Annotated in this window: 41 protein-coding genes and 1 pseudogene (1 of these 42 only partly in view); 14 read left to right on the plus strand and 28 right to left on the minus strand. The window is 44.1% G+C overall.

Features of this window, described 5'->3' with window-relative positions:
- Positions 1 to 53 precede the first annotated feature (53 nt).
- Positions 54 to 1,070, plus strand: a pseudogene (locus BJP37_RS18110) (RNA-guided endonuclease InsQ/TnpB family protein); the annotation flags it as partial.
- Between the two features lie 243 nt (positions 1,071 to 1,313).
- On the opposite strand, the gene BJP37_RS18115 reads toward BJP37_RS18110, so the two are convergent.
- The 6 genes from BJP37_RS18115 to BJP37_RS39485 all read right to left on the minus strand — a co-directional run bounded on the left by BJP37_RS18115 (position 1,314) and on the right by BJP37_RS39485 (position 5,555).
- Positions 1,314 to 1,670: a carbon dioxide-concentrating mechanism protein CcmK gene (locus tag BJP37_RS18115; RefSeq protein WP_075900805.1), complete on the minus strand. Its 357-nt coding sequence runs from the start codon at positions 1,668 to 1,670 to the stop codon at positions 1,314 to 1,316.
- A gap of 97 nt (positions 1,671 to 1,767) precedes the next feature.
- Positions 1,768 to 2,079: a carbon dioxide-concentrating mechanism protein CcmK gene (locus BJP37_RS18120; RefSeq protein WP_075900807.1), complete on the minus strand. Its 312-nt coding sequence runs from the start codon at positions 2,077 to 2,079 to the stop codon at positions 1,768 to 1,770.
- A 148-nt stretch (positions 2,080 to 2,227) separates the two neighbouring features.
- A complete protein-coding gene (locus BJP37_RS18125) occupies positions 2,228 to 3,250 on the minus strand; it encodes a GAF domain-containing protein (protein ID WP_075900809.1) in 1,023 nt (340 codons plus the stop codon).
- Positions 3,251 to 4,266: 1,016 nt separating this feature from the next.
- Positions 4,267 to 4,893: a type I restriction endonuclease gene (locus BJP37_RS18130; protein ID WP_075900810.1), complete on the minus strand. Its 627-nt coding sequence runs from the start codon at positions 4,891 to 4,893 to the stop codon at positions 4,267 to 4,269.
- Positions 4,894 to 5,242: 349 nt separating this feature from the next.
- A complete protein-coding gene (locus BJP37_RS39480; RefSeq protein ID WP_158069646.1) occupies positions 5,243 to 5,380 on the minus strand; it encodes a hypothetical protein in 138 nt (45 codons plus the stop codon).
- A 22-nt stretch (positions 5,381 to 5,402) separates the two neighbouring features.
- Positions 5,403 to 5,555 (minus strand): hypothetical protein, encoded by a 153-nt coding sequence (locus BJP37_RS39485; RefSeq protein ID WP_158069647.1) that lies wholly within the window; start codon positions 5,553 to 5,555, stop codon positions 5,403 to 5,405.
- A gap of 55 nt (positions 5,556 to 5,610) precedes the next feature.
- Between BJP37_RS39485 and BJP37_RS18135 the strand changes: the two genes are divergently transcribed.
- Complete coding sequence (locus BJP37_RS18135; RefSeq protein WP_075900812.1) at positions 5,611 to 6,033, plus strand: helix-turn-helix domain-containing protein; 423 nt, start codon at positions 5,611 to 5,613, stop codon at positions 6,031 to 6,033.
- Between the two features lie 509 nt (positions 6,034 to 6,542).
- Positions 6,543 to 6,935, plus strand: coding sequence for a hypothetical protein (locus BJP37_RS18140; protein WP_075900814.1), 393 nt, complete (start codon positions 6,543 to 6,545; stop codon positions 6,933 to 6,935).
- 8 nt (positions 6,936 to 6,943) lie between these two features.
- On the opposite strand, the gene BJP37_RS18145 is transcribed toward BJP37_RS18140, so the two are convergent.
- A complete protein-coding gene (locus tag BJP37_RS18145; RefSeq protein ID WP_075900816.1) occupies positions 6,944 to 9,169 on the minus strand; it encodes a caspase, EACC1-associated type in 2,226 nt (741 codons plus the stop codon).
- A 39-nt stretch (positions 9,170 to 9,208) separates the two neighbouring features.
- Here BJP37_RS18145 and BJP37_RS39490 point away from each other — a divergent pair, with 39 nt between their 5' ends.
- Positions 9,209 to 9,370: a hypothetical protein gene (locus tag BJP37_RS39490; RefSeq protein ID WP_158069648.1), complete on the plus strand. Its 162-nt coding sequence runs from the start codon at positions 9,209 to 9,211 to the stop codon at positions 9,368 to 9,370.
- Between the two features lie 92 nt (positions 9,371 to 9,462).
- Here the strand turns inward: BJP37_RS39490 and BJP37_RS18150 are convergent, their stop codons facing one another.
- Together BJP37_RS18150 and BJP37_RS36810 are read right to left on the minus strand one after the other, a co-directional pair.
- Positions 9,463 to 10,395: a hypothetical protein gene (locus BJP37_RS18150; protein WP_075900818.1), complete on the minus strand. Its 933-nt coding sequence runs from the start codon at positions 10,393 to 10,395 to the stop codon at positions 9,463 to 9,465.
- A gap of 645 nt (positions 10,396 to 11,040) precedes the next feature.
- The gene (locus tag BJP37_RS36810; protein WP_143727670.1) at positions 11,041 to 11,334 is read right to left on the minus strand and encodes a hypothetical protein; all 294 of its coding nucleotides are present in this window, start codon (positions 11,332 to 11,334) and stop codon (positions 11,041 to 11,043) included.
- A 460-nt stretch (positions 11,335 to 11,794) separates the two neighbouring features.
- On the opposite strand from BJP37_RS36810, the gene BJP37_RS18155 reads away from it, so the two are divergent.
- Both BJP37_RS18155 and BJP37_RS43670 read left to right on the plus strand, forming a co-directional pair.
- Complete coding sequence (locus BJP37_RS18155) at positions 11,795 to 12,217, plus strand: helix-turn-helix domain-containing protein (RefSeq protein WP_075900812.1); 423 nt, start codon at positions 11,795 to 11,797, stop codon at positions 12,215 to 12,217.
- A 23-nt stretch (positions 12,218 to 12,240) separates the two neighbouring features.
- Complete coding sequence (locus BJP37_RS43670) at positions 12,241 to 12,366, plus strand: hypothetical protein (protein ID WP_269087023.1); 126 nt, start codon at positions 12,241 to 12,243, stop codon at positions 12,364 to 12,366.
- A gap of 184 nt (positions 12,367 to 12,550) precedes the next feature.
- On the opposite strand, the gene ftsY is transcribed toward BJP37_RS43670, so the two are convergent.
- From ftsY to BJP37_RS18165, 3 genes are all read right to left on the minus strand, one after another.
- Positions 12,551 to 14,482, minus strand: coding sequence for a signal recognition particle-docking protein FtsY (gene ftsY, locus BJP37_RS18160; protein WP_075900820.1), 1,932 nt, complete (start codon positions 14,480 to 14,482; stop codon positions 12,551 to 12,553).
- Positions 14,483 to 14,819: 337 nt separating this feature from the next.
- Positions 14,820 to 14,954, minus strand: a complete 135-nt coding sequence (locus tag BJP37_RS43675; RefSeq protein ID WP_269087024.1) for a hypothetical protein — start codon at positions 14,952 to 14,954, stop codon at positions 14,820 to 14,822.
- Positions 14,955 to 15,049: 95 nt separating this feature from the next.
- On the minus strand, positions 15,050 to 15,778 hold the full coding sequence (locus tag BJP37_RS18165) for a TerC family protein (protein WP_075900822.1): 729 nt from the start codon (positions 15,776 to 15,778) through the stop codon (positions 15,050 to 15,052).
- A gap of 375 nt (positions 15,779 to 16,153) precedes the next feature.
- On the opposite strand from BJP37_RS18165, the gene psaM reads away from it, so the two are divergent.
- Positions 16,154 to 16,249: a photosystem I reaction center subunit XII gene (gene psaM, locus BJP37_RS18170; RefSeq protein ID WP_075900824.1), complete on the plus strand. Its 96-nt coding sequence runs from the start codon at positions 16,154 to 16,156 to the stop codon at positions 16,247 to 16,249.
- 1,235 nt (positions 16,250 to 17,484) lie between these two features.
- Complete coding sequence (locus tag BJP37_RS18175) at positions 17,485 to 17,877, plus strand: slr1601 family putative cell division protein (RefSeq protein ID WP_075900826.1); 393 nt, start codon at positions 17,485 to 17,487, stop codon at positions 17,875 to 17,877.
- A 27-nt stretch (positions 17,878 to 17,904) separates the two neighbouring features.
- Here the strand turns inward: BJP37_RS18175 and BJP37_RS39495 are convergent, their stop codons facing one another.
- Positions 17,905 to 18,057 carry a hypothetical protein gene (locus tag BJP37_RS39495; RefSeq protein ID WP_158069649.1) on the minus strand — a complete coding sequence of 51 codons (153 nt, stop codon included), beginning with the start codon at positions 18,055 to 18,057 and terminating at the stop codon, positions 17,905 to 17,907.
- A gap of 19 nt (positions 18,058 to 18,076) precedes the next feature.
- Positions 18,077 to 18,781 carry a tetratricopeptide repeat protein gene (locus BJP37_RS18180; protein WP_070393684.1) on the minus strand — a complete coding sequence of 235 codons (705 nt, stop codon included), beginning with the start codon at positions 18,779 to 18,781 and terminating at the stop codon, positions 18,077 to 18,079.
- A 384-nt stretch (positions 18,782 to 19,165) separates the two neighbouring features.
- Here BJP37_RS18180 and BJP37_RS18185 point away from each other — a divergent pair, with 384 nt between their 5' ends.
- The 4 genes from BJP37_RS18185 to murI all read left to right on the plus strand — a co-directional run bounded on the left by BJP37_RS18185 (position 19,166) and on the right by murI (position 25,227).
- Positions 19,166 to 20,122: a hypothetical protein gene (locus tag BJP37_RS18185; protein ID WP_143727671.1), complete on the plus strand. Its 957-nt coding sequence runs from the start codon at positions 19,166 to 19,168 to the stop codon at positions 20,120 to 20,122.
- 296 nt (positions 20,123 to 20,418) lie between these two features.
- Complete coding sequence (locus tag BJP37_RS18190) at positions 20,419 to 21,840, plus strand: cation:proton antiporter (RefSeq protein WP_143727672.1); 1,422 nt, start codon at positions 20,419 to 20,421, stop codon at positions 21,838 to 21,840.
- A 449-nt stretch (positions 21,841 to 22,289) separates the two neighbouring features.
- On the plus strand, positions 22,290 to 24,200 hold the full coding sequence (locus BJP37_RS18195; protein WP_075900830.1) for an N-acetylmuramoyl-L-alanine amidase: 1,911 nt from the start codon (positions 22,290 to 22,292) through the stop codon (positions 24,198 to 24,200).
- A gap of 130 nt (positions 24,201 to 24,330) precedes the next feature.
- The gene (gene murI, locus BJP37_RS18200; protein ID WP_075900832.1) at positions 24,331 to 25,227 is read left to right on the plus strand and encodes a glutamate racemase; all 897 of its coding nucleotides are present in this window, start codon (positions 24,331 to 24,333) and stop codon (positions 25,225 to 25,227) included.
- A gap of 670 nt (positions 25,228 to 25,897) precedes the next feature.
- On the opposite strand, the gene BJP37_RS18205 is transcribed toward murI, so the two are convergent.
- From BJP37_RS18205 to BJP37_RS18280, 14 genes are all read right to left on the minus strand, one after another.
- The gene (locus tag BJP37_RS18205) at positions 25,898 to 27,052 is read right to left on the minus strand and encodes a GNAT family N-acetyltransferase (protein ID WP_075900834.1); all 1,155 of its coding nucleotides are present in this window, start codon (positions 27,050 to 27,052) and stop codon (positions 25,898 to 25,900) included.
- A gap of 323 nt (positions 27,053 to 27,375) precedes the next feature.
- On the minus strand, positions 27,376 to 28,539 hold the full coding sequence (locus BJP37_RS18210) for a hypothetical protein (protein WP_075900836.1): 1,164 nt from the start codon (positions 28,537 to 28,539) through the stop codon (positions 27,376 to 27,378).
- A 365-nt stretch (positions 28,540 to 28,904) separates the two neighbouring features.
- Positions 28,905 to 31,112, minus strand: coding sequence for a hypothetical protein (locus BJP37_RS18215; protein ID WP_143727673.1), 2,208 nt, complete (start codon positions 31,110 to 31,112; stop codon positions 28,905 to 28,907).
- 481 nt (positions 31,113 to 31,593) lie between these two features.
- A complete protein-coding gene (locus tag BJP37_RS18220; RefSeq protein ID WP_081431242.1) occupies positions 31,594 to 46,743 on the minus strand; it encodes a Tc toxin subunit A-related protein in 15,150 nt (5,049 codons plus the stop codon).
- 95 nt (positions 46,744 to 46,838) lie between these two features.
- Positions 46,839 to 47,288: a hypothetical protein gene (locus BJP37_RS18225; RefSeq protein ID WP_075900842.1), complete on the minus strand. Its 450-nt coding sequence runs from the start codon at positions 47,286 to 47,288 to the stop codon at positions 46,839 to 46,841.
- Between the two features lie 233 nt (positions 47,289 to 47,521).
- A complete protein-coding gene (locus tag BJP37_RS18230; protein ID WP_075900844.1) occupies positions 47,522 to 48,772 on the minus strand; it encodes an RNA-guided endonuclease InsQ/TnpB family protein in 1,251 nt (416 codons plus the stop codon).
- Positions 48,773 to 49,727: 955 nt separating this feature from the next.
- Positions 49,728 to 51,389, minus strand: a complete 1,662-nt coding sequence (locus BJP37_RS18240) for a mucoidy inhibitor MuiA family protein (protein WP_075900846.1) — start codon at positions 51,387 to 51,389, stop codon at positions 49,728 to 49,730.
- A gap of 457 nt (positions 51,390 to 51,846) precedes the next feature.
- Positions 51,847 to 52,509: a Na(+)/H(+) antiporter subunit B gene (locus tag BJP37_RS18250; RefSeq protein WP_075900850.1), complete on the minus strand. Its 663-nt coding sequence runs from the start codon at positions 52,507 to 52,509 to the stop codon at positions 51,847 to 51,849.
- On the minus strand, positions 52,509 to 53,183 hold the full coding sequence (locus BJP37_RS18255) for a DUF4040 domain-containing protein (RefSeq protein ID WP_075900852.1): 675 nt from the start codon (positions 53,181 to 53,183) through the stop codon (positions 52,509 to 52,511). The genes BJP37_RS18250 and BJP37_RS18255 overlap by 1 nt, the downstream gene beginning before the upstream one ends.
- Positions 53,176 to 53,454 carry a monovalent cation/H(+) antiporter subunit G gene (locus BJP37_RS18260; RefSeq protein WP_008189907.1) on the minus strand — a complete coding sequence of 93 codons (279 nt, stop codon included), beginning with the start codon at positions 53,452 to 53,454 and terminating at the stop codon, positions 53,176 to 53,178. The genes BJP37_RS18255 and BJP37_RS18260 overlap by 8 nt, the downstream gene beginning before the upstream one ends.
- Entirely contained in the window at positions 53,451 to 53,702 is a 252-nt protein-coding gene (locus tag BJP37_RS18265) for a hypothetical protein (protein WP_075900854.1), read from the minus strand. The genes BJP37_RS18260 and BJP37_RS18265 overlap by 4 nt, the downstream gene beginning before the upstream one ends.
- The gene (locus tag BJP37_RS18270; protein ID WP_075900856.1) at positions 53,699 to 54,088 is read right to left on the minus strand and encodes a Na+/H+ antiporter subunit E; all 390 of its coding nucleotides are present in this window, start codon (positions 54,086 to 54,088) and stop codon (positions 53,699 to 53,701) included. Before BJP37_RS18270 ends, BJP37_RS18265 begins: the two co-directional genes overlap by 4 nt.
- Positions 54,085 to 55,521, minus strand: coding sequence for a cation:proton antiporter (locus tag BJP37_RS18275; RefSeq protein ID WP_075900858.1), 1,437 nt, complete (start codon positions 55,519 to 55,521; stop codon positions 54,085 to 54,087). Before BJP37_RS18275 ends, BJP37_RS18270 begins: the two co-directional genes overlap by 4 nt.
- Positions 55,518 to 55,853 carry a cation:proton antiporter subunit C gene (locus BJP37_RS18280; RefSeq protein WP_070391112.1) on the minus strand — a complete coding sequence of 112 codons (336 nt, stop codon included), beginning with the start codon at positions 55,851 to 55,853 and terminating at the stop codon, positions 55,518 to 55,520. Before BJP37_RS18280 ends, BJP37_RS18275 begins: the two co-directional genes overlap by 4 nt.
- Before the next feature lie 429 nt (positions 55,854 to 56,282).
- Between BJP37_RS18280 and BJP37_RS18290 the strand changes: the two genes are divergently transcribed.
- Complete coding sequence (locus tag BJP37_RS18290) at positions 56,283 to 57,359, plus strand: RRXRR domain-containing protein (protein ID WP_075900862.1); 1,077 nt, start codon at positions 56,283 to 56,285, stop codon at positions 57,357 to 57,359.
- A gap of 63 nt (positions 57,360 to 57,422) precedes the next feature.
- Positions 57,423 to 57,671: the start of an ATP-binding protein gene (locus BJP37_RS18295; protein WP_081431243.1), read on the plus strand. It continues 996 nt past the right edge of the window; only the first 249 of its 1,245 coding nucleotides appear in the window; the start codon lies at positions 57,423 to 57,425; its stop codon lies off the right edge, out of view.

Genomic DNA, 57,671 nt, shown 5'->3' on the forward strand with positions numbered 1-57,671 from the left:
TCACGTACGGTTTTGGAGACGAGTCGGTGAGGCGACTCACCGGCTTAGTTTAATATTCCCAGGTGCTTCAGGATGTAGTCAAAAGAGTAAAGCACGCTTTTGATAGATTTGTTAAGGGGGATTGCAATGGAAAGCGGACTGGTAGACCCAGGTTTAAGAAACAACACCGCTACCGCACCTTTACCTACCCCCAAATGAAAGAAGGTTGTTTGGATGGCAATCTTATCAACCTCCCTAAAATAGGGAAAGTCAAGGTTGTACTACATCGCCCTATTCCTGTTCGCGAAGCTTCGGCTACGCCGAATGGATTCAAAATCAAAACAGCTTCGATCACCAAAAAGTGTGATGGATATTATCTGGTATTGTCCCTAGAAGATCAAACTGTACCTGAAGTTAAACCTGACATTAATCCTGACTCAATAGTCGGTATTGATGTTGGTCTTAAGGAGTTTTTGACTACTTCGGAAGGAGAGACAATAGAAATTCCTCAGTATTACCGAAAATCTCAAAAAAGATTGAAGGTTATTCAGAAAAGGGTATCTCGAAGGAAGAAGGGAGGCAGCAACAGACTCAAGGCTATCAAGCAACTTGGTAGACAGCACAAAAAAGTAGCGGATAAACGGAAAGACTTCCACTTTAAGACCGCGAATTATTTGCTGTCAAAATACGATGTAGTAGCTCACGAAAAGTTAAATGTAAAGGGACTGGCTAAGTCCCGATTGGCTAAGTCTGTATTGGATGCGGGTTGGTCAAGCTTTCTGACAATCCTGGCAAGCAAAGCCTTAAATGCTGGCTTGTTGGCGGTTCCGGTAAGTGCCCAAAACACCTCACAGAATTGCTCCAATTGTGGCAAAAAAGTTCCCAAAAAGCTGCATACAAGGTGGCACGATTGTCCCCATTGTGGTTGCAGCCTCGTTCGCGTAGCGTGGCCTACGGCCAATCGTGATCATAATGCAGCGATCAATATACGAAACAGAGCGGCAGGGCAGTCCGTTCTTAAAGCCCAGCGCCTCCTAAGCGATGGCCGGATTGGCTGGGAAGCCTACACTGAACCCAACGGGTCAGTGTAGGAGCTGTCACTGGCAGTTAATATTGAGGTAGAAGTATTAGAGCAAGCGGAACAGCCCCAAGCTCAGAAAGTGCGGGTTGATTTGCCAGTGCTTCCTGTGGAAGTGCAACCATCAGGATTAGTAGCATAGTTATACCGAACCCGGTTCTAACACAAATGTAGCTTCAACCCGCATTCAAAAACCGCTCTCCTATCGTGTCAGACGTGGGCTTGGTGCGGGCTTAGCTAAAACCAACCAAAAAGCTTAACGAGACAAACCGTTCCCCGGCCCGATGATAGGATTTTCCACAGCTTCTCGGTACTGTTCAACGGCTTCAGTATAGGCAATGGGCAGAACACACTCGACGTTTTCATGGGGACGAGGAATGATTACCCAGGATTCCAGGGTAGCGCCATAGGCTTTTTCGACGGCTGCAATACCGGCATCCATAGCTGCTTTTACTTCCGAAACATCCCCTCGAATATTGATATTGAAGCGGGCGCTACCAACTCTGATGTAGCCTACTAAGGTAACCCTACCAGCTTTCACCATAGCATCTGCTGCTGCGAGTATACCAGGAAAGCCTTTGGTTTCGAGAGATCCAACCGCCACTGTAGACATAGCCAAACTCCTTAATCTGTTGAACTATTTTAAACTCAGGAACTATTGTACGAATCTTCGCTACCGATGCTGACAAATAGCGATTAAGCCTATTGGTTTAAAATGTTCGGAACTCTTCGACTTTGCTGGTGTAGTGGATGGGCAACACTGTGTCCACATTTTCATTAGGGTTAGGAATGATATAGTAAGCTGTCACCTCTGCACCATAGGTTTTCTCTACGGCTTCCAGACCAGCTGCTACCGCGACGTTTACCTCTGAAATTTTACCACGGACGCTAACCATAAACCGACCTTTCTCAGATTTATCATAGGATACCAGTGTCACTGCCCCTGCTTTGACCATGGCATCTGCTGCGGCTAGTACCCCTGGAAAACCTAGGGTCTCAATGGTTCCAACTGCTACTGGCATTGTGTTCTACTCCGGTCAACACGAAAAGTTTGTTAAATCTGATTGTACTGGAGTTATTAGGCAAAATATATCCTAGCTTGCCTAAAATGTTAACATTGAAAATTTAAACTATAAAATATTGAAATTTAACAATAAAAATTAACAATTACTAGAACTTGAGTTTGGTGAGTTTTTTTAGGCTCTTGCGCACCTGTTTTTCTTTCTCCTGGAGTTCAGTAATCAGTTTTTGATTATAGGGATCGATAATCCCTGAGTTACTTTCTGAATTTACCCAAAGTTTACGGGCTAGTTGGAAACATAACTGACATCGTTCTAAATTTCTCAAAATTGAAGGAGTAAATTGAGCCAACAGGGCTTCATCTTTTTTGGTAAACCCCTTCAGATCAATTCTTTCATACAAGTCATCATTTGGATTAATATCGGGTTTTAATTTATTAATTAATTGTACCACAGCAACTAAATTTTTTTGCTGATTCAACACGGGCCAAGCTAGCATAGTATAGGTTCGGTAACCGGTAATTTTGTCGATTCTTTTCGCTTCTTCAGAGCGTGGATCATCATAGACATCAAAGGGAACATTAATAATACTTAAGGAGGTAGCTGCTGCACCAGCAATTCCTTTATCTGCTGGAATATCAATGACTAGAGAGCCACCTTTACCATCATCAGCGTCAATGGAACCGAGTATATTACTGTGCTGATCCAGTAAAAAAATACTGGTACGGTCTGCTTTTAGTATGTTTCCCGCTTTTCGAGTCAGGCGAGTTAACATTTCTTTGAGGGTGTCCACTAACTCCCCTAAAGCGTCATCAACGGTGTTCACCTCTTCGATAAGTTTTGGTTTTGCGTTCCCGTAGCGTGGCCGTAGACCAATTGCATCACTGGTATCTACGGTATCTACTTCACTGGTATCTACTTGAATCTCTGAGGATTTCACCGGAGTTTCCAGTAACTCTAAACCAGCAATTTCTCGCCAGTTTAAGTGCAATGCTTGACAAATTTCTACAAAGAAAAGACCTTTAATAGGCTTCCCGATCAGAAAAAGATTAACAATGGGCAAGTCTAAATCTAATTCATTAGCTAGGTCTATATCTCTTCCCCGACGCTTACGCTTCCAAACTAATTTGACTGTTTCGAGGTGCTTAGGGTGTACACTATACAATTTTTCCATTCTTTTGTGATTTGGGGAAAGCTGCTTCTCTCAACTCCAAGTGATTAGGGAGTAGCTAAAAAATAAAATACCTGGTTTTAGCTTGTCGGATAGGCAAAAAAAGTTAGTTTATTTTCATTTTTATAGATTAAATTAGGTTGCCCACCCTACTTTAATTGGTATTTTTTTTTACCCAAGTGCCGGCTGTCAATCTATTGGTTTTTATCGATATTCCGGATACTTCATGTCACTGCTCTTAGTCTCTAATAGGTTTATCCCATTAGTTAACTATACTCCCTAGGTAGTTTTACCAAACTAGTTGCTGCTTTCACTAGTGGATTGCGCTAGATGCTGCTAGGTAATTAACCGTGCTTGTTAATAACCTATAAGTTATTGATAACAGTCACAGTATCACCTACATAGTGTCAGTTACCCTTACCCCCATTACCACCATGGTGAAGATACCATAGTTGGTCTACAGGTGTCACACCTGATCAATAACCTGATCAATAAACAGATAATCGCTTCTTTTTGCTTGGGTATCATGTGCTGCTTCCAGTAAGCGCTGGGCAGCAGTATCAGTATAATAGTGCTTTTTATGAAAAAGGTAAAGTCTTTTCCAGGAAATGTAAGCAGTCAGCTAATACGCTAAGCTCATGCTACATCAACCGCTTCTTAGCAGTAAGCTAAATCATCCAGGAAAACTTAGACATTTAGCTGAGGGGCGCTAGTAGATCAGTTATCCTGGACAACCCCCTTAAGATGTTGATAGCTGATAGCTATCAGCTAATTCGCACGCTACTTGAGGTGCTTTTGAATAAGCGATGCAGAGGTGCGACCCGTGGCGAATTTAATTCGCCTACGGAAAACGCACCATTACGGTCTTGGGGGTTTCCCCCCATGAGCGACTGCATCAAGAAAAGAGGTAAGCTTTGGCCTTTGATGACGCTACTTAAGGTGCGAACAGCTTTTGAATAAAATAAGCACCTCAAGCAGCGTGAGCGAACAGCTCACGGCTGACAGCTGATGGAAGCTGACTAGAGATTTTGGATGAGTTGGTTAATACGTTTTAATATTCTCAGAACAGTGTAAAGGTCATCTTTGTTCTCAAGAGCGAATGTATAGGATTGAGCATATTTAGGTGGCTTGGTGGTTGTCATCTTTAGGAATTTAAACTCATTACCATTGGTGATAAATCCCAGGATATGTTGCTCTGGATTAGGATTAGCTAACATATAGGCTAAGACTTGGGGAATTCCCGCTGCTAAGGCATATTTTGTGCCTTTTGATTCAATAACAGTAACCCATAATTCTGGTTTAAAAATCAGAATATCAATACGTCCATTAACAATTATACCATCATCTTCGGAGGTAATTTTAACCTCTTTTTCTGCTGTGATTTCAAAGGGATGACGATAAAATCCTGCTAGTCTCAATAATGGCGATATTATCACCATTTTCAGGATAACTTCCAATAACGGAGACTCAGATAAGTACAGATACTCTTCTTTAACTTGCCCTAGCAATTGCTTTTCAAACTCTGTCAGTTCGGGTAAATCGTCTTGCCATTCTCGAAAAAACTGTTCATCATCCGTTCGTTCTAGATTAAATCTGTGTCTTAATTGACGTAATGAAATCTCTTTTGCAGGAATTGTTTGAACCATAGGGAGTTTAGAGTTTAGAGTTTAGAGTTTAAGTAATCAGATATCATTATGAATTATTTATAGCAATTTTGATAAGTATTCAGCTATCAGCTAATGCGCTACGCGCACGCTACGCGAACAGCTATCAGTTATCAGCTAAAGGCCAACGGCTGACCGCTGACCGCTGACCGCTGAATACTTACGTTGGGATCTTCTTGACACGCGAGAATGTGATCAGTAACTTGATAACAATGTAATGATTCTGATCCACTTATCGGTGGATGGTGCAGCTAGGCTGTGCTCGTGGAAAAGTACAATTCATGATTCGGTCAAGTTTTGCTTAACTGCATCCTTGACCGAATTTTTTTATTCAATTACTTGAGATTGCGACAATGTCTTGATGCAGTCGCTCATGGGGGAAACCACGGCAGTCGCTCATGGGGGGAACCCCCAAGACCGCGCTGCCTTCCCAAGACCGCGCTGCATCGCTGCAATAGTTTTTTAGCACCCTCTTATCGGTATTAACCTATTTAACCCATTACACCTATTACCCCTTTAAATTGCGATAATGCAATAGTTTTTAATAACTGTTTTATCATACTAATCCCATTACCATCACTAACCCCATTTAACCCCACTACTTGAGATTGCGATAATGCAATAGTTTTTTTATGCCCTTGCATTTTCAGAACAAGTGTGTTATAGTAATACTATCGTAAAAGCAATGGTTTACTCCCCATGATGATTTCCACTGCACAAGCCGCTGAATTACTAGGTGTTTCTGCCACTCGCGTTCGTTACCTTCTGGGTAAGGGCAGAGTTAAAGGGGCTTATAAGGTGGGTAGAACTTGGGTGATTCCGTTGTTTGATGGTATGCCGGTGGTCACTCCTGGCACTCGCGGACCAAAACGGAACTGGTCAAAGCGCACAAATTATACTAAGGCTGTGATTCACGTTAATCAGAAAGTGATTCGCCAAAATCTCAAGACCGGGGAGCGTAATCCTGTGATTACCGTCAAGCGAGGCTCTAAAAATGTTTACGGTCATACGGTAGAGGTCAATGGCCCGTGTCGGGTGATGTATCGTCCAGATGATCCCCTCAAGTGTGGAGCACGGGTGTGGATTGAGACGATTTCTGATTTTGAAGTGATTTCAGCGTGATCGGATGTGAATGCGATCGCGTAGCGTGGCCTTAGGCCAATCGCATTGAACCAGTCAATGTTTTGCGATCGCGTAGCGTGACTTATGGTCAATCCCTTAGCGTGGCTTTAGGCCAATCGGATTCACATCCAATAATCACAAACTGTCCGATAGTTGGGGAGCGAGACTTTAGGCAGTGGGGCTTTTAGGCCAAAAACCAAACTATCCGGATTGCTGTCTTCTGCGACATTTACAGCAGTCCCCTTTTGCCTTTTGCCTTTTGCCTCTTGCCTCTTGCCTTTTGCCTCTTACCTTTTGCCTTTTGCCTATTGCCTATTGCCTATTGCCTTTTTCTTCAAACAAAGAATTAACTTAGCATAAAAATTGAGTAGTGAAAAACACTGTTTTATACGAGTTTACCGCCATTTCATGAATTTTTGTAGATATTTTTTGCTTTATTAGTAAAATATCCTGATTTAATTTAGATCTAGCGAAGAGTATAGTAGTCAACCATTACTCTTCTCTTTGTCATGAAAGGAAAAGTTATAAATTACCTTGTTATTATTGGAGTAAGCATTATTCTCCTGCTCGGTATAGTTACAACAGCTTTTGGTCAGGATAATCCAAGATCAGTTGATGATTATACTATCAACTTTGTTGATGATAATGAGAAGTGTGAAGGCGCAAACACTGTACCCATACATCACAAAAAATTAAATAATAACGACTGGCCAAGAATAGGATGTATTAAAACCGGACTGGATGTTAAAATTATAGGTATTAAAGATAATCTATCTTCTATTATACAAATACAAGGCAATTATAAACCTGAGTATTTGATGATTGAAAATGATTTTTTATACTGTCGAGATAGATCGAGAAAAAAATGTGAAACAACTAGTTCACGAAAATCATCCCCCTAAAATTAACATTATTCTCCATCAAAATTAAACCCTAATTTCTCACATCGACTACGAAACGAATGGTTCTTTACCCGGTTTAAAGCCCAAGTTTTACCTTTATCCTTCCGTATTTTGTTTGTATACCAACAATCCAGGGGTACTGCTGCAACTAACATGGTCAAGACCGAAGCCAAAACAGCAATAACTATAAGACGCTTTGATAGCAGTTTCTTAGGTAAGCTAAATGTTATAAAATTATCTGCTTTTGAACTTGTATTTATCCCCTCTGGGGTAACTAAAGGCGTATCTAAAACAGGGCGATCATCCCTTGGTGCTCTAGCAATGTGGATTTTAGACCCTTCCTGATCAGTATAGATTTTAGGCTTCATATCAGGAAGGGTTTCTCGAATCCTCTTTTCGATGTACTTATGTAACTCATCCAGAGAAATCACCCTATCCCCATTCAAATCAGCATCTCCCGTTTCAATACCCTCTACTAAATACTGAGTGTAAATTGAGAGCTGTTCGTCCAATTGACTAAAGGAATAGTCAGTTGAAGAAGCGAGAATAGCACGCCCTTCTCCACCTAATTGATTTTGAAGATCGACAGAGCGATCATCTTTAACCAGTAGGCCCTTACGAAAGGCTGCACTAAAGCAGCAGTCTAGGATAACCACTTGTCGCTTGGAGCGGCTACCATTCATAATGTTATGGATAGCCCTAGCAGAAACGGCTGTTGTCTTAACTAGTTCTCTCTGTGAATTCTTACGAGTAATACGAGTTGTTAAATACAGTTGATTGCTGCTATCTTTGACACCGTGACCTGAAAAGAACAGTAACACCAAATCATCTTTTGTAGAACTAGCGAATAACTCTTCAATAGCCTCCTCCATTTCCTGTCGATCAGGATTACTCAGAGCTTTGACATCAACAAAATTTCCCAGTTGTGGGGAATCCAGTATTCGTTTGATTTCCTCTAAATCTTTGGTTGCGCCAGGTAGTGGCTTTAAGCCCTGTCCATATTCACTGACTCCAATCAACAGTGCTCGTTTGACTCCTTGTGATTGGCGAGCATCCTTTACATGGAGCTGCTTAGGGCTTGGCTTGTCTGGCACAACTGACGGATTTAGAGGTTGAAATGACTCAATTGGAGGTTGAACGAATTGAGCATCTTGCACTTGCATGAAAATCACAGGTGTGGCAAAATCCCGTTTCCAATACCCTGTTGATTCATGGAGACTAATTTCTCGTCGTCCTTCCTGTACTGCTATATCCGCTGACTTACCTTGAGCTAATTGTTTATAAAAGTGGCAGGCAAATCGGCTAGCTGTGCTATTAGACACGGGATATTGCATGGCCACGACTACAGGAATAAGTTGCTGCACAACCTTGGAAGCTAGCCCTACAGATGGTTTCGATGTAGACTCCATTGCTCCCTGACATGCCTGCAACACAATAATTCCAGGTCGATGGCGATTGAATAGATCACTAAAGTAATTGGCGGTAATCCACCGTGCCTGATCAAATTCATCCACCAAGGCAATTTCACCATTTTCATTCTCGAAACGACCATGACCGATGAAATGGAAAATATGAGGCTTTTTCCTAAGAACTTTATCAATAGCACTGCGGCTAGCTGGATTCACTACTGGTAACAATTCCACCTGCTCTGGTTGTTCCTGGGCTAGTGTTTCTATCGCCGCCTGCACTTTCTCGTAGGCAACTGGATTTAAATCTGTCGGTGCAGAGACAACTAAGGCAATCCGCATTTTTTCATTTGCGCCTAACTGAATCGGTGGTGCTGAAATCGGGTGTGAGGGCAGGCGCGAGAAGACCAAGCCAGGTGCAGTAGCCAACCAAATTGTTCCTGAGTTAGTCCTCTGAGGCAAACACATAAATTCCCACGGAAACGCTGCCACTTCAGGGATATTTTGCTCGTCTATATCTAGTTCTACCCGTAGCAGTTGCTGTTTAGTGCGAACAACTTCGTTATAAAATCCAATAAAATCATGGCAAAGTCGATCATCAAACAAGGTATCAAACAATGCTTCTCCGAGTAACCTCGACTTGTTAGCATCTTTGAGTCCATTTTTACGAACCTCCTCGATCAACTCCTTGACTTCTGGGGTGATCTTATCCTGATAGCGAAATGGTCCAGAGATTCGATTATCGAGCTTTCCAGGTTCTTTCTTTTCAACCCCCACGGTATAATAATTTATCAGGTAGATGCGATAGGTGTAGTAGGCTCTAGTCATAGCTGTCTGATCAGATAAAGCTGATTAATTGGTAAGCATATGCGCTACGCGCACGCTACGGGAACAGCAGTCAGTAGTCAGTGGTCAGTGGTCAGTGGTCAGCTTAAAATAAACCTCATTTGGGATAATTTAATAGTTAGAGATGTTAGAGAATTAGAAGTCTGGGAAAAAGCCCAATATAAGCATTCAGCTTTTGAATAAAATCAGCTAACCGCTGATAGCTGATAGCTGATAGCTGACCGCTGATAACTGAATACTTACCATAGATTTACAATAATAACGATGCGCCCGATTTAAGTCGCTAAATCCTGTTGAAGATTAGCTTTCGGTAGGTTCAATATCCATTCCTTGATATCACTACGACTAAATTTAATCGCCGCCTGATTCTTATTTCGTATTAACGTTTGGAATCTATCTGCCAGATCACTGAAAACATCACGGATATCAGCAGTTAACCAGTTCATATCCGGCTCACCCCAGGCGATACCGCGCAAATTAATAGACTTTATTTCCTTGGGCACTTTAAAGACAATAGCAAATTGGACTGTCGGTATGTTTTGGATTTCGGGCTCTTCAATGCGCCAGTAACACTTCGAGTTACCTTCACCTTGGGAAATTATTTCAAAGTGACCAGCTTCGTAAGCATACTCAGGAATGACAATGAATGCTTTGAGTTCGTTCTTATTTCCTACATTAGCTTTGAGCTCCGCAGGAATAGTGGTAAATTCGGCTAGTTCAGTGCTATCAATCCCGATACTCCAATCAAGATTGCTATTGATAGCTAAATTCATGCCCACCCCGAAGTTCATCACAGGTCGCCATTGGCTTTTGGGGAAAATAGACTGAACGATGGGCTCTTTTTCTCCTTTGGGACTGAAGTCAAGCTCACAGCACAATCGCCAAAATCTAACCCCTGGTTTGGGACGCAAATCGACAGTCACAGTCATGTAATAAAAATCAAATGCATCACGCATTTGCTGTCGATAAATGTTGCTCAATCCCTCTTCAGTTTCTTCAAATAGGTCTTCGGTAAGTAAGATCAACTTATCCCTAGGATTGCCAAAGCTAACTTTACTTTCCAGCAAGCTTTTAACGGCGGTTGCACCTACACCAAGCTTTGTACTTTCATCCAGGCAACTTTCCCATTTTTTTACTTGCTCAAATAGGTCAGCCAAGAAAGTCTCAGCTTCTTGGGGATTGGGTAGCGGAATGTTTTCATCGGTCATTGACTTCAGCTCTATTTAGATTGACAAAGTTACTACACTTGGCAGCGAGGTATAGCACAAGCCACAATCACATAATTATTGATTAAGTTACTGGCAAGCTGCATCTACAGCTTCCATGGATAAGGGGGAAGTTAGAGAAGTTTACAACCCGCCTTTTCAATTAAATCCGTAATTTTACTAGACTTATTAATTATAAAAATTAGTATTATCTTATTATCTAGTCTTATGAGCTATGAAAGTTGTAATTGGCGTCACAAAAAATTGTCTAGCGAAGCCATAACAACTAGCTATATTTTTATGATTGATTATTTACTTTGAGTATAGTTTGTTTGATAGTAGTATATCACAATCTTCAACAAGAGGAACAAAATAGAGACAATTTTAGTCTAATCTTTTATTCTTTCATCAGAGAAAATAACCCTTTTCCAAATAGGTCATGAACACTAAGGCTGATTTCTGATCACATCAAAAAATATCGGAGCTCTTTCCTACTCTTCTCTTTTAGCTGTTTATTGTTTCCGGTTAGAGCCATCCTCTGTTTACATCTCATTTAAAAACTCTAATTTCCCCGAAACAATCGATCAATTTTAAGACTTATGAATTGACAAAAAAGCAAAAGTGTGCCTAAAGCGGTTTTCTATTCGGTTAGGTACAAAGTCCTAGGAGGGAGTAGGGAGCAGTGAAGGGGCAAGAGGCAAGAGGCAAGAGGCAAGAGGCAAGAGGCAAGAGGGAAAACAATCCTGTGTACCTGATAGTTATGCAAACCGCCGTAAGGGAGAATAATATCAAGTCTGGTTGAATACCCATAATTAAGGAGAGGGTGGGGAGTGTGGGAAGTGTGGGGAGGGTGGGGAGATGGGGAGATAGGGAGATGGGGAGATGGGGAAGATTTTTATTAAGGGTAATTATCCTGACTTGATATAAGACAAGCGATCGCATTCCCTATGGTCGAGTAACAAAGGGTTTCAGGAATGCGATCGCGCCCCGCGTGACCTACGGTCAATCGCTTTTCCATAAGAAAGGCAACAGGGAACAGCCAAGAGTTAGTATTTCGACAATGCAATAGTTTGTGATAACCCTCTTAACTTAAAAGTCCCACAAAACCTATAAACTCTATACATCCCACCAGATCAGAAATTGCGACAATGCAATAGTTTTTACCACCTTTTTATAGTATTAATATTATTTACCCTATAAACTCCATACATCCCATCGGATTAGAAATTGCGATAATGCAATAGTTTTTTTATAGCACCCTTTTATAATTTTTAACTTACTACACCCACTACTCCCATTTTTTCTTTTTAATTACGCTAATGCAATAGTTTTGCCATGCCCTTGCCTTTTCAGAACAAGTGTGTTAAAGTAAGGATATCGTAAAAGCAATGGTTTACTCCCCATGATGATTTCCACTGCACAAGCCGCTGAATTACTAGGTGTTTCTGCCACTCGCGTTCGTTACCTTCTGGGTAAGGGCAGAGTTAAAGGGGCTTATAAGGTGGGTAGAACTTGGGTGATTCCGTTGTTTGATGGTATGCCGGTGGTCACTCCTGGCACTCGCGGACCAAAACGGAACTGGTCAAAGCGTACAAATTACACTAAGGCTGTGATCCACGTTAATCAGAAAGTTATTCGCCAAAATCTCAAGACCGGGGAGCGTAATCCTGTGATTACGGTGAAGCGAGGCTCTAAAAATGTTTACGGTCATACGGTAGAGGTCAATGGCCCTTGTCGGGTGATGTATCGTCCAGATGATCCCCTCAAGTGTGGAGCACGGGTCTGGATTGAGACGATTTCTGATTTTGAAGTAATATCGGCTTGATCAGGAATTTGCGTTCGCGTAGCGTGACCATAGACAAATCGCATTCAAATCAAAAAAAATCCCATCAACCACAAGCTGTCCTATCTTTGATGATTGACCATAGGTCACGCTACGCGAACGAGACTTTAGCGATCGCGTTTTTTAGATGACCGAGATTTTAGCGATCGCGTTTTTTAGCAATTATATTTTTTTGATCCCATAATCAGTGATCAGATCATGACTATAGGGATCTTAAATCAATTGTGATAATTTTTGTTCCCTACTCCCTACTCCCTACTCCCTACTCCCTACTCCCTACTCCCTACTCCCTACTCCCTTGCTGTCATAACCAACTTAACCACTAAGCAAAGCTTCCACAAACTCATAACTAGAGAAAGGCCGCAAATCTTCAATCCCTTCCCCTGCACCAATAAAGCGAATCGGTAAGCCCAGTTCCCGCACGACTGCTAAAGCGACACCACCTTTAGCACTTCCATCCAATTTTGTCAATACCACTCCACTCAGTTTTGCCGCCTCTGAGAAGACTTGTGCTTGACGTAAACCATTTTGACCTAAGGTAGCATCCAGCACTAGCAAGGATTCAACTGTGGCATCTGGGGCTTTTTTAGCGACAATTCGCCGAATTTTCGCCAATTCCTCCATTAGATTTTTCTTATTTTGCAATCGTCCTGCTGTATCCACCAACAGTAATTCAGTATTTCTAGATTGGGCAGCACTAATGCCATCAAACACAACAGCAGCTGGATCAGTATTCTTACCAGGATTAGCAATCACTTCAGTACCACTGCGCTCTCCCCAAACCTTAACTTGTTCCACAGCCGCAGCTCGAAAGGTATCTGCTGCTGCAATTAAACAACGGTAGCCTGACTTCTGACCTAAGTTAGCGAGTTTACCAATAGTAGTAGTTTTGCCAGCACCATTTACTCCAGTCATCAGCCAGATATTCAAGGTATCGTTTTCTGGAGCAAAGGTCCGGCTGTAATTGTTACTGTAAGGTTGCTCTAGCAAATCTCTGATGATTTGTTTGAGATATGCGATCGCTTTTTCTGCTGGTAGAGACTCCTCCCGCAACTTAGCTTGTAGAGTATCAATAATATAGTCAGTGGCCTCAACTCCTACATCTGCTTGTAACAGCAGCGCCTCAATCTCCATTACCGCGTCTTGATTCAACGGGCCTTGACCCACAATCGCCTTTAGTTGGTTAATCAACCCGCGACGAGTTTTGCCCAATCCCTGACGCAGTTGCTTGAGCCAGCTAATTTCCTCGATCGAGATATCCTCAGGACTTCTTCCCTGAGATGCCAACACCTCTGCTGACCACAAGAACCCATCATCAAAGGCCAGACCAAGCACATTTTGATCTATCTCTGCTTCCCCTTCATCCTCGATCACACTTGCCACTTCAGGTTCCGGTTCAGGGGTTTCAATGGCTGTTTCCTTAAGACGTTCCAGTCGTGCTAGTCGGTTAGTGCTTGCTCGACGCGCCCAACTTGGGGCAGAAGCGGGGGTTTCTTCCTCTGTTGTCTCAGTTGATGGAGCTATATCACTTGTCAAGCTATCTGACTCAGGGATTGGTTTATTCTCAACCGAGGTCATGGCTATAGATGAGTCATGATTAGAGCTTACTGAATCCGATGGTGTTGATACTACCTCTTCTACCATCTGATCAGAGGATTGCTCGGTTACTGGTTCCACCGTTTCAGCAGTATCTACCGAAGCTTCACTAACCGTAGACTCTTCTAATTCCGATTCTGCTTGTGATTCTGCTTGTGATTCTGCTTGTGATTCTGCTTGTGATTCTGCTTGTGATTCTACTTGTGATTCTACTTGTGATTCTGCTTGTGATTCTGCTTCAACAGTTATCTGAGCTATCTCAGCCGTAACTGTCGTGTCAGTTTCCTCAGACCCTTCCGATGTTTCAGCCGCTGGAGATTCAGTCTCTTGTGATTCTTGAAGTTTGTCCGGTGTAGCCGTTGCTGCTGGCTGAGCCGTTGAATCATCTACTGGCTTACTGTCAGTAGTGTCTATCTCTGGAGATTGATCTACTTGTTGCTTTTGAACATTTTTGTAGGCAGCTTTTGCCCAACTCAGGTAATCCTCAGCTGCTGCTGAGGATGACTCTTGGACAGATTTAGAATCAGCTTGGTCTATTGGTTGTTGCTCTGTTGCCTTTTGTTCCGATTCTACTTGAGATGTATCAGAGTCCTTTTTGTCAGCAGACCCTGCGCTAGCATCAGACTTTCGGTGGAACCAATTAAAGACCATTACCCTTACTTGACTATGGCGTCAATTAACTATATATATTCAATATTTGATTTAGGTTTTGAGTGCTTAGCCTAGGCTAATGCCTAACCTTGAGTTCTCCACGGATTGAAATCGCGTGGATTCTAAGAGTCGTGTCGTTACGCGGGTTAAAACCGCGCTGCACGACGCTTACAAAACTTACTAGAGAGTGAGTCTAGTCTCTTTTGTTGTGGCAGACTCAAAACTGCCCTACCTCCCTGGCCGTAGGCCACGCTACGCGAACGGATTAACAAAAAGTCTGTGGATTTACTTTTAATTTAATTGCACAATAGCTTTCGGAGTGGTTGTACCAAACAAATCAGGGCAATAAATCACTACTTTTTGCTGCATTGTTTGCCTGTTCCATGGTCGTAGGATATACCCCGTCTCCTTCTGGCCGGAATCTCACCGAAAAGCGCAAAATATAAACGCGACCAACCTTGTTCTTACTCACGATTCTATTTTAACACGATAGCCGTATGGGAATCCCGGCGCGCTGGCCGTAGGCCACGCGGGGCGCGTTCGCTGTCCACCCAATAAATTAGGTGGCTAACTCTCGCTTGTTATTTTTCTGTTTTCTACAGGAATTGGCTCAAGGTCTGGGGTCTTAGACTTTTCAGAAAATCCCCACATGAACACTAGGGCAATGGCAGCAACCATTAACCATTCCGGTGGCACTAATTCCGGTTTAATCGCTCTGACCAACAGCCGCAATCCCACAAAGCCCACGGTGATGTAGCCAGCATCCTCCAGATAGACATACTCTTTCAACCAACGAATAAATAAGCCCGCCATGAATCGCAGGGCAATTACCCCAATGGTGCCACCAGCAATAACCAGCCAGGTCTGGTCAGAAATTGCGATCGCTGTGGTGACACTATCCAAGGAAAAAGCTAAATCGGTAACAGCAATTAGCGGAATTGCCTGCCATAGAGAAGTAAACTTCGGGCCATGATGGTGATGGTCTTCATCTTGATCAGATCTGAAATACTCAAAGACCAACCAGAGCAGATAGGCTGCTCCCAATAACTCAAACTGCCAAAACTGCACTACCCAAGTGGCTGTGAGAATCAAAGTGATTCGTAGCACATAGGCAACTGCTAAGCCCAAGTTAAGAGCATGGCGTTGAAGTTGTTTGGTCTGTAAGCCTTGGGAGATCGCAGCTAATGCGATCGCATTATCAGCAGACAGTACAGCTTCTAGTGCCACCAGAATCAACAAAACCACAGGAGCCTCAAGCCCAACATTAAACGATGAGTTAAGAATTTGGTCTAGCATTAAAAATTATTAAGGTCTTAAAGGGTTAACTTAGTATATGTAATATATGTAATCGCCAAAATTACTAAAACTTTGATATCTAACTTAATTAATCTTAACATTTAATCAGAATTAAAGTGCGCAACGGACCCTACTGAGGTTCCAACACCCACACCGAACCGGCAGCAAGATCAAGGTACATAGCTGTGATCCCAATTTGATATCAACCTAAGCTACAAGGATTCTAATATCTGGATTGGACAAGTTATTGTGATAAAATTCCATAACTAGCCCAATTAGTTGGCTTAGGTGCGACCCATGGCTAATAAAATTTGCCTAGGTCAAGCGCACCGTTAATGGTATAGAATATCGCTCAAATAAAGGAGATTGTATACGATGGCTATTTCAGATGCGCAAGTTATCGGAGCTCTATTGCTGGCTTTGCTTCCGGGATTTCTAGCCTTCCGGCTGTCTACGGAACTTTACAAATAATCCTGGGAAGCTCAAAGCCTTGCTCCAAAGCGGCCTAGATCTAGAGCGGACAAAGGATAAACAAAATAGTTTAACTAACCCACCCATAATCTAGGATTTGGGTGGGTTAGTTAAACTAGTTAATCAATGGCGAAGCATCATTAAAGCTAGTGAAATCCTTGACAATCCCTCACGCTCATCACGCGATTATTATAGTGAGGGATTCTTAAGAGCATAAAAATATTAATGGCTGATCCAAACAGCCTCTAGACTCTCTGAAAAAATCATTGAGCTTACTTGCATCTTGATCTACGCTTTTAGCAGCGGCTTTTCAGCTTGGGCGCAAACCGGCACCTTTTGGGTGCATTAATATTTTTTAATCTTAGCAGAGCTCATCAAGAAGCGCAACAGATTGAGTCTCCAATTCCCAAGGGTCAGAAGTTACCCCAGCGAGCAATCCCTCCCTGGGGCAGCCTTTATGGTTGGTCGGCTATGGGTAAAAGAGGTGCAGAGACGCGCGCCTTAGTGTAGTGGAGCCTTTATAGGTGACTGGCTATGAGGATGCATGGTTAAAACTATTGTATTAAGGCTCCACTACACTTACGGTAACTTCAAGACCCGTGGCGAATTTAATTCGCCTACGGAAAGCGCACCTTTGGTTAAAACTTTGAGGCGCGACCCATGGCGAATTTAATTACGGGTCAAGCGCGCCTCCATGATTAAGGCCAGAGACGAAACCTTAGGAGAGTGGAGCCTTTATGGTTAGTCGGTTATGCGTAAAAGGGTTAAAACTGTTTGATTAAGGCTCCACTCTCCTTACGGTAACTTCAAACCTTATTTTAAGGTTTCGTCTCCGGGCTGTGTGGGTCACCTGCGTCCACACCCTATACGCCCCCTTTACCGCGCTTCATACGCGGGTATAACGGGAGGGGAATTGGAGTTGAATGATGGCTGCCAAGGCCAGTCTACCTGGGAAGGTTAATAGATATTTCCTATATTATAAGCAATAATTCTGAATTATTATCCTGACTCGAAGCTCCTGTCCCCTGGATTCAAGTCAAAACCAGGAAATTTATGTGATCAAACTCACATTATGCTAAGCTCTTAGTCTATTTGGGGGCTTGATTGTTCCATAAAGACTATTTTTTAGCTAAATTATCTGGCTAAATAAAAGGTGCATACTCAAAACTCTATCCTAATCAACCCAATAATAAACCCAAGGGCGCTGGTGTACCAGCGTGGCATTGTAAACGGAAATGAACGCAATCCAACCCTCTGACTCAACTCGGGTACCATCAAAACCTCGCCGAAGAGTTCCTCGAATCAAGCACCGTCCGCAGCGACAGTCTTACGGGGCAGTTGCTGGTGAAACTACTGCTAAGTTACTTGTAAACCTAGTTCTCTGTGCCGCTGCCATTACCGCACTCATGGAACTATTACCTTATCATCTCTCACAGCAAGCCAAGTTGCGAGAAGTAAAACGAGAGGTGAAGCGAACTCAGACACGAGTGAATAACTTGCGCCGTGAATTCAGTCGCTCTTTTGACCCCAGGCAAGCCCAGAAAGTAATGCGAGAGCAAAGCTTACGACGTGATCCGAATCAGGTTCAGGTCGTCTGGCAAGATCCAGACTTAGGGGATGGAAATTAGTTATACTTCCGGTGGGCATAAACTGAGCTAAAGGTAATCGGTAGAGCAAGCTCTGTGGGTTCGCGCCCCGCGTGACCTACGGTCAATCCCGTAGCGTGGCCTACGGCCAATCCGATAAGCGCGGAAGCTTCGCGTGACTCCCGTAGCGTCTCCTAGGGAGAATCGCTGTTTGGGACGCAAGAGCTAACCACTAATCCCTTCAAGCTCTCAGTGGCTTAAGCAAATCATTGATCCAATTTTCCACTTTCTCGCGCAAGGAATCAGAAGAACCAGACAATGGCAGCCACTTCAAAGCCTTTTGATAGTCGCTGATGGCACAGTTCCAGTCACCCCGGAGATGGTAAGTACGCCCTCTTTGGGCATAGACATGGTCTTCCAGGCATCCTAGCATTAGAGCCATGTCAAGGTTTTCTAGGGCTAAATCGTACAATCCCAATTCCCGGAAGGTGATCGCTTGGTTAATCCAGGTGCGGATATTTCCCGGATTGAGATCAATAGCTTGCTCGTAGTCGGTGAGGGCTTCAGCCAGTTGCCCAACTGATGCATAATAATTAGCGCGATTGTTGTAAGCACTGTCCAATCTGGGATCAATTCGCAGTGCCTGATTGTAATCAAATAGAGCTTTGTAAGGCTGACCACTTTGGAAATACAGCAATCCCCGATTGTTGTAGTCTGATGCACTGGTGGGATTGAGATTAATCAACTGGGTTAACAATGCGATCGCACTGCTGTAATCCCCTTGTTTCACTTTCGAGTTTGCTAAGGTGCGCAGGCTTTTCACAGAATGTATGTGGCTTTTTCTAGGCACTAGCTTCACTGGTGCTAAATGCCTGTGGTTTTTGCGGGACATTGGGAACCACTGTCGATTATGGTTTTGCCGATTTAGAAAAGTAGGAGCATTCATAATTGCCTCAACCTCATTTGCAGCCTATCTAGATTCAACCTTACGGCTAACAGCACCCAGCTGGTTGGTCTTAATGTGTCACTTATTCATGCGTCTTCGGTGTACCCAAGAAAACCATCCAGATTGTCCCTCGGACTTGGGACTCTTCTTTGAAGACTACAGCAGTAATATGACAGTTTCCTGAAAGACGAATTAATTTTGTTGGGATTCTTTTATAGAGGGGTTGGGAGTGGACACTGTTGGGAAGATGCACAATTCCTGACGGGGTTTTGGGTTTGGGGTAGTGGTCTCATTACTGAACTGCAGGTATAGCACAAAGCCGATAGATGTGTTCAAAATAGTATAGTTACTATTCCATAGCATCCACTCTCAGGAGGAAATCCTGTGTCATCCCTTCCACCTTCAATTCCACCTGTGTCTTCCCCCCCAACCAACCAATGGCTGCGAATGGTAGGGATGTGGCTAGCAGTTGCTGTCATTGGTGCAGGGCTAGGTTGGTCATATCAAGAATGGCAAAGTTATCGAAATCTAGTATTACGCTTAGAAGAGATTCAGAAGCACCGATCAGAACGGGAATATGAAGAATGCATCAATAAAGCCACAACTATTCCTGAAAAGTCCCCTATATATCAACAGACTCAGGTAATTTTCAATGAATGCGCCGAGAAACTATTTGGCAAAGCTAAGATACTAGCTGCAGCGAACCAATATAAAGACGCAATTATCGAGGCCAATAAACTAACCCCAGATAGTGCTCCTTACCAAGAGGCACAAAAGTTAATTGATCAGTGGTCTAACAGCCTATTTCAGAAAGCTACCAAGCTGTATCAGGAACAAGGGAAGCTCAATGAAGCCATTGCTCTAACTCAGGTCATTCCTGAAACTAATCTAATTCGTCAAAGATTACCGGAGACCATTGCCCAATGGAAACAAGAGTGGGCTGTGAATGTATCGATTCGCAAACAAGCACTTCAAGCCCTGGAGGCAGGTCAATGGCAACAGGCTAAGCAAAACGCTAGGAGGGTGACCACTGGCTATTGGCAAAAGCAAGTTGAACCAATTATAGACAGGGCAGATGCGAAAATTTCTACCATAGAAGCCCACCAAGAAGCTCAACGAGTCAGACGACAAGCCCAGCAAGAGGCTCAACGAGTCAGACGACAAGCCCAGCAAGAGGCTCAACGCATAGCCAGAGAAAAAGCACAACAAAAAGCTCAGCAGCAGGATCGACGTAGACAGCAATGCATTAAGCTGGTAACGAAATACACTGAAGAGAATGAGTGGGCTCTCAAAGAATACGAAAGGTTAAGATGTGATGATTTTCCCCATGAGTTATTTTAACTAAGCCATCGGGTTGTTCTTATCCTAGACACACTGGTCCTTTCCCATGGGCTTGATTAGGCATGATAGCACGATACGCTTAGGCACGATACGCTTAGGCATTAAATATCAGAAGTTAACCCAACATCTAACACCTCAGACCTAACACCTGAAACCTAATACCTAACACCTAACACCTAACCCTCAAAACTAAATTGACAGAGTACTAGCTTATTTTGAGCCCCTGACTAGACCTTAGAGGCTCAAGGATTGCCATAATTTTTGTAAAGTATAATGAATGATTTATTCGCAACTACATGGCTGATACAACTGCCTGGGTGAATCTCCTCACCCCGTTACCATTACTCCCCCCTGAACACCCTCTCCCATCCCTATTGGCAACAGCAACTGAAGCCACTGCTAATGAAGCAGAAAACGGTTCACTGGTTCTTGCAGGAGTGCTATTGAGTCTAGTGGTGATCTACTTCGCCAGTAAACTCGGAGGCGAAATTTGTGCTCGGATTAACTTACCACCGGTATTAGGGGAATTGGTCGGTGGTGTAGTTGTCGGGGTTTCTGCCCTAAATCTGCTAGTTTTCCCAGAAGGGGGCAGTGCGGCTAGCAATTCCGTAATGATGAGCTTTCTCCAAACTACCGCTGGTCTAACCCCAGAAGCTACCAACTCAGTATTTCAGTCTACTAGCGAGGTGATTTCCGTCTTAGCGGAACTCGGCGTGATCATCCTGTTATTTGAAATTGGACTAGAGTCTGACCTCAAAGAACTGATCCGTGTTGGTCCGCAGGCCGCTGTAGTAGCTGTAGTTGGGGTGGTTGTTCCCTTTGCTGCTGGTACTGCTGGTTTAGCTTACCTATTTCATATTTCTGCTGTTCCTGCTATTTTTGCTGGTGCTGCCCTAACTGCCACTAGTATCGGGATTACCGCTAAAGTCCTAGCAGAAATTGGACAACTGAGTTCTAAAGAAGGGCAAATTATCATTGGTGCTGCCGTACTCGATGATGTCTTAGGAATTATTGTCCTGGCTGTGGTGGCTAGTCTGGCAAAAACTGGGGAAGTCGTGATCACTAATGTGATCTATTTGATTATTAGTGCTGGTGTCTTCCTAGTTGGAGCAATTCTAATCGGTCGCTTCCTTGGTCCGTATTTCGTGGCCTTGGTCAAGGAAATGAAAACCCGAGGTCAGGTATTACTGACAGCACTCATTTTTGCCTTTGTCTTGTCCTATATTGCCACAGCTATCCAATTAGAAGCCATTTTAGGAGCCTTTGCTGCTGGGCTGGTCTTAGCAGAAACGGATAAGCGTCGAGAATTGGAAGAACAGGTCCTACCAGTGGCAGATATACTTGTGCCCATCTTCTTTGTTACAGTGGGAGCCAAAACTGATTTGAGTGTGCTTAACCCAGCAGTTCCCAGTAATCGCGAGGGTTTGATCTTGGCAACTTTCCTGATTGTGGTGGCAATTCTTGGTAAGGTGATCACAGGATTGACAGTCTTTGGTCAATCAGGAATTAACCGTCTGGCTATTGGGGTTGGCATGATTCCCAGAGGTGAAGTGGGGCTAGTCTTTGCTGGTGTTGGTTCAGCAAGTGGTGCTCTTTCAGAAGCAACTGAAGCAGCGATTATCATGATGGTTATCTTAACGACTTTTATTGCTCCGCCTTTGTTGCGGTTGGTCTTTCAAGAGCCATCTGAGCAGGTGGAAACAGCTGGAGAGTCTTGAGACTTTTTCTAATGGTATCTGAGCTTGCTGAGTGAAGACAATTATTGATGCAGGATTCTTGAAGAATCCTGTTCAATTTAGTTGATTGTGTATGCTTTAAGATTTGACACAGCTAAGTGTGTTAACTAAAACCAAATTTTCGATTCAGAGAAACCCGTGTATACTGAAACTCTTGAAACTTAACCAAGCTACTCTACGTCCGAGTCTGTTAACGGTTTTAATAAGATTAATCTGATTAATCTTATTAGTCAAACAGACGCTTACATTGGTTGACTGGGCTATTAATTAGGGGTATTCATCGTGAGCGGTTAGGGATTAGCGGTTAACTATAGCCTACTCTAGGCAGCTGTTAGGGTCTAATACTTAACCGCTAACAGCTGCTATAACCAATTGCTATAACCAATTGCTATAACCAATTACCTAAGATACATGATACAGGAGTAATAATTGTGAGGTTTCGCTGGCTACTGCTACTCTCCAGCTCTTTGACATTTTCTCTATTTTCATTGGCGGCTCAAGCCCGTGAACTACTATTTTGGCAATATGATCGCAATCAGAATCGCCTGGAATTTACCACTGATGTGGGTGTACAACCCACAGCCCAACTCATTTCTAATCCTACCCGGTTAGTGATTGATTTACCGGGAATTAACGTCGGAGGTCCATCAACAAATCAGCGTCTAAGCGGGGCGATTCGAGCAGTGCGAGTGGGTCAATTTGAGAGACAAACCACTCGGATTGTGGTTGAATTGGCTCCTGGTTACACTATAGACCCCCAGCAGGTAAAATTTAGGGGTATTAGCCCCAATCAGTGGACTGTACAATTACCTCAGCCTTATCGAGGGTCATTGCCGGTTCTGCCTAACCCAGCACCGCCATCTCTACCACCAGCTCAGCCACCGACTCGCACTCAATCCCCTCCACCACGGCCAACTATTCCAAGATCAAATCCAACTATTCCGAGATCCAATCCGGGGATTCGCCGCCAAGGCTTTGAGATCAATAGAAATGGATTTTTTGTCAGTACCGATGGTGGGAAACCTATCATTCAAATCGAACGAAGTCGCAATAACCGCCGCATTAACATCGACCTAGAAGGGGTTACGATTCCCGAGAGTTTGTTAGGGGAGGATTTGGATGTAAATCGCTACGGGGTTAGCAAAATCGAGTTTGAAAAGAAAAAAGAGTCCCCACCGATTGTCCGGATGACCCTGAATGTGGATAGTGACAGCCCTGATTGGCTGGCATCGTTCAGTGAAAGATTGGGAGGGGTGTTGATTTTCCCTAGGGGAATCCCAGCTCAACGCTTAGATAATGGACCAACATCCAAAGTGCCAACGAAACCGATTCAATCTCGTGGCTCGGCTAATATCGGTAAGTTAGCCACCATTGGGTCAGTGGAACTGGCTAGTAATCAGACTCAGCTGTTGATTAAGGCTAACCAACGGGTCAGAGCCACTAGCAAATGGGATCCTCGTTCAAAGGCTTACCAAATTACTATACCGAATGCCAAACTAGCTGAGAAGTTCAGTGGCCCTCAACTTAATACCACTAGTCCCGTATCAGAAGTGATGGTGCGGCAGGAGGACAAAAACACGGTGCTGATTTTGGTACAGCCATCAAACGGTACCCGGATTGGTAGCCTCAATCAGCTCAATGATCAGCTGTTGGCTCTGCAACTGAGACCATTGATATCACGCAGGCCAACCAGGATACCCCCCCGCTCGATTCCTGTGCCACCGCCTCACTCGATTCCTGTGCCACCGCCTAACCGGACTCGCCCACCAATTCCCAGACGTCGGGTTCCCAAAGAGCGCCTGGTAGTGGTCATTGATGCGGGACACGGTGGCAAAGACCCTGGTGCTATTGGGCTTGGGGGTATACAAGAAAAAGATGTTAATTTGTCGATTTCCCGACAGGTGGAAGCGCTGTTGGAAAAACAGGGGATCCAGGTTGTCATGACTCGCTCAGATGACCGATTCATCAGTCTGGATGGACGAGTTCAAGTGGCAGAACGGACTGATGCTGATTTATTTGTCAGCATCCACGCCAATGCTATCGGGGGTAAGCGACCGGATGTGAATGGATTAGAGACTTACTACTACTCTACTGGTCAGAGTCTTGCCCAAACCATCCACTACACTATCTTGCGGAGCGTGGATGTTCGTGACCGACGTACCCGACGGGCGAGGTTTTATGTGCTCAGGAAAACCTCCATGCCAGCAGTTTTGGTAGAAGTTGGTTTTCTAACTGGCTATGAAGACTCAGCTAAACTGAAAACTTCCGCCTATCGCACCCAGATGGCTAGAGCGATCGCTCGTGGCATCCTCCTATATATTCGGCAGAATCGGTTGACCTAAGTTGAGTTCTAATATTGTGTCAATTCTTAATTCATAATTGCTAACCTATAATCTAACGATTTTCTTGTTTTGAGCGAACCCAAGTAATCTGTTTATTGCCCCTGGGTGGGTAGGTGCCAATTATTAACCAATGATCAATAACCCAATTTTGATCTCTCGAACTCAACCCCAGAGTCGTCCTATCGGGATTTTCGACAGTGGTGTGGGGGGTCTGACCGTTCTGAGGGAACTATACAAACAACTACCATCCGAATCAATTATTTACTTTGCTGACACCGCACGGCTACCCTACGGTACCAGGTCTGCGGATGAAATCGTGCAGTTCGGCTTCGAGATTCTCAGCTGGATGGTGCAACAGGATGTCAAAATGGTGGTGATGGCCTGCAATACCAGTTCGGCTCTGGCATTGGAAACTCTGCGTAGTGAGTTTGACATCCCAATGCTAGGGCTGATTCTACCAGGTGCCCGTGCGGCGCTCCACCAAGGTCGTCGGATTGGGGTGATTGCTACACCAGCTACGGCTGCCAGCAATGCTTATCGAAATGCTATTTTAGAGGTTGAACCAACTGCTCAGGTTTGGCAAGTGGGTTGTCCGGAGTTTGTGCCATTAGTGGAGGAAAATCGCTTGTGCGAACCCTACACTACAGCGGTAGCACGGCAGTACCTAGAACCTTTGCTAGCAGCCCAAATCGATACCCTAGTTTATGGCTGTACTCATTATCCCCATCTAGAACCGATCCTGCGGGAAATATTACCCCCAGACGTTAAATTGGTAGACCCAGCAAAATACGTTGTTGCTGCTGCTGCTCAAGAACTGGATTTAATTGGAGGGAAGAATACTGGGGAGCCAAGACCAACTCGCTTTGGGGTCAGCGGTTGTCCTCAACAGTTTGCCCAACAGTCCCTACAATGGCTGGGTTACACTCCAACAGTTGAAAAAATACATCTACCACAGGTGTCAATCCCTACGATACCTTTAGGTGCGACCCGTGATGGCGAGCAATCCCTTGACCGTAGGTCACGCTAAGCGAACGCCATCACGGAAAGCGCACCTTTAGAATCCGTAGATTGACCAATAATAGACCGATTTTTTGACTAAAAATTGCTTGTGGAGGCAATTGTTAACCCATCCCACTTTCCTTAGGTGAAGTCGTTGCTCACAGGCGACTTCACCTAAATTAGTTATTATAATGATTAATTTTTCGCAATTGTTTCGGTCAAATTAACCCCTTTAAGTCACCATGGGCTATTTCAAACTTTAGTAAGTTAACGATAAAAGTCGATAGGGGGATAGGGAAATAAACTAAAATTTACCGAAGAATGCCCAAATAAGGTCATTAAAATCTGACGAATTAGCCGCCTTCAATCAACTTTTATCACTAACAATTTGTTAACGGCCTTCGAGGAAGGTTAGATAAATTTCCCCAAAATCCCGAGTATTCGTCCAAAATTCACCCCATCTCCCCATCTCCCCATCACCCCCTCACAGGGGTAGGTTTTTTACATTAGGGTCAAACCCACCCGCAACCGCCTACCGGTCGGGGGCTGATCAGAGGTAGAGGAAAAGGAAAACAACTTAGGTGCGCTTTCCGTATCTAATTATTAAATTCGCCACGGGTCGCACCTGAATAAGCGATGCAGCGCCTTCTTATCCCCCACACCCCACACCCCACACCCCACACCCCACACCCCACACCTCACGTCTTTGTTAAAAACCTACCCTTATGAGGGTAAGGGGGCTGGGGGGTTAGGTTTGGAGTAGACTTTTGTACATTGGGTGAAAAGTCAGGTCTGTAATTCCTGCGATATCCGTTGCTACTCTGTTGTGAAGGAACTACCCGCTCATTGAAACCTAGACTCATAAAAAACCGGTTGATTTCGGATAATGAAAGACGATCGGTTTGATGTTCTCCCCAATAAAACAGTTCTTCCTCATAGTCCTCTCTTTCGGGAATAGTCGTTTTGAATGGTAAAGGTCGAAAGCCGATTTTTTCCATGGCTTTTTTGGAGCAGATGTTATGTTTATAGGCTTTGGCGTAACAACAGCGCAAACCCAAATAACGGCTAGCCCAATCAAGCAGAATCCTTACCGCTTGAGACCCATAACCATTTCCTTGAAAATCTGTACCTAACCAGTAGTAAAAAAAGCCAATCCGTTGAGATATTTCCAGACCTACAGAACCGATAAACCCCCAATATTTATGGTTGACAGCAAACTGATATTTTGTTGATTTGGTCTGGTTTGTCTTTAGCCATTCCTGCCAGTCTTCTTCGTCAAAGTCCGGTAGGTTACACAATTCCGCAATATTGGGGTCGGCGTATTGCCATAAGAAATCCTCTTCGTGGTAAGTTTGTAAGGGAGTAAGTATTAATGTGTCAGAGCGGAGTGCTTCAACTCCTTTGGGTAAGCTGTTAGCTAATTGCTGCTGTTGTCGGTACTCATCGAGTAATGGCTGGCGATCGCCACTCTGGATTGCCCGTTGCAAGGTTTGTTCTGCTGCTTCAAACATGCCTAGCTGTTGATAGGCTCTGCTGAGCAAGCGTAGGTTGTCTATGGCGTGAGGTGGTAGGTTATTGCTGGACATTGTTTTATCCAGACGATTTTGGTATTCCTCGCAGCAATAAATTATTAATGGCCAGTCCTTTAGGTGTTTGCAGGCTTTGATTAATTGTAGGATAGTCGTTGTTGGTAGATTTGCGATGACTGGTTTGTTGTCTGCTAGGTTGTGGTTTGGGAAGAATTTATCCCGTATAAAAGTAATGTAATCATGTCTTTCGTGGGGATTAATATCTTTTTGGTATAGGGTTTTGATTTTGTCCCGCCAGTTGATTTTGGTGGTGTGATTAGTCATAATGCTTTATAATTCAAGCGAGCAAGATGCTTGCACTACAAAACCTCCAAGTTTTTGGATTATATAATTTAGCTGCACATCAGCTTAATAAATGCTTTATTGCTGGTTTATTTGTACTTTTGTTACTTATAAGCAATATTTTCTCCCGCTACCCCTGCACTCCCTCCTCCCCCAATACGGTTCGGATAAGCCCGATTACTGGTTTTTTTCTCCCCCTGCTCCCCCTGCTCCCCCTGCTCCCCCTGCCTGTCTCAACAGATCAATTTCTTAACCGAACGGTTATAAGTTTAGTGTGTTACGCGGTTGCGAATGCACCAAACAAACTAAACATCGGCATTGTCAATTGGTTTATATGTGTTGCTTTCTTTATCAAACACTTCTATGTATTTTGTCGCGATGCCTGTAAGAAACACCACCTCGTCCCTTCCAGCAATTGCAATAATAGAAGACTCTTCTAATGTATCTGCGTCATGGACTAATATGGGTTGTCTTGGAGCTAATATCTTTTCTGCAGATGCATTACCCTTGCCGGACTCCACTAATTTGCGCTCAGGGAGGTTTAACGGGATTTTGATCCGATACTCATTTCCCCCTTTTTGGGATTCGGATTCTCCAGTGGCGACAAAATTGGTTTGGTCACTCTCAGCGCTAGTTTGTGCTTTCCATTCCTGTAGAAAATTTTTTTTCTGGTTATCATTCCACTTAATCCACACATTGCTGGCCCAAGATTTAGCATGTTCTATCGACATGCTTCCTCCCCATCCATGAAAACCGGAATCCTGCATTACTTGTTCAGCGTTTCGTTTGTCAGCGCGATAAACTGTCGTCGTATATTTGGCATCCTCGATGTCGGGTGATTTGTCAGCATTATCCTTTTTTACTTTTTCCTTCGCTTTTTTTGCCTTATTTCGGCCTGTCTTTCTGTATGCGGCTTCGATAATTTGCGGAACTGAGTTGAATGTTAAGTTTGGGTTTGTATACTTACCGTTATCCCATGCTTTCCTAACAGCTTTCTTTACATCTTCTGTGGTGTAAGAGTTGAGGAGTGTGTCTAACAAGTCTTTCGTAAAAAAGCCTACCGAACTTTTTACATCAAATTTTAACGGGTCGTCGGCAATTGTTGCTTGTTGTTGTGACTGTTGTTGACCAGTGGCTTGTGTTGTTGAAGGGGGTGCTTTTGTCTTCTCTTTATCCTCATCTTCTATGCTCTTAGGAGGAACTGATGTCAGAGTATTTTCCTGTTTGTCATTAGTTACATTACTGTCAGCCTGCTTCTTGAACTGTAGTCGTTGGTTTATTTCATCTTTTCGCTTTTGCTTCTTGGTTTTGCCTGGCAATAATTGCGAATTTTCATTAGTTGATTGTGCTGTTGTTTGATCAGTTCTTTTAGGAGGCCATTTCTTCACGCGGTCTTTGACTGATAACTGTGATAAATTATCAATAGATCCACTGTTTTGTGTTTTATTTTTTCTGTTACGTGACGACATTATTCCGATTTATCCTTATGATGTATGTTTGTCTGTTTTATCCCAGAGGTACTAACTAAGCACTGTCCCCACAAAAATAGGTACAAGCCATCCTTTGGCTTTGGTCAATGATCCAGACATGACGAATCTTTTGTGGTACCACTATGCTTTTTTTTTATATTAGAAAACTTTGTATTAGAAGACATTTTGGACTCCAATGGTTTTGTAGAAGATTATACATAACATTTGTGAGAAGGTTGATTTATGTTTTGTTAATAAATACGCTTAAGTTTTGATTTAAAAACTTACCTCTAACGTCTCGCTTTGTTTTTTGAGTATCCTGCTTTGATTTCGATGGCGAGAATAAATCGTTTCCTTAGCTTCACTCACTTGCTTGGTAGGGAGAGTGCGACGGGTCGCGCCACCAGCCTTGCTGCCCGCTGAGCGCGGCGCTGGGCAATATTGGCGGAGTCATCCCTGAGGGCAGTCCGGCGACGTTTGTCTTCATATTCATCGACCACATTATCAAGAATGAATAACCCCTGAGCCTTCTCCTGGGAAGTCGCCTTACTTTTTCGCGGTAGATAGGTCGTATTACCGTCCTTATCCTTTACCGCAAAAATTTTGCGATTGTTATCAGTATCAAACTTTGGTGCAGCATTGGTCATAGCATTACCAGGACCAAGGGGAGCATTTTGACTAATCGCCTCATCCTCCACATATTCTCCTTCCAAAAGCTCCTTAGCCGTGGCTTGACTCTTTTTCGGCAAATACACCGTACTACCATCATCTGCTTTCACCGCAAACAGATCCCGCTGATTGCCAAAGTCATATCTTGGCAGCTTGTTCAACACCTCATCCACAATGGAATCTTGCTCGGGGATATATTTCCCCGCAAGCAATTCCCCATCTGTGGCTTCACTTTGGCGGGGTAGATATTCCGTCTTCTTGTTCCCAAACCAGTTTGTGGTCGTCGTGGCAAACAAAGTCCGTCCCGTGTTGGTATCTTTGACAGTCGGGCGGTTAAAATTCCCTGCCTCTTCGATTTGATTCACCGGTTCTTTGGCTGCAAATCCCTCAAGATACCGACCTTCAGCCAGTTCCTGTGGGGTAGCCTCATTCTTTTTGGGAAAGTATTCAACTGTGCCATCCGCCGCTTTTGTGGCAAAAAGTTTGCGTCCGCTATTATCCGGGTCAGTTTTGGGTGGTTGGTATAATTCCTCCCCCGCGATTGAGGCTTTTTCCGGGATATATTTCCCGGCATTTAATTCCTCAATCGTGGCTTCACTTTGGCGGGGGAGATATTCGATATTTTTTTCATTACCGTCACTGTCCAAAACCGCCGTGGCATATAACTTCCGACCAGTTCTAGCCTCCGTAGAAGTCGGACGGTTATTACCCAATTCCGACGGGTTTTTGACCTTATTCACCGGTTCTTTGGCTGCAAAGCCTTCAAGATAGCGACCTTCCGCCAATTCCATAGCCGTGGCTTGATTTTTTCTGGGGAAGTATTGGACACTACCATCCGCCCCTTTTGTAGCAAACAATTTGCGTCCGCCATTTTCGGGGTCAGTTTTGGGTGGTTGCTCCAACTCTTCCCCAGCGATGGAATCTTTTTCGGGAATATATTTCCCGGCATTTAATTCGTCAACCGTAGCTTCGCTTTGTCGGGGGAGATATTCAGTCTTCTTTGTCCCAAGCAAACCAGTGGTTTCAGTAGCGAACAAAGTCCGACCAGTGTTGACATCCCTCACAGTGGGACGTTTATCCCCAAGTACAGATGAATCTAATATCTGATTTACCGGGTCTTTGGCTGCAAAACCCTCAAGATATCGACCTTCCGCCAATTCCTTGGCAGTAGCTTGATTTTTTTTGGGAAAGTATTGAACACTCCCATCTGCAGCCAAAGTAGCAAACAATTTGCGATCGCTATTATCTGAGTCAATCTTGGGTGGTTGGTTCAACTCTTCCCCCGTGATGGGAGATTTCTCAGGAATATATTTCCCGGAACTCAATTCCAAAGCTGTGGCTTCACTTTGTCGGGGGAGATATTCGATTTTTTCCTTACCTTTACTGTTCGTAGTAGTGGTGGCGAATAAAGTCCGACCAGTATTAACATCCTTGACGGTAGGACGCTTAAACTTCGAGCCATCTGAGATGGTATTCACAGGTTGTTTTCGCACCGCTGCGTCTTCTACAAATGCACCCGAATTGATTTCGGAATCACTCGCTTGACTCCGGACAGGTAGGTATTGGGTAACTCCTCCCTTGGTTACAGGATAGATCATCCGACCTTTACCAATGTCGTATGTGGGCTTTGGTTCTTTTTTTTGTTTAGCTTTACTAACATCCCCACTGGCATCTTGCAGCCTTAAACTAGGTGGTTTGCTTACTGTAAGGGACTCAGAATCGCTATTCAGTATAGTATTTGCCCGTTTTTGACGCGCCTCACCTGCACCAGATGAGCGATCGCCCCTACTAATCGGTGGTGATAAACCCCTATTCTGTCGGTTATTTGTAGCACCACCGCTACGCTTGAGGGCATCTTGCTTGCGGCGGAACATTTTTTTCTTTTGCCTTAGGCTCATGGCCATGATATCACCTCCTTGATAAGTAATAAGTAATAAGTAATATAGCAATTCTACCACTTGTGAGGTACAAATTTATGGGTTTTAGGGAGCAGGGAGCAGGGAGCAGGGAGCAGATAATAAGAAAGAGGAAAGAGGGAAGAGGCAAAAAATAATGTGTACCTCATTAAGCTATAAACCGCTATAAGTAATGGGTAACAAGTAACGAGTAATAAGTAACAAGTTATGGGAAGTAGGACTTTTTGTCTCACAATCAAGCTGTATAACTTATTAAGTTGTAATTTGGCTGTGAAATTATCACCAAAACTTGTTATGTTCTCCTTGTAACTAGTAACTAGTAATTTGTTACTTATTACTTTAGGATTTACGCAATTTTCACAAGACCTTGGTTGGTGCCTGACACGAAAACCGGTATTGATCGTTTACAATCAAGCATAGTGTCACAGCACCCTACGAGCTTATTACTTATTACTTATTACTTATTACTTTAAATCTTCGCCTTGTAAACCAATACCATCTCCGCATTCTGCAAAGTGCTAGCATCGCCCTTGACAGTAAATTTCCACTCACTGCCCTTTTGACCAACACTGAGAGTAGTTGGTTGTAGATAGGTGTTATTCGGCACTTGTAAATCGTCATTGATGGTAAAGAACGCCCCACCCTGACCGTTTTTGTATTCATAGCGAATCAACAACCCAATAATTTTGCTGCTACTCATATTGGGGAACATATCCTGAGTAAAGGTGATGTTCACTTCATTGGTTTCGCCTTCGGTCAAAGCAGCCCACTCATCGGTGAAATTATAAGCCAGGTCAAAGAAGCTGGTAGCATTATAGGGCTTGAGCACACCTTTGACTTCGTTAGCAAAGCGGCTACCACCTTGTTTGGCGGTGTAACGTAGCTTAATTGTGACATCAAGCAAATCCTTTGGATTGTAATCGCCTTTCTTACCATTTAGTTCCAAGTTCCAGTTAGAAACAGCACCAGTACCTTCAAAAGGTAGATAGCGTTCATCACCAAAGTTTAACTCAAACATACCGCTGTTCTCGGTATACTGGTCCACATGGGACAGAGCCACCTGCTGATTGGCTCGCCAATCTGCACGCACATTGGCAGTTGCCTCGTTAGCGGGATCCATCAGGTGTTTCACCGCTTTGATATCGGTATCCATAACCAGTTTACTGCTGAGCTGGGTTAGGGTAGCATTTACCTTCTGACCTTCGCCAACATTAAAAGCCAGAGAAACAGCTTTGATTTGGCGGTTGTAATGACCGGGGAAATCGTAATCAAACAACTCCTCACTCAAGCGGAAGGTGCAGGAACCTTTGGTTTTTAGTTGCAACAACGCCAGGGGGTCCATTTCCAACAGTGAAATATTCTTGGTTATTTCCAGACGACGACTGTCCATTGAGCCATAAGCTTTTTCCATGCGATCGAGATCCAGTTCCAGTGTGGATCCTGACAGCAGACCTTGATACTGGTTTTCCCAGTACATGCCATTGATATAGTTAACTTCACCCGCCTTAATACCTTTTTCAAAAATAAAGGCTTGCTCGGCTTTTTTGGCGTAATCGTGGGCTAATTTAAAAGTCTGGAAGAATAAACCGGAGATTTTGCTGCTCATCCAGCTATAGAGCTGCATATTGGAAAACTTACTCTTCATGAACTTGGTAATAACTTCGTTATTTTCAATGTCCTTCTCATGCTGGAGCAATTCGATTTCTGACATTTTGATCCGGTGTTCTTGGGCTGCAATTTGATAGTCGAGCTGGATCGCTTCGCTGGCAGCCATCTCTTTCTGCAACTCCCACTCTTGCTTAGAACGTTTAAACTGGGCGGCCACCCCGGACATTTCGCCGAACATGCTAAGACCTTCAGCAGTGGTCTGAACCGCTTCGCCAAATCGAGTCATCATATCGCCGACGTTTTTCCCACCAGCAGTAGCCCCGAAACTAAAGGCACCTAAGGTAATTTGCGGTGCAACGTAGGACAAACCACTGGCAATCTGACCCAGGGAGATTACTTGATGCATTATGGCAGCACTCATCATCAGATCGAGTTGGTATTTCTCTTCTCGCAGATACCCATCAGAGATTAGGTTTTCGTAGTGATTTATCTGAGCTATGGCACTGTTTTTGGTTTCCTTGAGGTTCGCGAGGGATTCTTTTGCTTCCTTGATTTGTTCTTTTTTCAAGGAGGTAACTATGTCCAAAATCATCGCGCTCTGTTTGTTTTGCATCAAGCTGAGTTCTTCCGAGTCTTTCTTCTCCAGGACTGAGAGCAGGTTGTCACTGAAGCTTTTGAGCTTGCTAACCAAATCGCGAGCTTTGGCCATCATTGAACTGAAGCGGTAATCTGGCACACTTGCTGCACCAGCAGCAGCCATTGTGGCAGCAGTTATACCACCCCCACTGGCAGCCGCATTTACTAGAGCCATGGGATCGATTGGGGGCTGGAACAACGGTAACGGTTGGGCTACACCATCAATATTCAGGCTGGCACGGATTTTACCAAGTCGGTCTTCCACCCGCGTCCAGTATTCTGTAAACAGTTCATTTTCTTTAATAAAGAAATAGGGATTGGTGACGGTATCGAACTGAGTGGCCGCAAAACTCAGACTTTGTTCATTTACCATGCCGTCAGTGGTGCTGTTTTCCAGGTCAATTAGAAAATCGTAGGCCTCCGACGGTTCTACCTGATTACCATGTTCGTCTGTGTATAAACTGTTATAGCTCTGGGTGGGTTCCAACACCACACGACCCATATTCTCCGGTTTTTCACCCAAAAGGTCGTAGGCAAGGATGTAAAGCATACGCGCTTCATTAATGCTTTCGCGGGTGTACTGACGGAACAGCATGTCCCCCCAGTCAAGCAAGTTATCGATATAGCGCATGACAATGGCTTTGCGATAAGCAAGGGGACGCAGGTCAGCAATGGCATGGGGGTCGAAGGGGTCTTCGAGGTACACAGTAAGCTGAGCGTTGTAGTTACTCATTAAGTCGATGCGGAAGTCGAGCTTTTTGAGGATTTCCATCACTTCCTGCATTTCGCTTACCCAAGTATTGAGTAATTCACTATCACTTGTAGATGCAGTAATATTACCATTACTCAGATATGAACTAAGGTTTGATATTACCGTATTCAATTCTGAGAATTCTTGCCAGCTTTCAATTTCGGCCAAATATTTACCAGAACTTTTTTCATATAAGTCTTGGTTCACTAGCCCCAAGAACACTTCTTGAAAAGGTGCTAGTACAGTAGCCATACTTTCCACTACATCACTAGCATTTGATACAGTGGACTCTACTTCGCTTGCGCTTACACCGTCTATTTCATTTACGTTTACAGTTCCTTCTTCAGTTCCTTCATTGAACAAAGTTACAAATTCGTCCATATCATAGGACAAACTGGCCATTAGTGCATCCGGGTCAGCAGCCAGGAAGGGCAAGAACTTCCAGTAATCTGAGGTTTCGGTGGGGTCGAAAATATATTCGTACCACTCCTTGGCATACTCAAATTGCTGTTCCGTATTAAGGGTTTGTGCAATCAGGAAAGGAGCATGGAAGAACACTTCCCAATAATAAATGCCGTTGGCACTGTTAAAGTCAAGATGACTGTTGGTTGGCTCCGTGCTGAACTTGTCTGCGCTCATCTTGATATTATAAGGCGTAGAATCCCCATCAATCGTAATGGTGGGGGATTCGTTAATTTCCTGAGTTGACAGTTTCAACAGTTCATCAATACCATCGGCAAACAGCAGTTGGTTGAGTTGTTCCGCAGTGCTGGAAGTGAGGCGAATTAACTCATACTTCACGTCCTTGATTTCGTAAGGCTGAGCTTGCTCATCATTACTCATTTCGTACTTGATGTAGGCATTACCTTTTATCAGGTACAGAGTTTCAATGTTCCCATCGACATGGTTTAGGGATGCAGAGAGACCGGAATCACGAATCTCTGAAGGAAGATTACCCCAACTACCCAAAATCTGGGAAGCACTTCCTAGTTCAATGGGATCATTTTCTTCGAGACGATAGTATTCTGTGCCGGAGAACAGATAAACATAATTGTTGATTACAAAAGCAGCATCGATATTACTGTTGGTATCGGCATAGGTTTTGGGATATTCATCTTCGATGTAATCGGGAACCGTATCCAGTACCCCGTCATTGGCACTACTTTCCAGGGCGTAGCGATAGTATTCGGTACCACTATCAGTGTTAACAATTAAATATAGATAATCGCCAAATACGTAAGCAGCATCTACTTGCTGTTCGGTTTGCAAGGTCGTACGTGACTCTACACCCCAAACATCAATCGTGGTGTAGGCTTGCTGAGTGGCACTGCTATAGTACAATTGATTGCTATTGTTAAAAAAGTAAGAAACACCATCACCAGGTGAAGTGAAAGCAGCATCAATTTGGCTCCACTGTGGAAAGCCCTCAGTGTTAGTATTCAGCGTTTCGGAGTAGTCTGCTGAGCTTGAAAAGCTCCCATTTTCTTGAGTAAAGCACAAATATTGGTTACCGCAGAACAGGTACAATGCGTCTTGAGTACCTAAATCTCCTGTACCAATAAAGGCGGCATCGACTTTATTGTCCAGCCATACATTGTTAAAGGTGGTGTTCAGATACACCGGCAGGTTAAGATCGCTCAGGTTTCCGGAGTAAGTATCATCGCTGAGCTTGGTAAGAATTTCTGCTGGCTGTAGACTATTGTCGAACAGGTGATAAGTAGTGTGATCGGTGATTATGACAATATAACCACCGGCAGTGGTAAAAGCTCCAGTGACGTTAACTCCGGTGTCGTAGAGGGTGGATGTATCCAAATTGCTATCGTTGCCAAAATCTATCACCTGGTAGTTGCTGCCACTTGCATCTTTGCTCCAAGCTTTAGCAATGCTGTTATCTTTGGTAATACCGCTGTGTGTGCTGTAAAAAGCTAGGTAATACGAATTACCATTGGTGTCAGTATAATTGAGACCAGAAGTCCAGTCTTGGTCCTGTTCAGATTCGTCGAAAGGACTAGGCACTAAGTCCTGTAGACTGTTTTGTTCTACTATATAGTTGTTCTCTAAACTCTTAATCCACAGACCATCACCGTCAATCACCATTATTGCGATCGCCTTGTCATTCAGTCGAGCTTCTGGTAACTCGATTATTTGCTCAGTTACACCTTCTAACATGATATTCAAAACGGTTTGAACATTGGTGTCGGTTTGTTGGGAACTGCTCTCACCTAAGGCGTACACGGTGTAATTGCCATTGTTGTTATTGCCATTGTTAATCAGGTGTAACTTATCGTTAAAAACGGCGGCAGCACTAAGGCCACTGAATAATCCCGTCTCGCCTTCGGGTAGACCAAAAGTGGTACGAATTGATTTTGTACTGTTGGTGTCGCTGCGGTATACAAGACCCAAATCATTATTAAACCAGAAGTTTACACCGTTCTCATTGGTAAAAGCGGCATCAATACTACTCCAGCCATCTGGCATGTCAGTTGCTTCATAGGTGCTCGTCACCAAGGTGCTCAAAGAACCGGTATATTCGTAAATATCCCCATCTAGCCTTAGATAAATTTGATTGTCAATGACATAGGCCGAATCAACATGACCAGTGATTTGCATATTGGTTGGGCTATCAACTATACCCCAGCGGCTGTTGATGGCTGCTTGTTCTGAGACGGTACCATCCGCTGAGACTTTGACGTAGGTCTGATCTGATAGGAAATAGTAAATATCCCCCCCATCATACACCTGTACTGCAGCCGTTATAGTTGTATCCCCTTCTAATGAGATGTTGGAATTGGAAAGACTTGGAAGGTCACTTACCCCAGTAGTCAGATCCGTATCACTGTCGAGGGAGATTGCATCTGGTTTCACCAAAAAGCCACAACCCTTGTGGTTATAAGCAAACCAGGGACCATCCATGGAGTTGCTACTGTTGTTCAACATCACTACGTTATCTTGTTCGATATTACCCTCGTCCTCGAACAACTCTTTGAACAATTCCTGTCCCTGGTCTTCAAACATTAGGGGATCGGCTTCCTGGGAGTAAAGTTCGCGGGTCAGGTTAAAGGCCTTGTAATGGGGACCACTTTCTTTCTCATATATTTGTCTTCCCAAGCTCTCTAAGGATAAAGTTTGATTTAGATAGAAGCGCACGCTGATGTAGATGTTTTCGTAATCGTCATGCTCCGTCTCGTTCTGGCTTAACTTGGTGGAGTTCTCGACAAACAAACCCACCTTAGAGATATGCGTAGTGCTCTTCAGCCCAAGTATGTAGAAGGGATTGGAAGCATCAAAATCATCGAATTCTTCTAATTCACTTCCTTCAAAGGTAGTTTGGAGTAGTTGGGGTTGCGTCCAGCGCTTATTGAGATTGTAGAAGGAGTAGTAGACCTTCACTTCTTGGTGAGTGTTGCCCGACGAGGATACCGTTTGTTCAGTGTCATTTTCGTCTTCGGTGGTGATGGTGGCTGAGGACGGGTCTTCCAAATTTTCCTCCAATACCGCCCAAAATACAAATACGCGGTTAAAGGCAAACACTGGCTCTACGCGGGTAGCCTCAATCTTGATGTCTAGTTCTTCCCAGGGTTCCCAGATGGCAGCAGCGCTATCACCCCCAACAAAGGTAGCAAAGCGATAGAAATAACGCATCGGGTCAGTCCGGGTGTGACCAAAAAGTACCAGTTTTTGATCGCCGGTTTCCGAACTGCTATCGTCATATACATAACCCCCAGCTATTTTTAGTTGAGAGACCTCCGTAAAACTGTCGAGATAGTTTAAGTAAGCTTCTTCGATGCTGGTTTCAGTAAGTTGACCTTGTGATAAGCTTGCCTCAAGTGCTTTGAAACCAGAAGTTTTCATATCGCTATCGCGCAGTTCTGGACGAATGTAGTTTTCTGGGTATAAGAAAACCTTGCGGTTCGCCTCCCATACGCGATAATTACGTAGCCATTCCCAGCGTTCTTTCAGCGCCAAACGGGTAGCTTCCTGGTCGCTTGTGTTGAGGTCAATATCTTCCAAATTGAGAAAATAGCGATGCAAATACAATTGGATAGCAGCCGTCGCTTCCTTGATACGGGAAGTTTCGGCACTGCTATCCATCTGAATATCAATCAGTAGCTTTTGATAAAGCTGGCGGGTAGTAGTAACATCACTATCCTTGGCAATTACATAGGGCACCAGCGCATCACGCTTGATGGTATTTAACTCATTAGTAATTTGCGTAACCAGGGTTTCGTAATTGTTATCACAGTCAACCCCCACCAGTAGATCATAGGCACCAGTCGCAGCAGCACTGTAATCTGTAGTGCTACCATAAAGATTAAGCCAAACATCGTTATACAATTCCGATACATCCACCCGTAGGCGTTGGGTGGTGGCAAGGATATCGTACAAGCGTAGTACTAGTTCCAGGTCAAAATCTTCTTCAATCGCATTCACTTGTTCTGCTAGGAAGGCATTACGCTGTTTGACCCAGCGCACGTCTTCTTTCTCAAACCCAAAGATTGCGGCGAAGTGCATGTAGGGTTCTTTCACTTCTCCTTTAGCACCACTGACCAGTTCTGTCAAGGTCAGTTCGCCACCCATAAAGCGTTGTCCTAAGTCTTTAAAGCGGCTAATGGTATGTACATCGCTCAACAAGTAGTCGGACCATTCGCCCCACCGGTAAGCCAATAGTTGCACTGGCTTCTGTTCGTATTGGTCAGTGAGGTCTAGATTGTAGGTAACAAAATTGTCTTCGGTATGGAAGTAGATCTGATCTTCAAATTTAAACACCGTGCCAACACCAGCATCAGTAGTAAGGATACTACTATCGAGTTGGGGCCATATTTCTTCGATTTTGCGTGGGTATTCCTCATCTACGTAGCGCGGTTCATCGTAGCGGTTGAGGTCAAATAGTTCGGCGGTATCGCTGTAGCGCACAAACTGCTCATCCTTGAATACATGCAGAGCACCGTGCTCGTCTACGTAAGCCCCATCTATAGTGGAGTCGCCGCTGGTGAAGGCATTATCGAGCAGTCCCCAGATGTCATTAATATTACCTTCGGTACTGCTGCTATTTGTGCCATCATCGGTCACGTTAAGGTATTTTTGCTCGTTAAATAACACCAAGCCGAGCTCGTTGTGGTATAATGCTGCGTCAATCCCGTTGCGATAGTCTTCGTCCAAACTGTCAATACCCAAATCTTCAGCCAGACTTTCGGCAATAATTTTCGGGTAGCCTTCATCAATATAACGATAGCGATCGCCAGTGTAGCGAATATATTGTTCCCCTGAGAACAAATAAGTTTTTTCATTTTCAGTGTCAACGAAAGCGGCATCGATATAACCACCTAGGGTAAAGTAATTTTCGATGTGACCAATACCGTCAATTTCGTATGCCACATATCTGTTGGGGCTACCGGTAAACAAGGTGTCACTAGTAAAGAAATACAGACAGCGCCCATTATCAAGCAAACCGTTAAAGAAATCAAAAGAAGTGGTGCTAGTGCTATATCTTTCCTCTAATGCATCCAGATGCTGTTGGAACTCCTTACTCATAAATTCAAAGGCGGGTTCGCTGCGTAGATAAGTGGCAATTTCTTTTGGGTAGGCCTCATCCACGTAACGGTAGTCGGCACCGGAATAGCGTACATAGGAATTCCCGGCAAACAGGTAAGTCACACCATCCCCACTAACCCAGGCAGCACTGACACTGTTGCTGAGAATATTGTTCTGTAAGCCCCAATGGTCTTTGATGTAGGAAACGTTGCTCCAGCCATTGGTGCTGTTGTAGCTCACGTAACACTGCTGGTTGAAGAAATAAGCCGTACCGTTTGCACCAATAAAACCGGATTTGAGGTCTTGGAAATCGGTTTTGTTAAAGGGAATACCGCTGTATATCAACTCCAGGGGCTGCGGGTAGCTCCAGTTTTCCGTATTAAGGTTAAAGCTGATAAATTTCTGGTCGCTGATAAAGATTAGATTGTCATCTTGGACAAAAATCGTATCGATGGTATCAAAACCTTCTCTTTGATGATCCTCGGGGATATTCCACATACTGTAATCGCCTTGACGGGGATATCCAGGATCTGGACGCTCGTAGCTATCTTTACTGTAACGTAGGTAGTGGAAAGTACCATCAGCTTTGGGTCGTTCAAACAGGTAGGTTTCTTCCTTCCAAACATACGCCAAGGCAACATTGTCTAGATCACGCCACTTATCACGGATGCGTCGGGGTGGGTAGGTTACCGTCTGGTCTATGTAGGTTGTGGAGTCGTATTGTACAAACCACTCACCGGAGAATACATAGGTCACCCCATCACGACCAACAAAGGCGGCATCAATAGTTTCTTGGTCATAAATCGGGTTGCGTGAACGCCCCCACACATTTTCGATCGCAAAACGGCGCTCTAGTTCAACATCGTAGTATTGGTTCCCACCAAAAACATAACTTTTGCCATCAGTACCATGTAAGATAGCATCAATCGCATCGGTAAGCTTACCATCAGCTTTTTCGGCAGTACGTGGCGTTGCCTCGGTTTGCGTGAGTGTAGTAGCTTCCAGGTGATTGAATTTTTGCCAGGTGTTATTGCTGCTACTGAGCACATAGCTCACACCTTTCTCCTGAGTTACAGCCTGAATATTGGCAAAATTGCTATCCGTGTACTGTTTGTAGTTATCTTCATCACCAATGACCACATGGAAGCTATTGCCTTTAAACAGGTAGACCTGGCGTTGGTCGGCAAAGGCAGCATCTATTCCCTTTGGGAAGGAAGCATGTAAGCCCTTAAAAGGTAATTTTCTGTGACGCTGCTTACCATTGCTGTAATCCCTATGCTCATTGCCGAAGCCAATTTGTAAACCCCGGAAACGTGGTTCCTGATGGAGGCGGTTAATCGAGCGCGGGTAACCGGGTTCAACAGCACTGTAATCATCCCCCTGATAGCGGAATATCTGGTCACCGGAGAACAGGTAGGTATGCATAGCTGTCATATCCACCAACTGACCGTTATCGTCTTGTTCCTCCCACCGGGATTCTACCACCAGTGCAGCATCAACTTTGCCCGTTTTATCAATATTGTTACGTACTTTACCCCAGAACTTTTTAGTTGGGCGTGGATAGCCATAGTCCAAATGACGGAGTTCGGGGTCAGAAAAGCGCAGGTACTTGTAGTTATTGGAATTGGAATAATCGTAGAACAGGTAGGTTTTGCCGTCAATGCCTGTAAAACCAGCATGAATGTTGCTAATAGTAATAGTACGATTCAACTGCTCGGAAAGAATTTTTGGTTCCGACCACCACCGATTGGCGTAGTCGTGTTCCACATATTCGTTTCCGTAAAATAAGTAGACTTTACCATCTGGACCATTCATAACCGCATCGATCTGAAAGTCGCTAGCACCTCCCGTGATGCTTTCAGGCAAACTCCAAAATTCGTCGTCCACTGTGGCCGGAAAGACTTCGATCTCATCAACATCCGGGCGGTTGGCGAGCACCGTTTCAATTACGCGAGCATTGGGGTCTTCTTCATCTACTTCCAGGTAATCATCCTCATCTTTGCGTAGGGTAGAATAGCGGACATAAATGTTTGTATTCTCGTTATTTTCACCAAATAAGTAAGTTTTATTACCTAGAACAAACGCACCTGTAACCGAGGTCAAACCCTCCCAGTCTTCACTGATATTGCGCGGAAAGCCATCGTCCACCTGGGAATAATCGCTGCCAGAATACCGGACATACTGCTCACCGGAAAAAATATAGGTGTAACCGTCCAAACCGACAAAAGCCGCATCAACCATACCTACGGTGGCGATTTGGTTGGTAACTATCCCCCACTTGCTGCGCGTTTCTTGTAGTTCACTGGTGGTATTCTCGGCGTTGGGGTCGATACTGACAAATTCGTCATCACGGAATAGATAAGTTTTTCCATCTTGACCGTACAATGCCGCATCGATGCCTAAAACAAATTCATCCGGTAGGGAAATGAATTCCTGGTGTATGGGTTTCGGGTAGCCTTCTTCGGGCTGCAAGTTTGCTAGTTCTATGCTACCTGGGTATTTGACCACTTTTTCATCCAAGAAAAATAGGTAGTTACCTTCAAGGTCAACCATGGTAGCATCAATGTGATCGGTTTGACCAAAATTGTATTCGCGGTGTCCCCATTTCTCTGCCACTGGCCGCACGGTACCATCTTCTGAAGAGATATAGCGATCGCCTAAAAATGCGTAGCAATAGTTGTCCAAACCATCGAACATAGGTCCTAAATCGCGGTTCCAAGCTGGCGGTAGTTGAATCGGTTGGTTCTCATCATTCCAGTCTTCGGCAATGGATTTGGGATAGCCCCAATCTACTATGCGCGCTTTGCCGTTCTCCTCCTGGTTGATATCTGAATACCGCACGTATTTGTCATTGGCGAACAAGAACAGTTGTCCTTCGGAATCAACATAAGCCGCGTCGATCATTTCCAGGTTGTCAAAGTCGTTATCAACTTGACCAAACTGGTTACTGCGTTTGTCCCAAACATCAGTATGAGCGTATTTCACGTAGTGCGAATCCCCACTGACCACTACCCAGGTACCGTAGCGATCGATAAAGGCTGCGTCTACCTGGCTCAGTTCTTCTTTGTCAAATAACTGGCAGATGGGGTCTTCTTTCAGGCGTTTTTGTAGTTCTTCATCTTCCTTTTGCAGGTCTATGAGGTCATCGTCTTCATCTATACCAGCAACCACCTCTTTTTTGTCGATTAGCGTGTAATCTTGGGCCAAGTAGATCCAATAGTAATCGTCTTTAAATAAGTAAATAAACTCCTCACTTTCCAAAATTGCATCTACCGAGGTAATATCATCCGGTAGAATCATGTCTTCTGGGAATTTTGCTACCAGATCCTGATCCTCAAGTAAAATTGCAATCTCGTTAATATCGAGCTGTTCCTTATTAATCAGCAAAGCTAACTGACGAATACGCTTCACGGCTTGGGTGTAGTGCATATCGTCGGGAATTTCATCCAAGCTACCCAATGCATTAGCGTTTTCCAGCAACGGTTGTAACCAAGGGAAATGTAGGTTATTGTCGGTTTTAAACACCGCCTTGGACACAGCTTTTACCGCTGACCTTTCGATACCCAACACACTTTCCAACTGTTCGAGAATGCCACTCTCCTGGGCATCGCTGTATTCTTTCATTGCCTTGTCAACAGCTTTGACAGTACCATCAATGGCTTTGGCAATATCGTACAATTGGAAGAAAATTTCTTTATCGTAATCCTCAAATCCAGGTATGCTGAAGGTTGCTGCATTTTCTGGTACCAGGAAGAAAGGTAACCGTTCTGCCTTCAACAATCCGTTGTAATCTAGTACGTCGATTTCCTCTAGAACCTCTTTGAGACCGCGAATTTCATCAGCAGTAAAATGGAGGTCGGCAAGGTTTTCATCTTTGAGCCGATAATTATCAGCGTAGTTAATGATACCTACAATATGGTCGAAAATAATTGTAGTTTGACTGACATCAAAATATGGTCGCAGACTAAAGCGATCGCGGTTACTCTCCTCCTTGAAGAAAGCACCAGCGCCCGGTTGCAAAACCTTACCATCCAGGTAACTATCTTGTAGGTCTTCGTATACCCAGCGCGATACAGCGGTAGCAGCAATTTTACCTAATTCGACTCGATCTATCTTTAACCAGGTGTCCTTGTCAGCAGCGATCGCATCTTTTAAGGCTTTTAATATCTCTTGGCGATGGGGATAAAACTGTAGCGCTAGTGCCATAGTCCTTGGGTTTTCACCGACTATACGCATTTTATCCCTGACGAACATATGTTCATCAATGTAGCGATTCATCTTGAGGTTCTCGATCAAGTCTTGCAACGCCACTGGTTTCAAGTCAAGCTCGGCAAAAATCTGCTCGCTGATTTTCACCTTGCTAGCTTTGAATTTACTCAGTTGTCGCTTAAGCAGGTGGTATACCGGATGAGTCAATTCCCCAAGTTCTGTAGTCAAGTCAAAGCTGCTAGCACCACTAAGGTCGCTAAACATTGACACATCCTGGGCATAACCTTCCGAGTCAATGTAGCCGTTGTAAATTAGATTATCGTATAGTTCTCGGGCTTCGATTTCGGTAAGACCCAGTTCTTTTAAATCCGATTTAAACACCTGCACTTCGATGGTGTCGGTTTCTTCTATCCTGGCATCAGCAGCTTCCTGGTAAATTTCATAAAATTTGTCAAATACCTTCTGATTAAGATCGCTGAAATCAAACTCAATCTCAAACTCTGCTATCGGTGGTAACTGGTGGTGGATGAGGTTTTCAGTTAAGATTTTTCCACTACCATCAATTATTTTGCGATTAACAAGGTTATTGAAAATTTTCTCAATCAGCTTGTTCTCAAGTTGTAAATCAATAAATTCATAGTCACTGATAGTCCCCAGTTTTTGGATAAAGTCTTGAGTGAGTTCCTGTATTTCACGGCGTTTATAGGGGAACAGGAGGTGCTTATGTTCCTTCGGTGCCATGTGCTTACGGAACCGTGAAGACTTGCGGCATCGCTTGGGTTTATATTCATGTTTATCCCCATAGTGTTCTTTGATTAAGCTGAAAGCAAAGTGAGAAGCACGCTCATCCCCAAGAACCTCTTTTAAAGTATTTGGGCGAATTTCCCCAGCTTTAAAACTTTGTAACAAATTATTATAAAGGGCGAGGTCCTGCTCCTTCTGCTGTACTTCCTCCTTGTCAGTTATCGGTGCGCCATTGACAATTTTCCACAGCATTTCTGGCGAATAACCGAATTCCTTCATCCACTTGGTCAGGACAACCAGGGATTCAAATAACCAAAGCTGGTCGTTGATGATGGAGGTAGAACCTTTAACTACGATACCTGAAGCAATGTCGTCGAAATCTGTTTCGACCCATTGGGTGTCATCAGTAAAGGTTTTGGTTTTACCTTGGAAGTTTGCATGCTGGTACAGAGTCACTGTCCAGCCTTTTGGTACCTTCAACGAACTTATTGTATCGTTACCGACTCCGTCGTATAGTTCCGAAATGTTATACTCACCAGGAACAAACTCCTGACTTGTCCCTCCATAGTTTTGATTCTGGTACACAATCACACGGTCGCTTTGGCTGTATACACCTGACCCCGCCATAAAGATTTCAAAGCACTTGTGGGTAATTGGTGCGCTATAAACAAAGTAAGTATGGGGGTCAAAACGGTTGATAAAGGGGTCTTGTTCTAGCAGATCGAAGAGTGTGAACAGTTCGAGAAAATGAACATCCAGCCCATCGCACAAGGCGCGAATGCGGTAGAGCACATTTAGTAATTGCCATTCGTTTTCGGTGTCTTCCCACAAACTGCTATCAGCGACCTCTTCATACTCAAGGCGATCGGTAATATTAATTAGGTCGGTATCAGTAAAACCCAAGCTATGGCGCAGACGTTTGCGGTAATCATCATTTTCATCGCTGAACAAGTCTGGGTAATAGTCGATTTGGGTGTAGGTATGATATGTGGTGTCTGTATACTGTTCGGGTAGGTCGCCCATTACATCGCTGATGTGCAGGTATTTTTCATTTACCGATACACAGGGCAGGTTGAAAATACGGTTGAACTGGTCCTGTGGTAGATCTTCGTTGGTTCTGCCGGTAAAGTCAATCTCACTAACCACGGCGACCACTTTATCAATCCCTTGCGACCGGGTCTTGTGCAGATAAACAACCTGGGCAATAATCACCAGAGTATTTTCATTCAGTGTGGGAGTACCATCAACTTTGCAGCAATGGCGCAGAATATGATCCAAATCAGTAAAACTTAGACCCGTTTTCTGAGCTAACCGTACAAAACGGCTGGTGCGTTCAAACCACTCCATAGGCACAGTACTGATATCACTTTGAGTATCAGTTTCCGAGTCATAGTCATACCACACTAGCTCAGTCTCTTCGGTATTCAGAGTGACATAGCCAGAAGAACTGCTAATACCCGTATTAATGTAAAAATTATGACGACCCGCTTCAACATCGGAATGGTTTGACGGTTCAATGTAGAGATTCTGGTACAGTAATTGCAGCATCTCTTGGGCTGTCAAATCCGTAGTCTCCATAAAGGTGGCTACAGTAGACATATCGCTGATCAAACTCTCGCCTGTATAGCCATAGGCAGTTTTGACTGCATCCTCCGTCACCGTTTCCGGTTCTAATAGGGCTTCCAACTCTTCTAGGGATAGACCCAGATATTCCCGAGCCACAGTGTAGTAGTCAGTATCAGTGGCAAACAAGCGACGCAATTCATGGGCAGAAATACCCAGGTGATGCAGGTGATTTTTGATTTTTTCATTATCCAGTGAGAACGGCATGTTGAAGGGATAGACCGCACTTTTGAGCGCTGAAATGCCACCAGTCACTTGCCCTTCGAGTACTTCGTTAACGATATCGAGGTAGGGAATTAGGGTATTAGTATTTTCTGCGTCAAGATCGATATCTTTGATGTCACTCCGCCGCATATCAAAATCAACACTATCATCATCAAACTCATCATCTAGCATTTGCAGCAAGTCAGTTAAATAAGCTGCAGGGGAATACACGGAGCGGGCATCATCACCTTCTTTAAAGTCAATGTTACCGAACAAATCGGCATAATTGGGAATATTGTTTTGCATGCTCATGACAGTTTACAACCTATACGTGTAAATATATTGGTTATTGGAGTAGCAATACTTGTATAAAGTATTAGCAGTGTTAATAGGAGTCGATCTTTGGATTAAAGACGAGACACCGCGCGGGCATGTGGCTGTGCTTGCTCTACACGAGCTATATATTGCAGCGTGACGATTTTGTGTACAGCAATGGCACGCTTAAGCACATTTTTGCCAAGTTCGGGATCGCTTTGGAAGAACTTGAGAAAAGCTTTTTTGGGTGTGTTGACAATCTGTACCGAAGATTGAAAGCCCCCCTCAAGCAAAATCATGGCAACATCTTCTCTACCCTTAGGTACAATCCGCAGCATGCGCTGATAGGCTTTGAGTAGATTTAATACCCTGGTTTTTTCATCTTCATCTTTAAACTTGATCCATTTATATTTTTTGAGATTAGGAGTGTGAAGCAAATCCGCTTTGCGAAAGTCTACCTCTGAGTTCTTTTGTAGGAAAATTTTAAGTTTTTTTAAATCCGCAGTCAACAAATTACTAGATTCTTTTAATACTTGACTCATGGTACTTACTTAGGTGTGAGAAAATAGTGTTTCACGTTTGTCTTGTGAGTGTAAGTTCATTGGTTTTGTTCAATGTTTTTAATATAACTTCTTTGGAAAGAATAGTCATTGTCACTTACAGACAAAGTCTGTTGTCATTTCTGACCATTAGTGATTGCACTTTTCGGTAATGGAGTTAAAGGAGTGGTTAGGATCATACACCTAATGGCACTAAGTTAAGGGAGTGACAGCTCCTACACTGACCTTACAGGTTCAGTGTAGGCTTCCCAGCCAATCCGGGCATCCCTTAGGAGGCGCTGGGCTTTAAGAACGGACTGCCCTTCCGCTCTATTTTTTATATTTATTGCTGCATTGTGGTCTCTGTCCAAACTACAACCACAATGGGGACAATCGTGCCACCGTACATGCAGCTTTTTAAGAACTTTCTTTCCACAACTGGAACAATTCTGCGAAGTATTTTGGGCGCTTACTGGAACCACTAACAAACCAGCATTTTCGGCTTTGTTTGTCAGGATTGTCAGAAAGCTTGACCACCCGGCGTCCAACACAGATTTAGCCAATCTGGATAAGACAAGTCCTTTGACGTTTAACTTTTCGTGAGCGACTACATCATACTTTGACAGTAAGTAATTAGCTGTCTTGAAATGGAAGTCTTTTCGTTTGTCCGCTACTTTTTTGTGCTGCTTTCCAAGCTGCTTAATAGCCTTGAGCCTGTTACTGCTTCCCTTTTTCCGTCGAGATACCCGTTTTTGAATAACCTTTAGTCTTTTTTGCGACTTCCTATAGTACTGGGGAATCTCTATGGTTTCACCCTCAGATGTAGTCAGAAAATCTTTGAGGCCAACATCAATACCAACTATTGAGTCTGGATTAATATCGGGTTTAATCTCAGGAACAGTCTTGTCTTCCAAAGACAGAACCAAATAGTAACCATCACACTTTTTGGTGATCGAAGCTGTTTTGATCTTGAATCCATTCGGCGTAGCCGACGCTTCGCGAACAGGAATAGGGCGATGTAGGACAATCTTTACCTTTCCTATTTTTGGTAGATTGATCAGATTACCTTCTAGACATTCTTCCTTCATCTGAGGGTAAGTAAAGGTACGGTAGCGGTGCCGTTTTTTGAATCTAGGCTTGCCACTTCGTTTTCCCTTACTGTCACCCTTTATGAATCGGTCAAAGGCTAGTTTAACTCTTTTCACTACATCCTGAAGCACTTGAGAATGAATTTCTTTGTACCAAGGATGAGTCTTTTTCAGGTTTGGTAAGGTTTTCTTCTGACTGTAATAGTCAGGATTGTTCCTTAATTCCGGAAGGTGACAAACAAGAGGACAAGCATTGACAGAACAACGATTATGCTCGTACCAGGTAAACCTATCCGCCAACAAATAGTTGTACTGAGCACAAAGCATTGATAGCCAATTGTCTATTTTGGTTTTTTGCTCTTTTGTTGGCTTTAATCTGTATTGATACGCTATCCGCATTGCAAGTCATTCTATTTATCGACCTACTATAATTATAACAGGTGTATACACATGTAGTAATCCAAAATTAAAAACAAAAAACTGATAATTAGGATTACCGACTTTGAAAAAAGGCAGTTAATACAAGAGGCGCAGCGACGTGAAATGACTCAGTCAGAATTGATAAGAAGCTTGATAGCTCGTTTCCCTATTCCAAGAGACCCGGTGCAAAATTAATCCCACACTCATGGCGTAGCATTGAGGTGTGGGGCTTCTTTTGCCGGACAGCTAAAATTTGCTCAAAAGCTTATATTGCAGGGCTTTTATGAATTATAAATTTTTCCTGAACAAGTATTTGAGCATTTCTTCTTAGTGCCATTCGGTCACAAACCCCATCCAATTCGATCGAGCCTCAGACTTCATTGGGCATGGGGCATGCCCTGGTTGACTGACAAAAATTGAAGTCAAAAGTGTTCAAATGGTTATGGGTCGAGGAATTGCAGGACTTGACATTAGTGAGATTGAGCCAGCATTCTTTGAATGGTTTTCACTCACATCCTCCTTTTGCTGTGAAAAAAACTCCCATATCTACAATGCCTTGAAGACCTGGATCAGTCAACAAGCTTGACTGGGCGACACCTAACCACCTGTTTATGGATGGTGGTAGCGCTAATCTTTACAGGGGAGGTAAATTTAACCCGTTGGATTCCTTACATACCATGTCGTGGTAAATATGCCCAAAGCAAACATTGAAAAAGAACACCTGGATTTGGCGAAGAGGAAAAGGCTGGTGTCAGCTCAAAGATTTTCACTGTCAGCCATGCAAAGCGCGAGTGGGGGAAACCACGGCAGACCGCGAGTGGGGGAGACCTCACAGGGGTAGGTTTTTAACAAAGACCTCAGGTGTGGGGTGTGGGGTGTGGGGTGTGGGGTGTGGGGTGTGGAGTATAAGAAAATGTACAAGTACGGTAGAGCCCTAAATATCCAAACCAATCACTTTCAACTCAGGGGAATGCTCAATGATAAACTGATAATATAGCTCTTGCTTATCCTGGGGTGATAAATCAAGTTTCCATTCTAGCAATCCCATCTCACCGGTCTGTATTTTGGGATTAGTCTGAGTCAGCCGCACTTTGATTTTTTCATCACGGCTCACTGGCAACTGTTCTTTTACTACCAAAGTCTTTTGCTCACTTTGCAAATTAGTAATTACGAGTCGATAGGCATAAGTCGTGCGGCGCTGATTGCCAATTAATTTCTTATCAACTTGACGCTCAACTAAATCCCGCTCAATTTTAATTCCTTCATCTATCCCTAAGTTCAGCCTGAATTCTTGTCCTGGTGCAATATTCTCCAACTTAGTTGTACCAACAAAGGTTTGATCACGAAAGATATTCGCTTTGCCTGGTAACAACGTTGCACCAGTAACAGGATTGGTAACAACAGTTTGTAGGTAGGCGAAGCTAACTAGCCGAGGAATGGCAAGATACTCAGGATTGCTAGGATATTCATCACTGAAAATAGTCACTTTATGAGGGGAACCATCACTGGGAATATTGCTGTTACCATCTAACTCAAAGGTAACCACACCTCCTTCTGTCGATACTACTGCTACCACTGTTTGGGCAGCCACTGCTGCCGTTGCTAACATGGCTTGGGGAGCACTACGAGTTGTCAATGCTTCCAACTCATCCTCATAGTCTTGATCTGGAGATGATTCTGACATTGACTTAGACATTGCCCTACTCTTTTCCCTTCGCAAAGCTCGGATAGGTTGTTGGTCTAGTGCCTGAATGTACCATGGTTCGAGCTTAGGGGGTAGGGTTCCCAGTCCAGGCTTAGCAGTGGAAAGAGTAAGGCTAACGTTGGACCAATCTTCCCCAGTGTTTTGTTTGACTTGTGCCAGGTAGCTCAGATTTATGCGATCGCTACTGCTGTTAGTCCGCAAGTCGTAAAGTGGTATCCAACTGGCACGATTCACTACATAGGATACTTCTAGGTCAAAATCCACCGCCGCCTCTGCTGCTAAGGTGACAATAATGCTCAAGCTCTCCTGGGGACGGGGAGTTTTCAACTGTTGTAGCTTAGCTTTGAGAGCATTTAATTGCTTTTGTAACTCTTGCTGTTGTTCTTCTTGTTGAGCGATCGCGCTAGCATCTGCATGGTAACGCTGCTCCAGAAAGTTCAGAAATTCATCTGTTTCCTGCACGCCAATCTGTTGTTGGGCAATACTGCGGGAAAAGTGTTGGACGGCTTTATCAGTCAAAGCCTCGACAAAATTCCGTGCTAGCTCCTTTGAGGCCAGCTGGTCTTGGAGGTGGCGTTTTTGTTTTTCCAACTCCTTGATTTGCCCACTCAATTGAGCAACTTGTTCCACCACTGGTTCAGAGTCAAAGACTTTTTCTGTCCGTACTCCCAATAATCGCACAACCCCTGTGCCAGTCCCTGTTGCTCGCACCGACTCCGTTTCTATGGTCATCGGTAGCCTAGGGATTACCAGTTCTTGCTCTTGCCCAGTCAGTGACACCTTAGTGCGCCGCGTCACCCTTGCCTGGTTGGAGTAGACGGTCACTTGGGAGATTCGACTTTCTACTGTCAGGCTGGTACCTTCTTCTAAGGTCGTGTCTGTGTTAACCATGATGATATGTATAGCATTTTTTAATTATGTGAGGTACAATTTTTGGGTTTTTTAGGGAACAGGGAACAGCGGATCTGGGAACAGGGAATAGATAATACGTAAAAGGGAATAGATAATAGTAAATAGGCAAAATGTAAAAAATAAGATGTACCTCATTAGACTAAAAACTGCTAGAGTACAATTATCTGAGGTATCATCATGATTGTACCTTACTAGCTTGAATACGCCATACTATAGCAGTTCTGCTGAGGAGATGAAAAGCAGCATGCTTTGCCTTACTGGGTGTGGGCGAATGGGTATAGGTAACAATACAGCGTTTTTCATAACTATAAGGTACACAGGATTTTTTTCGTGTTCCCTGCTCTTTTCCCCCCTTATTAAGGGGGGTTAGGGGGGATCGCTGCTCCCTAAAACCCATAATTTTGTACCTCATCAAATTTAAAACCGCTGTAATCGATCATAGCAATCCCCGATGATGAATGAAAACCAAAATAACTGCCCACGAACCCAAAGCCACTTTTACTGCAACCAAGATATTGAGTAAGGGGATGACGATACCGCTGACCAGTGTCTGCAACTCCCCGTGGGGTAATTCTACTCCCGTCAACGTTATAACTGCTAGTACAATAAAAATCAGAACTGAAACCTTCTCCCACCTAGCAGCTTGCCAGCGCTTGTAGACTGCCTGCATCCACTGGAATGATGAGGTAATGGCAACCAGACCGATTGCGGTTCCCCCCGCCACCCCAGCCGCAAAGCCACCCCCTGGACTCAGATGCCCCCGAATCGCCAGCTCGATACCTACCAACGCAGCAATCGTCGCTCCCAGACGGGCTAGAACAATCGATGGTTTATCGGTAAATTGATAGATCGTGCAGAACGGCTTTTCATCAGCCAGTAGAAATTTAGCTCCCATGATCGCGATCGTAAATACCACCACTTCAAAGATGGTGTCATAGAGCCGATTCCGGAAAATGATACCCGAAACCGCATTGGGCACTCCAGTATCTTTGAAAACGGATTCGACGATAGACAGATCTGATAAGTCTGCCGCCGGATTGGGCAAAACCATAAATTTGACGTACAGCGCTATCCCTGCTGCAATGTAAATCCATTTCATTAATGATCTCCCCCTGCCTCTGGTACATTTAGATAAGTTAAGCTTGTCGCCGATAATGAAAGTTCACTTTGCATAATCTCATAGAGGCGTTGAACCCTGGTCTGGGTGTGATAAAGTAGGGTTTCATTCTCTTGCGCTACCTGGTCTTGCTCATCCTGTGGTGATGCCTTCTGGGTAGCTCCTAGAGCTAATCCCCTCTCGCCCTGCTCAAAGGGGAATCCCTCATCTTCAGTACAGGTAGCATGGACTTCTTTTTCTATCAACGCCTGGTGCAAGGTCTCCCTATCTGGGTAGGTTACCAGCTCAAGGCGCATATAGTGTTTGCTCAGGATTGTGCGTAAGTCATCCATCAGTTCCCCAAAATCCGGTTTGGTCTTGCTGTCTCCTAAAGACTCCCCATCTGCCTCAACTTCTTTCCAGTCTTGGATCACTCCAAGACGCATGGTTAGGGATGAACGCACCGCAACCGCATAGAGGGTAATGGCTAGCATTGTACCGACTAATGCTTCGGTCAAAGCCACATCCGCTGCCCCAAACATGGCATAGACCAAAGCCGCCACCGCTCCCAGTATGCCTCGGATCACCAGAGCATGGTATGGATTGACCTGAAATACCAGCATGCAGGCAGACAAAGGCAGTAGGGCGGTTATCACATAGATATAGTTATCAGTCATTGTCACCCCCACTACTGGAACAGTAAGCCAACACATATCCCAACACTGTATTCCAGATCGCCAAGGAGATAATGGCGAGAATCAGCAGCGGCCATTCACTAGGTATCTTCAGGAGCAGCCCGACGATGATACTCATCGAGCCGAGGGTATCTGCCACTGAAAGACTATGCAGCTTGAATAATACTGATCGGTGACCGATTAGGGGAAAGGTTCCCCAAAACCAGAATAGGATTCCGACACCTATGCAAGTGTAACTCAGTGCATTAATCATACATCACTCATTCGTTTAATTACGTGTGCCAGTAACATTAATCCAGCATTCCCCACACTCAGGATGATGACCCCGACAACACCGATCATCCAATCATCGCGCAAGACAGATACCACTAGGATCATGATTGATGTCTTGGTGGCAATACTGGCAAATGCCAACATTTTTTGCCAAATATCATCATCTTGCCAAGCCTCATAAATGGGGATGAGCAGAGCCAGAATCATGGCAATCAGGATCAGCGTCATCGTTGTTTCCTCCGTCTAACCCGGTGTACTTCGTACCTGCCATCTTGGTGGTATTTCAACACAATGGTTTTTGGTGTAAAGGTGATCAGGAATATATCCAGGAATATTAGCCCAGGGGTCCGTTGGGGTTTGACTCCTTCCATGATCACATCTTCGTGCTTATGGGGACGAAGCATGATTTCAAATGCCTCAATATATGCCTGGGGAATCGCTACTATCACTTCACCGAGCACCCGCAGCCAATCCTTTAAGGCTTCTGGGGTTTTGGGGCGTCCCGGTAATAAAAATGCGATCGCAATCCCAATGATGATATTTGGCAGACTTAGATTAGCAGTCAGCAAAAACCAGATAACCAGTCGTAAAATTAGATTTAGATGCCCAATCATGGTTGAAACACCATCCAGAATAGTAATACTAACATCAGACTCATCACCCCAATTAGATGATCAAATTCCTCAAGCACACGGGGCAGCTTGATTACAGATCGTTTGAAAATCAAAAAATATGCCAACCATCCCAGGCCAATAGTTACCAGAGGTTTAGTAATATTGGCAAAGTTATATGCCTGGTAGTACACACCATTGGCAGCAATCAGTCCACCGAGCAACAGTATCATCGCTAACCAAAAATCGAGCTTTACCTTCCCTTGGCTGCTATCCCCATGGGGCAGAAAGATGAATTTCGCAAAGGATATGGCTGTTCCTAGGGCTGCAACATTCATACCGATAACTTGCCAGGGCACTAGATTCTTCATGGTCAACACCTTCGCCCCAAAGCCGGACAACAAGGGAAAGCCGGAAATTGAGAAGCTAGCGATAGCCAGAGCAATCCAGATTTGGGTATTAATCGGCTGATGTTGCAGTTCCTTGAGGTTACGGCTGGGCAAAACACCCGCGATTAAAAAGAGCGCCCCTTTCACCAGGCCGTGGGTCAGGGCATAAAAGCCCCCTACTTCTGGTGCGGCAAGGATAAAGCCTAACTGGGAAATTGTATGAAACGCCAGCATACGCTTAGTATCTTTTTCAAAGACGGCATAGCCTACTCCCAGAAGCGCTGTCCCCACTCCGAATATCCTGACGATGGGATCAATTTCCTCGACAATTAGAGCACAACGCAACAGTGGAAAGACTCCCGTTTTAACCACAACTCCCGATAGCAATGCCGACACTGGGCTCTCAGATTCGGAGTGGCTTAAGGGTAACCACAATCCTGATACAAATATTCCCCCCTTGACTAACAATGCCACAAAGATCAGGGCAAGAGCTTCTGGAGGTGCTCCGCGCAACCCTTCAAAGGCAAAGGAATGATGTGCCTGATAGACTAAAACCGCGCCAACTAGATAAAACAGCATGGCTGTATTGCTGACAAAAAGATAGCGCAAGGCTACCCAAATTGATCGGTCGGTTCGGGGATAGGCAATCAACAGAAACGCAGCAATACTGATGACCTCTAATGCTACGTATAAACTGATGAAATCTGCACAGATAAATACGGCATTGACACTGCCATGTAAGATAATGGTCTGGGTATAAAAAAAAGCTGTTTTACCACTTTGCCAACAGTAAAGGATTACTGCTGCGGTTACTAGCCCATTGGTCAAGATAAAAAAGGCGCTTAATTGATCAACGAGTAATGTGACACCGAAACTATCCAGCAGCTGTAGGGTTAATGGCGATTTTGTGAGAAATAGCTGTGTCCCATATTCAACCGAAACCATGGCAACCCCTAGGGCTAGGTATCGGTCAAGTTTGGGGATCAGATAAATGCTGAATCCCACAAATAGCGGTAGGGCAATCCAGGCAATGGTAATGGTACTCATGGCGTATTATTCTTCTCGATCTCGTTGCTTTCCAGGGTGGGATTGTCCCGTGCCAGTTTCATAACACCTACTAGCATTAAGGCTTGAATCGAAAAGCCGATCACAATCGCTGTTAAGATCACTGCCTGGGGAACTGGATCTGCGTAAGCCCTATTTTCGACGTTTGAAAGAATGGGTGTGAATAAACCATCTCGGGATGCAACCAACACGTAATAGGCAATCACCCCCGTGCTCATGATATCCATAGAGATGATTTTCATAACCAGGTTCTTTTTAAGGATGATGCCGAAAAATCCGCACAATATTGTGGCAAATATGAATGCTTCTAACACGGGAATTGCCTATTGGGTAAGGGTTGGTGGTAATTATCTTTATACAATGATACTGTCGAACAGTGCTATAAAATATATAGCACGTTTTAATAGTGCTAGGAACGATTGACACTATTGATAAGTTCCAAGGTACACCATAGACTCATCCCACACCAAGGTTTTGGTTTGAGCTTGGGATTTGGAAAAACACGGGCAATAGCAAGTCAATAACCCCAACCTCAACGCAGTAGGTTGGGGCTTGGTAGACAACCAACTACCATGATTGACTAGACCATTTGAGCCGAATTTTGGGACGAACGCTTGGATACTTCCCCAGTCCAAGCCTCTTCAAAACTGTGTTGTCAGTTGCTGTTAGACAGGAAATCTTCAATTCGGTGGTCGAGGGGACGAGTTATTAACTCAAATACTTTTCTCGTGAGGTTTATCACCATGTTACGAGTTCCAGTTATTTCGCCTGATGGCAAACCATTGATGCCTACAAAAGCTTCTCGCGCTCGTCGTTGGCTTAATCAAGGTCTTGCTATCGTTTACCCAAATGATCTAAATGTTTTTGCTGTTCAGTTAGTTAATCAACCATCTAGTTATCAGACTCAGGATATCGCTATTGGTATTGACCCCGGAAAATCTTTTTCTGGTATCGCTGTTCAGTCAAATAAAGCCACTCTTTGGACAGGGCATTTAGTGTTGCCGTACAAAAAAGTCCGCGTAGGCATGGATACTAGGCGAATGATGCGAAGAACTCGCAGAAGTCGTCGAATAAATCGCAAGATTCCTTATTCTCAAAGGTCTCATAGACAAAAGCGATTCTCGAACAGGAGGAACAAAAAGGTTCCCCCTTCGATTCGGGCAAACCGTCAACTAGAAAATCGGGTAGTAAGAGAACTTAGTCTTTTGTACCCAGTAAGTGCCATTGTTTGCGAAATAGTCAAGGCTAATGGCAACAAAGGTTTTTCTCCTGTGATGGTAGGACAATACTGGGCAATATCTCAGTTAGAAAAAATAGCCCCAGTGACTCAGAAACAAGGCTGGGAGACAGCCTTGAAGAGAGAAGCGCTAGGGCTGATCAAAGACAAAATAGACAAAAGTCGGCAAACAGTTAATACTCATGCAGTAGATGGGATTGCGTTAGCTGCTACTCATTTTTACCGACGCAAAAATTATTATCACCGCAATGGAAAATTGAGTGTCCCCAAAAACTGTGAAGTAACTAACGCTGTGTTTTCCGTAATTAGACGTGCCCCCATAAGTCGCCGTCAGTTACACCTATTGCAGTTTTCTAAAGGTGCAAAACGTCGCAAATACGGAGGAACAACCACTAGTCATGGTTTTCGCAAAGGAGACTACGTTGAAGCGGTCAAAGCCGGGAAAGCCTACCGAGGTTGGGTAAGCGGTGAGACAGCAAGACAAGTTTCCGTCAGCGATATCAATTGGAAAAGAATCGGACAATTTACCGCCCGAAAAGTCCGACTTTTAAAACGTTCGACCGGCTTAATTGTAAACCACTAATTGGAGGCGCGGCTTTCCTCCCCACCAAAAGAGAAGGATGGGGTATCCAGCCGCGAAGAATTGATGACAGAATCCACTCATGGCAAATCAATGGTTAACCTCAGCCCTGAGGATGCCAGCGATACAGTTGGGGGCTTGGCAACTAGTGAAGGTGTGCCGCCGAAGGATGTCTACACTTGGGATCGGGATGCATTAGCCGTGAATCTTTTGGATTTATCAGTACCATTTGAATTGGTTGGGCGGCAAGCACAATTCCAGCGCATCACTCATGTTTTAGCCCGTGATGGCAACGTGTTGATTGTGGGAGTGCCC

The sequence above is a fragment of the Moorena bouillonii PNG genome (assembly GCF_001942495.1).
In the GTDB taxonomy this organism is placed as follows: Bacteria; Cyanobacteriota; Cyanobacteriia; order Cyanobacteriales; family Coleofasciculaceae; genus Moorena; species Moorena bouillonii.

Bases quoted from the DNA above. Each gene is read 5' to 3' on its own strand.
- BJP37_RS18250 (WP_075900850.1), bottom strand. From the start codon at position 52,509: ATGAAATGGATTTACATTGCAGCAGGGATAGCGCTGTACGTCAAATTT.
- BJP37_RS18135 (WP_075900812.1), top strand. From the start codon at position 5,611: ATGATGATTTCCACTGCACAAGCCGCTGAATTACTAGGTGTTTCTGCC.
- BJP37_RS18215 (WP_143727673.1), bottom strand. From the start codon at position 31,112: ATGGCCATGAGCCTAAGGCAAAAGAAAAAAATGTTCCGCCGCAAGCAA.
- BJP37_RS18290 (WP_075900862.1), top strand. From the start codon at position 56,283: ATGTTACGAGTTCCAGTTATTTCGCCTGATGGCAAACCATTGATGCCT.
- BJP37_RS18275 (WP_075900858.1), bottom strand. From the start codon at position 55,521: ATGAGTACCATTACCATTGCCTGGATTGCCCTACCGCTATTTGTGGGA.
- murI (WP_075900832.1), top strand. From the start codon at position 24,331: ATGATCAATAACCCAATTTTGATCTCTCGAACTCAACCCCAGAGTCGT.
- BJP37_RS18115 (WP_075900805.1), bottom strand. From the start codon at position 1,670: ATGTCTACAGTGGCGGTTGGATCTCTCGAAACCAAAGGCTTTCCTGGT.
- BJP37_RS18150 (WP_075900818.1), bottom strand. From the start codon at position 10,395: ATGACCGATGAAAACATTCCGCTACCCAATCCCCAAGAAGCTGAGACT.
- BJP37_RS18190 (WP_143727672.1), top strand. From the start codon at position 20,419: ATGGCTGATACAACTGCCTGGGTGAATCTCCTCACCCCGTTACCATTA.
- BJP37_RS18175 (WP_075900826.1), top strand. From the start codon at position 17,485: ATGAACGCAATCCAACCCTCTGACTCAACTCGGGTACCATCAAAACCT.
- BJP37_RS18145 (WP_075900816.1), bottom strand. From the start codon at position 9,169: ATGACTAGAGCCTACTACACCTATCGCATCTACCTGATAAATTATTAT.
- BJP37_RS18165 (WP_075900822.1), bottom strand. From the start codon at position 15,778: ATGCTAGACCAAATTCTTAACTCATCGTTTAATGTTGGGCTTGAGGCT.
- BJP37_RS18240 (WP_075900846.1), bottom strand. From the start codon at position 51,389: ATGGTTAACACAGACACGACCTTAGAAGAAGGTACCAGCCTGACAGTA.
- BJP37_RS18205 (WP_075900834.1), bottom strand. From the start codon at position 27,052: ATGACTAATCACACCACCAAAATCAACTGGCGGGACAAAATCAAAACC.
- BJP37_RS18270 (WP_075900856.1), bottom strand. From the start codon at position 54,088: ATGATTGGGCATCTAAATCTAATTTTACGACTGGTTATCTGGTTTTTG.
- BJP37_RS18155 (WP_075900812.1), top strand. From the start codon at position 11,795: ATGATGATTTCCACTGCACAAGCCGCTGAATTACTAGGTGTTTCTGCC.
- BJP37_RS36810 (WP_143727670.1), bottom strand. From the start codon at position 11,334: ATGCGATCGCTTGTCTTATATCAAGTCAGGATAATTACCCTTAATAAA.
- BJP37_RS18255 (WP_075900852.1), bottom strand. From the start codon at position 53,183: ATGACTGATAACTATATCTATGTGATAACCGCCCTACTGCCTTTGTCT.
- BJP37_RS39490 (WP_158069648.1), top strand. From the start codon at position 9,209: ATGCGCTACGCGCACGCTACGGGAACAGCAGTCAGTAGTCAGTGGTCA.
- BJP37_RS18260 (WP_008189907.1), bottom strand. From the start codon at position 53,454: ATGATTAATGCACTGAGTTACACTTGCATAGGTGTCGGAATCCTATTC.
- BJP37_RS18120 (WP_075900807.1), bottom strand. From the start codon at position 2,079: ATGCCAGTAGCAGTTGGAACCATTGAGACCCTAGGTTTTCCAGGGGTA.
- BJP37_RS18225 (WP_075900842.1), bottom strand. From the start codon at position 47,288: ATGAGTCAAGTATTAAAAGAATCTAGTAATTTGTTGACTGCGGATTTA.
- BJP37_RS18130 (WP_075900810.1), bottom strand. From the start codon at position 4,893: ATGGTTCAAACAATTCCTGCAAAAGAGATTTCATTACGTCAATTAAGA.
- psaM (WP_075900824.1), top strand. From the start codon at position 16,154: ATGGCTATTTCAGATGCGCAAGTTATCGGAGCTCTATTGCTGGCTTTG.
- BJP37_RS18210 (WP_075900836.1), bottom strand. From the start codon at position 28,539: ATGTCGTCACGTAACAGAAAAAATAAAACACAAAACAGTGGATCTATT.
- BJP37_RS18230 (WP_075900844.1), bottom strand. From the start codon at position 48,772: ATGCGGATAGCGTATCAATACAGATTAAAGCCAACAAAAGAGCAAAAA.
- BJP37_RS39485 (WP_158069647.1), bottom strand. From the start codon at position 5,555: ATGCAAGGGCATAAAAAAACTATTGCATTATCGCAATCTCAAGTAGTG.
- BJP37_RS18125 (WP_075900809.1), bottom strand. From the start codon at position 3,250: ATGGAAAAATTGTATAGTGTACACCCTAAGCACCTCGAAACAGTCAAA.
- BJP37_RS18180 (WP_070393684.1), bottom strand. From the start codon at position 18,781: ATGAATGCTCCTACTTTTCTAAATCGGCAAAACCATAATCGACAGTGG.
- BJP37_RS18140 (WP_075900814.1), top strand. From the start codon at position 6,543: ATGAAAGGAAAAGTTATAAATTACCTTGTTATTATTGGAGTAAGCATT.
- BJP37_RS18265 (WP_075900854.1), bottom strand. From the start codon at position 53,702: ATGACGCTGATCCTGATTGCCATGATTCTGGCTCTGCTCATCCCCATT.
- BJP37_RS18220 (WP_081431242.1), bottom strand. From the start codon at position 46,743: ATGAGCATGCAAAACAATATTCCCAATTATGCCGATTTGTTCGGTAAC.
- ftsY (WP_075900820.1), bottom strand. From the start codon at position 14,482: ATGGTCTTTAATTGGTTCCACCGAAAGTCTGATGCTAGCGCAGGGTCT.